52 protein-coding genes, 4 tRNA genes, 1 pseudogene and 1 riboswitch (2 of these 58 cut by a window edge) are annotated in these 56434 nt (G+C 68.6%); of the genes and pseudogenes, 32 read left to right on the top strand and 25 right to left on the bottom strand.

Annotated elements, in window-relative coordinates:
- Positions 1-1017, bottom strand: partial view of a 1,4-alpha-glucan branching protein GlgB gene (gene glgB, locus ELQ90_RS07665; RefSeq protein ID WP_424980805.1) — the start only. It extends 1167 nt beyond the left edge of the window; 1017 of the gene's 2184 nt are visible here — the first part of the coding sequence; its start codon is at positions 1015-1017; its stop codon lies beyond the left edge, outside the window.
- Between the two features lie 89 nt (positions 1018-1106).
- Positions 1107-3083: an alpha-1,4-glucan--maltose-1-phosphate maltosyltransferase gene (locus ELQ90_RS16925; protein WP_424980804.1), complete on the bottom strand. Its 1977-nt coding sequence runs from the start codon at positions 3081-3083 to the stop codon at positions 1107-1109.
- A gap of 201 nt (positions 3084-3284) precedes the next feature.
- Between ELQ90_RS16925 and glgP the strand changes: the two genes are divergently transcribed.
- Positions 3285-5864, top strand: coding sequence for an alpha-glucan family phosphorylase (glgP, locus tag ELQ90_RS07655; protein WP_128494654.1), 2580 nt, complete (start codon positions 3285-3287; stop codon positions 5862-5864).
- A 6-nt stretch (positions 5865-5870) separates the two neighbouring features.
- Here the strand turns inward: glgP and ybaK are convergent, their stop codons facing one another.
- The gene (gene ybaK, locus ELQ90_RS07650; protein ID WP_208020587.1) at positions 5871-6365 is read right to left on the bottom strand and encodes a Cys-tRNA(Pro) deacylase; all 495 of its coding nucleotides are present in this window, start codon (positions 6363-6365) and stop codon (positions 5871-5873) included.
- Complete coding sequence (gene glgX, locus ELQ90_RS07645; protein WP_128494653.1) at positions 6362-8416, bottom strand: glycogen debranching protein GlgX; 2055 nt, start codon at positions 8414-8416, stop codon at positions 6362-6364. The genes ybaK and glgX overlap by 4 nt, the downstream gene beginning before the upstream one ends.
- Before the next feature lie 61 nt (positions 8417-8477).
- On the opposite strand from glgX, the gene ELQ90_RS07640 reads away from it, so the two are divergent.
- The 6 genes from ELQ90_RS07640 to gatB all read left to right on the top strand — a co-directional run bounded on the left by ELQ90_RS07640 (position 8478) and on the right by gatB (position 16752).
- Positions 8478-9716 carry a cysteine desulfurase family protein gene (locus ELQ90_RS07640; protein ID WP_128494652.1) on the top strand — a complete coding sequence of 413 codons (1239 nt, stop codon included), beginning with the start codon at positions 8478-8480 and terminating at the stop codon, positions 9714-9716.
- 37 nt (positions 9717-9753) lie between these two features.
- Positions 9754-10878: a tRNA 2-thiouridine(34) synthase MnmA gene (gene mnmA / locus ELQ90_RS07635; RefSeq protein WP_128494651.1), complete on the top strand. Its 1125-nt coding sequence runs from the start codon at positions 9754-9756 to the stop codon at positions 10876-10878.
- Positions 10879-11032: 154 nt separating this feature from the next.
- The gene (ligA, locus tag ELQ90_RS07630; protein ID WP_128494789.1) at positions 11033-13267 is read left to right on the top strand and encodes an NAD-dependent DNA ligase LigA; all 2235 of its coding nucleotides are present in this window, start codon (positions 11033-11035) and stop codon (positions 13265-13267) included.
- Between the two features lie 175 nt (positions 13268-13442).
- A complete protein-coding gene (gene gatC / locus ELQ90_RS07625) occupies positions 13443-13742 on the top strand; it encodes an Asp-tRNA(Asn)/Glu-tRNA(Gln) amidotransferase subunit GatC (protein WP_128494650.1) in 300 nt (99 codons plus the stop codon).
- Entirely contained in the window at positions 13739-15250 is a 1512-nt protein-coding gene (gatA, locus tag ELQ90_RS07620; RefSeq protein WP_128494649.1) for an Asp-tRNA(Asn)/Glu-tRNA(Gln) amidotransferase subunit GatA, read from the top strand. The genes gatC and gatA overlap by 4 nt, the downstream gene beginning before the upstream one ends.
- Positions 15250-16752 (top strand): Asp-tRNA(Asn)/Glu-tRNA(Gln) amidotransferase subunit GatB, encoded by a 1503-nt coding sequence (gatB, locus tag ELQ90_RS07615; protein ID WP_128494648.1) that lies wholly within the window; start codon positions 15250-15252, stop codon positions 16750-16752. The genes gatA and gatB overlap by 1 nt, the downstream gene beginning before the upstream one ends.
- A gap of 76 nt (positions 16753-16828) precedes the next feature.
- On the opposite strand, the gene ELQ90_RS07610 is transcribed toward gatB, so the two are convergent.
- Positions 16829-17392, bottom strand: a complete 564-nt coding sequence (locus tag ELQ90_RS07610) for a TIGR03086 family metal-binding protein (RefSeq protein ID WP_243696056.1) — start codon at positions 17390-17392, stop codon at positions 16829-16831.
- 118 nt (positions 17393-17510) lie between these two features.
- On the opposite strand from ELQ90_RS07610, the gene ELQ90_RS07605 reads away from it, so the two are divergent.
- The 6 genes from ELQ90_RS07605 to ELQ90_RS07580 all read left to right on the top strand — a co-directional run bounded on the left by ELQ90_RS07605 (position 17511) and on the right by ELQ90_RS07580 (position 22921).
- Positions 17511-18764, top strand: a complete 1254-nt coding sequence (locus ELQ90_RS07605) for a DNA polymerase IV (RefSeq protein WP_128494646.1) — start codon at positions 17511-17513, stop codon at positions 18762-18764.
- Positions 18765-18822: 58 nt separating this feature from the next.
- Entirely contained in the window at positions 18823-19191 is a 369-nt protein-coding gene (locus ELQ90_RS07600; RefSeq protein ID WP_128494645.1) for a hypothetical protein, read from the top strand.
- A 102-nt stretch (positions 19192-19293) separates the two neighbouring features.
- A riboswitch (TPP riboswitch) is annotated at positions 19294-19403 on the top strand.
- Positions 19404-19439: 36 nt separating this feature from the next.
- The gene (locus tag ELQ90_RS07595) at positions 19440-20075 is read left to right on the top strand and encodes an ECF transporter S component (RefSeq protein WP_128494644.1); all 636 of its coding nucleotides are present in this window, start codon (positions 19440-19442) and stop codon (positions 20073-20075) included.
- The gene (locus tag ELQ90_RS07590; protein WP_128494643.1) at positions 19994-21556 is read left to right on the top strand and encodes an ABC transporter ATP-binding protein; all 1563 of its coding nucleotides are present in this window, start codon (positions 19994-19996) and stop codon (positions 21554-21556) included. The genes ELQ90_RS07595 and ELQ90_RS07590 overlap by 82 nt, the downstream gene beginning before the upstream one ends.
- Positions 21553-22350: an energy-coupling factor transporter transmembrane component T family protein gene (locus ELQ90_RS07585; RefSeq protein WP_128494642.1), complete on the top strand. Its 798-nt coding sequence runs from the start codon at positions 21553-21555 to the stop codon at positions 22348-22350. The genes ELQ90_RS07590 and ELQ90_RS07585 overlap by 4 nt, the downstream gene beginning before the upstream one ends.
- A 1-nt stretch (position 22351) precedes the next feature.
- Entirely contained in the window at positions 22352-22921 is a 570-nt protein-coding gene (locus ELQ90_RS07580) for a nucleoside/nucleotide kinase family protein (protein WP_128494641.1), read from the top strand.
- Here ELQ90_RS07580 and ELQ90_RS07575 read toward each other — a convergent pair.
- The 3 genes from ELQ90_RS07575 to ELQ90_RS07565 all read right to left on the bottom strand — a co-directional run bounded on the left by ELQ90_RS07575 (position 22915) and on the right by ELQ90_RS07565 (position 26069).
- Positions 22915-24138, bottom strand: a complete 1224-nt coding sequence (locus ELQ90_RS07575) for a D-alanyl-D-alanine carboxypeptidase family protein (RefSeq protein WP_128494640.1) — start codon at positions 24136-24138, stop codon at positions 22915-22917. The two genes, ELQ90_RS07580 and ELQ90_RS07575, sit on opposite strands and share 7 nt — an antisense overlap.
- A 61-nt stretch (positions 24139-24199) precedes the next feature.
- Complete coding sequence (locus tag ELQ90_RS07570) at positions 24200-24541, bottom strand: metallopeptidase family protein (protein WP_128494788.1); 342 nt, start codon at positions 24539-24541, stop codon at positions 24200-24202.
- Positions 24542-24596: 55 nt separating this feature from the next.
- Positions 24597-26069: a serine/threonine-protein kinase gene (locus ELQ90_RS07565; RefSeq protein ID WP_166408893.1), complete on the bottom strand. Its 1473-nt coding sequence runs from the start codon at positions 26067-26069 to the stop codon at positions 24597-24599.
- Between the two features lie 216 nt (positions 26070-26285).
- On the opposite strand from ELQ90_RS07565, the gene ELQ90_RS07560 reads away from it, so the two are divergent.
- The gene (locus tag ELQ90_RS07560) at positions 26286-27047 is read left to right on the top strand and encodes a hypothetical protein (RefSeq protein ID WP_128494638.1); all 762 of its coding nucleotides are present in this window, start codon (positions 26286-26288) and stop codon (positions 27045-27047) included.
- An 80-nt stretch (positions 27048-27127) separates the two neighbouring features.
- On the opposite strand, the gene nadE is transcribed toward ELQ90_RS07560, so the two are convergent.
- From nadE to ELQ90_RS07530, 6 genes are all read right to left on the bottom strand, one after another.
- Positions 27128-27955 (bottom strand): ammonia-dependent NAD(+) synthetase, encoded by an 828-nt coding sequence (gene nadE, locus ELQ90_RS07555; protein ID WP_128494637.1) that lies wholly within the window; start codon positions 27953-27955, stop codon positions 27128-27130.
- A gap of 23 nt (positions 27956-27978) precedes the next feature.
- The gene (locus ELQ90_RS07550) at positions 27979-29064 is read right to left on the bottom strand and encodes a phosphomevalonate kinase (protein WP_128494636.1); all 1086 of its coding nucleotides are present in this window, start codon (positions 29062-29064) and stop codon (positions 27979-27981) included.
- Positions 29061-30035 (bottom strand): diphosphomevalonate decarboxylase, encoded by a 975-nt coding sequence (mvaD, locus tag ELQ90_RS07545; RefSeq protein WP_128494635.1) that lies wholly within the window; start codon positions 30033-30035, stop codon positions 29061-29063. Before mvaD ends, ELQ90_RS07550 begins: the two co-directional genes overlap by 4 nt.
- Positions 30032-30964, bottom strand: a complete 933-nt coding sequence (gene mvk / locus ELQ90_RS07540; protein WP_279432129.1) for a mevalonate kinase — start codon at positions 30962-30964, stop codon at positions 30032-30034. The genes mvaD and mvk overlap by 4 nt, the downstream gene beginning before the upstream one ends.
- 160 nt (positions 30965-31124) lie before the next feature.
- Positions 31125-31197 (bottom strand) — tRNA-Arg (locus tag ELQ90_RS07535).
- A 60-nt stretch (positions 31198-31257) separates the two neighbouring features.
- Positions 31258-31479: an SCO4848 family membrane protein gene (locus tag ELQ90_RS07530; RefSeq protein ID WP_128494633.1), complete on the bottom strand. Its 222-nt coding sequence runs from the start codon at positions 31477-31479 to the stop codon at positions 31258-31260.
- Positions 31480-31539: 60 nt separating this feature from the next.
- Here ELQ90_RS07530 and orn point away from each other — a divergent pair, with 60 nt between their 5' ends.
- Together orn and ELQ90_RS07520 are read left to right on the top strand one after the other, a co-directional pair.
- The gene (gene orn, locus ELQ90_RS07525) at positions 31540-32160 is read left to right on the top strand and encodes an oligoribonuclease (protein WP_128494632.1); all 621 of its coding nucleotides are present in this window, start codon (positions 31540-31542) and stop codon (positions 32158-32160) included.
- A 47-nt stretch (positions 32161-32207) separates the two neighbouring features.
- Positions 32208-32283 (top strand) — tRNA-His (locus ELQ90_RS07520).
- Positions 32284-32502: 219 nt separating this feature from the next.
- Here the strand turns inward: ELQ90_RS07520 and ELQ90_RS07515 are convergent.
- Positions 32503-32838 carry a hypothetical protein gene (locus tag ELQ90_RS07515; protein ID WP_128494631.1) on the bottom strand — a complete coding sequence of 112 codons (336 nt, stop codon included), beginning with the start codon at positions 32836-32838 and terminating at the stop codon, positions 32503-32505.
- A 264-nt stretch (positions 32839-33102) separates the two neighbouring features.
- Here ELQ90_RS07515 and ELQ90_RS07510 point away from each other — a divergent pair, with 264 nt between their 5' ends.
- The 4 genes from ELQ90_RS07510 (at position 33103) to ELQ90_RS07495 (ending at position 36188) form a co-directional block, all read left to right on the top strand.
- A complete protein-coding gene (locus ELQ90_RS07510) occupies positions 33103-33477 on the top strand; it encodes a single-stranded DNA-binding protein (protein ID WP_128494630.1) in 375 nt (124 codons plus the stop codon).
- A 113-nt stretch (positions 33478-33590) separates the two neighbouring features.
- Positions 33591-34025: a DUF6993 domain-containing protein gene (locus ELQ90_RS07505; RefSeq protein WP_208020585.1), complete on the top strand. Its 435-nt coding sequence runs from the start codon at positions 33591-33593 to the stop codon at positions 34023-34025.
- Between the two features lie 4 nt (positions 34026-34029).
- A complete protein-coding gene (ettA, locus tag ELQ90_RS07500) occupies positions 34030-35712 on the top strand; it encodes an energy-dependent translational throttle protein EttA (protein WP_128494629.1) in 1683 nt (560 codons plus the stop codon).
- Positions 35712-36188: an acyl-CoA thioesterase gene (locus ELQ90_RS07495; RefSeq protein ID WP_128494628.1), complete on the top strand. Its 477-nt coding sequence runs from the start codon at positions 35712-35714 to the stop codon at positions 36186-36188. The genes ettA and ELQ90_RS07495 overlap by 1 nt, the downstream gene beginning before the upstream one ends.
- Positions 36189-36209: 21 nt before the next feature.
- On the opposite strand, the gene ELQ90_RS07490 is transcribed toward ELQ90_RS07495, so the two are convergent.
- Positions 36210-37070 (bottom strand): acyl-CoA thioesterase, encoded by an 861-nt coding sequence (locus ELQ90_RS07490; protein ID WP_128494786.1) that lies wholly within the window; start codon positions 37068-37070, stop codon positions 36210-36212.
- A 64-nt stretch (positions 37071-37134) separates the two neighbouring features.
- Here ELQ90_RS07490 and ELQ90_RS07485 point away from each other — a divergent pair, with 64 nt between their 5' ends.
- A complete protein-coding gene (locus ELQ90_RS07485; protein ID WP_128494627.1) occupies positions 37135-37794 on the top strand; it encodes a DUF8185 domain-containing protein in 660 nt (219 codons plus the stop codon).
- A gap of 28 nt (positions 37795-37822) precedes the next feature.
- Here the strand turns inward: ELQ90_RS07485 and ELQ90_RS07480 are convergent.
- The 4 genes and pseudogenes from ELQ90_RS07480 to pepN form a co-directional block, all read right to left on the bottom strand.
- Positions 37823-38086 (bottom strand): annotated as a pseudogene (locus ELQ90_RS07480) (FAD-binding protein); the annotation flags it as partial.
- A gap of 103 nt (positions 38087-38189) precedes the next feature.
- Positions 38190-38582 (bottom strand): globin, encoded by a 393-nt coding sequence (locus ELQ90_RS07475; RefSeq protein WP_128494626.1) that lies wholly within the window; start codon positions 38580-38582, stop codon positions 38190-38192.
- The gene (locus ELQ90_RS07470; RefSeq protein WP_128494625.1) at positions 38579-39604 is read right to left on the bottom strand and encodes a mechanosensitive ion channel family protein; all 1026 of its coding nucleotides are present in this window, start codon (positions 39602-39604) and stop codon (positions 38579-38581) included. The genes ELQ90_RS07475 and ELQ90_RS07470 overlap by 4 nt, the downstream gene beginning before the upstream one ends.
- 83 nt (positions 39605-39687) lie before the next feature.
- Positions 39688-42234 carry an aminopeptidase N gene (gene pepN, locus ELQ90_RS07465; protein ID WP_128494624.1) on the bottom strand — a complete coding sequence of 849 codons (2547 nt, stop codon included), beginning with the start codon at positions 42232-42234 and terminating at the stop codon, positions 39688-39690.
- An 88-nt stretch (positions 42235-42322) separates the two neighbouring features.
- Between pepN and ELQ90_RS07460 the strand changes: the two genes are divergently transcribed.
- The 3 genes from ELQ90_RS07460 to ELQ90_RS07450 are packed head-to-tail and all read left to right on the top strand — an operon-like array spanning position 42323 to position 44454.
- Positions 42323-42937, top strand: a complete 615-nt coding sequence (locus tag ELQ90_RS07460) for a mycothiol-dependent nitroreductase Rv2466c family protein (protein WP_128494623.1) — start codon at positions 42323-42325, stop codon at positions 42935-42937.
- Positions 42938-42989: 52 nt separating this feature from the next.
- Positions 42990-43466 carry a ribose-5-phosphate isomerase gene (locus ELQ90_RS07455; protein WP_128494622.1) on the top strand — a complete coding sequence of 159 codons (477 nt, stop codon included), beginning with the start codon at positions 42990-42992 and terminating at the stop codon, positions 43464-43466.
- The gene (locus tag ELQ90_RS07450; RefSeq protein WP_128494621.1) at positions 43459-44454 is read left to right on the top strand and encodes an Fpg/Nei family DNA glycosylase; all 996 of its coding nucleotides are present in this window, start codon (positions 43459-43461) and stop codon (positions 44452-44454) included. Before ELQ90_RS07455 ends, ELQ90_RS07450 begins: the two co-directional genes overlap by 8 nt.
- Before the next feature lie 69 nt (positions 44455-44523).
- On the opposite strand, the gene ELQ90_RS07445 is transcribed toward ELQ90_RS07450, so the two are convergent.
- A complete protein-coding gene (locus ELQ90_RS07445; RefSeq protein WP_128494620.1) occupies positions 44524-45006 on the bottom strand; it encodes a Dps family protein in 483 nt (160 codons plus the stop codon).
- A gap of 113 nt (positions 45007-45119) precedes the next feature.
- Entirely contained in the window at positions 45120-49004 is a 3885-nt protein-coding gene (locus ELQ90_RS07440) for an SCO7613 C-terminal domain-containing membrane protein (RefSeq protein WP_128494619.1), read from the bottom strand.
- A gap of 118 nt (positions 49005-49122) precedes the next feature.
- Between ELQ90_RS07440 and ELQ90_RS07435 the strand changes: the two genes are divergently transcribed.
- On the top strand, positions 49123-49662 hold the full coding sequence (locus ELQ90_RS07435) for a gamma carbonic anhydrase family protein (RefSeq protein WP_128494618.1): 540 nt from the start codon (positions 49123-49125) through the stop codon (positions 49660-49662).
- 19 nt (positions 49663-49681) lie between these two features.
- Here ELQ90_RS07435 and ELQ90_RS07430 read toward each other — a convergent pair whose 3' ends face one another.
- A complete protein-coding gene (locus ELQ90_RS07430; protein ID WP_128494617.1) occupies positions 49682-49888 on the bottom strand; it encodes a hypothetical protein in 207 nt (68 codons plus the stop codon).
- A 67-nt stretch (positions 49889-49955) separates the two neighbouring features.
- Between ELQ90_RS07430 and ELQ90_RS07425 the strand changes: the two genes are divergently transcribed.
- Both ELQ90_RS07425 and ELQ90_RS07420 read left to right on the top strand, forming a co-directional pair.
- The gene (locus tag ELQ90_RS07425) at positions 49956-50321 is read left to right on the top strand and encodes a hypothetical protein (protein WP_128494616.1); all 366 of its coding nucleotides are present in this window, start codon (positions 49956-49958) and stop codon (positions 50319-50321) included.
- Positions 50322-50328: 7 nt separating this feature from the next.
- On the top strand, positions 50329-50535 hold the full coding sequence (locus ELQ90_RS07420; RefSeq protein WP_128494615.1) for a PLD nuclease N-terminal domain-containing protein: 207 nt from the start codon (positions 50329-50331) through the stop codon (positions 50533-50535).
- Between the two features lie 41 nt (positions 50536-50576).
- On the opposite strand, the gene ELQ90_RS07415 is transcribed toward ELQ90_RS07420, so the two are convergent.
- A tRNA-Gly gene (locus ELQ90_RS07415) sits at positions 50577-50647 on the bottom strand.
- 167 nt (positions 50648-50814) lie between these two features.
- On the opposite strand from ELQ90_RS07415, the gene ELQ90_RS07410 reads away from it, so the two are divergent.
- From ELQ90_RS07410 to clpX, 5 genes are all read left to right on the top strand, one after another.
- Positions 50815-50891, top strand: a tRNA-Pro gene (locus ELQ90_RS07410).
- 43 nt (positions 50892-50934) lie between these two features.
- Positions 50935-52293, top strand: a complete 1359-nt coding sequence (gene tig, locus ELQ90_RS07405; RefSeq protein ID WP_166408889.1) for a trigger factor — start codon at positions 50935-50937, stop codon at positions 52291-52293.
- Between the two features lie 123 nt (positions 52294-52416).
- A complete protein-coding gene (locus ELQ90_RS07400) occupies positions 52417-53064 on the top strand; it encodes an ATP-dependent Clp protease proteolytic subunit (RefSeq protein WP_279432127.1) in 648 nt (215 codons plus the stop codon).
- A 35-nt stretch (positions 53065-53099) separates the two neighbouring features.
- A complete protein-coding gene (locus tag ELQ90_RS07395; protein WP_128494613.1) occupies positions 53100-53768 on the top strand; it encodes an ATP-dependent Clp protease proteolytic subunit in 669 nt (222 codons plus the stop codon).
- Positions 53769-53893: 125 nt separating this feature from the next.
- On the top strand, positions 53894-55171 hold the full coding sequence (gene clpX, locus ELQ90_RS07390) for an ATP-dependent Clp protease ATP-binding subunit ClpX (protein WP_128494612.1): 1278 nt from the start codon (positions 53894-53896) through the stop codon (positions 55169-55171).
- Positions 55172-55362: 191 nt separating this feature from the next.
- On the opposite strand, the gene ELQ90_RS07385 is transcribed toward clpX, so the two are convergent.
- On the bottom strand, positions 55363-56434 hold the 3' portion of the coding sequence (locus ELQ90_RS07385) for a M3 family metallopeptidase (protein WP_128494611.1). 968 nt of this gene lie beyond the right edge of the window; only the last 1072 of its 2040 coding nucleotides appear in the window; the start codon falls outside the window, past its right edge; its stop codon occupies positions 55363-55365.

Here is a 56434-nt window from a genome sequence, read left to right as displayed (position 1 = left end):
CACCCAGTCGACGAGCACGCCGATCCCGGCCTGGTGGAGGCGGTCGATCAGGTAGCGCAGGTCGTCCGGGTCGCCGAAGCGGCTCGTGGGGGCGTAGTAGCCCGTGACCTGGTAGCCCCATGAGCCGCCGAAGGGATGCTCTGCGAGGGGCATGAACTCGACGTGCGTGAAGCCGAGCTCGGTGACGTACTCGATGAGGTGGTCGGCGAGCTCACGGTAGCCGAGGCCGAGCCGCCACGAGCCGGCGTGCAGTTCGTAGACGCTCATCGGGCCGTTGTGGGGATCGCGCGCCGCACGGGCCGTCATCCATTCGGAGTCGTTCCACTCGTAGTGGGACTCGGTGACGATCGACGCCGTGAGACCGGCAGTCTCGGAGAACCGCGCGAGGGGGTCGGCCTTCGAGACCCAGTTGCCGTCGCGGCCGCGCAACGCGAACTTGTAGAGCGCGCCGCTCTCGACTCCGGGGACGAAGATCTCCCAGACGCCGGAGCCGCCCATCGAGCGCAGTGCGTGACCTTCGCCGTTCCAGTCGTTGAAGGTTCCGACGACTCGGACGGCACTCGCGTGGGGTGCCCACACCGTGAACGACGTGCCGGTGACGGGACGCTCGGCGGTACCGAGGGTGCGACGGTGGGCGCCGAGGACGTCCCACAAGCGCTCGTGGCGGCCCTCGCCGATGAGATGGAGATCGAGCTCGCCGATCGCGGGGGCGAACGCATACGGGTCGTCCGCGATCCAGTCGGGCCCGCCGTCATAGCTCGCCTCGATCTGATACGGCTGGTGACCGGCGACGTGCGCCCCCTGCCAGATGCCCGCACGCACGTGTGAGAGCTCGACGCGAGCGCCGCTGTCGAGGACCGCGGAAACGCGTGTCGCGAGCGGACGTCGCGTTCGGATCACCGTGAGGGCGTCGGAGACGCCGTCGGCGGCGACCGGGTGGCTGCCGAGGACCGAGTGCGGGTCGTGGTGCTCACCCGCGGCGATGCGATCGAGGACGACGTCGTCGAGAGGGGGGATGGCGACCTTGTCGGGCGCCGTGCGCTGCCTCTCGGTCGAGACGGTGTCGCCCGGGGCGGGGGGAGTGTTCGGGGGGATCGTGGTCACGATCAGTCCTCCAGGATCTCGAGAATGTGCACGGGCGTGGTGAAGGCGTCGAGCTTGACGTAGTTGTCCGCGCCCCACTCCCAGACGGCGTCGGTGACGAGGTCGTGCACGCGGAAGGTGGTGCCGCGCGTGATGCCGAAGAGGGTCGTATCCAGGTGCACGACGGTCTCGCGCACCGAGTGCGGATCGACGTTCGCGACCACGATGATCGTGTCGGAGGCACCGGTCGGGGAGAGCTCGGCGGAGACGTGCTTCGAGTAGACGAGGATGTTCTCGTCGTCTGAGGCATGGATGCGCAGGTTGCGCAGCTGGCCGAGAGCCGGGTGCTCTCGACGGATCCGGTTCAGGGTGCCGATGAAGAGACCGAGGGAGGCGCCGGCTGCCTCCGCAGCCGCATAGTCGCGGACCTTGTACTCGTACTTCTCGTTGTCGATGTTCTCCTCGGAACCGGGCCGCGCGACGTTCTCGAACAATTCGAATCCGGAGTAGACGCCCCACAGGGCCCCGGCCGTCGCGGCGAGCGCCGCCCGGATGGTGAACGCCGCCGGTCCGCCGAACTGCAGGTATTCGGTGAGGATGTCCGGCGTATTCACGAACAGATTCGGCCGGTAGTACTCGGCCGTTTCCGTCGAGATGCTCATGAAGAACTCCTCGAGCTCCTCGCGTGTGTTCCGCCAGGTGAAGTAGGAGTAGCCCTGCTGGAAGCCGACCTTCGCGAGCGCTCGCATCATCGCCGGGCGGGTGAACGCCTCCGCCAGGAAGACGACGTCCGGATCCGTCGCGTTGATCTCGCCGATGAGCCATTCCCAGAACTCGACGGGCTTCGTGTGCGGGTTGTCGACGCGGAAGGTGCGGACGCCGAGCGACATCCAGTACCGCACGATGCGGAGCACCTCGGCGCGGATACCCTCCGGATCGTTGTCGAAGTTGATCGGATAGATGTCCTGGTACTTCTTGGGAGGGTTCTCGGCGTACGCGATCGACCCGTCGGGGAGCGTCGTGAACCACTCTGGGTGTTCCGTCACCCACGGGTGGTCGGGGGATGCTTGGAGGGCGAGGTCGAGCGCGACCTCGAGGCCGAGCTCCGACGCCGAACCGAGGAAGGCTTGAAAGTCCTCGACGGTTCCGAGGTCGGGGTGGATCGCGTCGTGGCCGCCCTCGGCGGATCCGATCGCCCAGGGGGAGCCGGGGTCGTTTGGCCCCGCGTCGAGCGAGTTGTTCGGTCCCTTCCGGAAGGCGCGCCCGATGGGGTGGATCGGCGGGAGGTAGACGATGTCGAAGCCCATAGCGGCGACCGCGGGGAGGCGCTTCGCAGCGGTCGCGAAGGTACCGGAGACCCAGGACCCGTCCTCGAGCTTCCGCGCGCCCTCCGATCGGGGGAAGAACTCGTACCACGAGGCGAAGCCGGCCCTGGTCCTCTCGACACGGATCGTCCGCGGTTCGGAGGTGGAGCGCAGCCCCATGAAGGGGCGTTCTCGCGCGATGCGTGCGAGTTTCGGGTCATCGAGGATGGAACGCCGGTCGTCGGTCTTCTTGACGGAGGACAGCTTTTTGGCGAGTCGTGACAAGTAGGTGCGCTCGGACGCGGGACGGGACGCGTCGGCCGAGGCGGCGGCCAGCAGCTGCGCTCCGATCGTGTACATGAGTTCGACGTCGATCCCGGCGTCGATCTTGATCTCGGCGTTGTGGTGCCACGTCGCGAACTCGTCGGCGAAGGCGAGGATACGGAACGACCAGGTCCCGAGTTCGTCCAGGCGGGCCTCGCCCTCCCACGAGTCGGTACCGGGTGCGCCCGGGTCGAGCACGACCGTCGACTCCGCTCCCTTCGGCGACGTGAGGAGCGCGCGGACACCGATGAGGTCGTGGCCCTCACGGAACGCCGTCGCTCGGAAGGGGACGATCTCGCCCGCGAAGGCCTTCGCCGGCCATCGACCGCCTTCGACCTCCGGGGAGACCCCGAGGATGGGAATGCGCCCGATCGTTGGGGATCCGGGGCTCGGGAGAGACCCGTCCGGAGTCGTCGTCGTCGGTTGAGCCTTCTGCGCCGACTGAAGGTCGGCCGTCTTCTTCGCCACCCTCAGACCGTACCCCGTCGGGCCATCCCGCGGCAGGGTCCGGGGCACGTCCGCGCCCTGTGGGCCCGACGCGCTACACTCCTCCCCCTCCCGTAGGCTGAGCGCGTGAAGGCCATTCGTCGTTTCGCCGTCCGCCCCGCTCTCCCGGAGCGGCTCGCCGCTCTCGAGACTCTCGTCGGCAACCTCCGGTGGGTGTGGCATGAGCCCACGAGGGAGCTGTTCTCGGAGATCGCGCCCGGCGCGTGGGAACACGCGCAACGCGATCCCACGGCGCTCTTCGCCTCCGTCTCCCAGTCGCGCCTTGACGAGCTCGCCGCCGACGACGGTTTCGTCGACCGGGCACATGCGTTGCGCGACGACCTCGAGCGGTACCTCGCCGAGCCGCGCTGGTACCAGCACCTCGAGGGGGACAAGCCGGAGTCCATCGCCTACTTCTCTCCCGAGTACGGCATCACCGCGGCGCTCCCGCAGTACTCCGGCGGCCTCGGGATCCTCGCCGGCGACCATCTGAAGAGCGCGTCGGACCTCGGCGTCCCGCTCGTCGCGGTCGGCTTGTTCTACCGCTCGGGGTACTTCAGTCAGTCGCTGTCCGCCGACGGCTGGCAGCAGGAGACCTACCCCATCGTCGATCCGGACGGACTCCCGCTCTCCGTGCTGCGTCACCTCGACGGCACTCCCGTCGACGTCGTGCTCGCCCTGCCGGACGGTCGTTCGCTCAACTCGCGGGTCTGGACGGCGAAGGTCGGCCGAGTGACCCTGCTCCTCCTCGACACCGACGTACCCGAGAACGACGCCGACCTCTGCCAGGTGACGGACCGCCTCTACGGAGGGGGAGAGGAGCATCGCCTCCGACAGGAACTGCTGCTCGGCATCGGAGGGGTCCGGGCGATCAAGCAGTGGTGCGAGCTGACGGGCTCGGCGTTCCCGGCCGTGTTCCACACGAACGAGGGCCACGCCGGGTTCCTCGGTCTCGAGCGCATCTCCGACCTCGTGGGTGCCGGTCTGAGCTTCGCCGAGGCTCACGAGGTCGTCCGCGGTGGCGCCGTATTCACGACCCACACGCCGGTTCCCGCCGGCATCGATCGCTTCGACCCGGCGCTCGTCCGCCGGTACTTCTCGACGGATCTGCTCCCCGGGGTGGACGCCGACGACGTGCTCTCCCTCGGCCAGGAGGTCGATGCGAGCGGTGTCGTCGGTCCGTTCAACATGGCCATCATGGGCTTTCGTCTCGCGCAGCGGGCCAACGGCGTCTCTCGTCTGCACGGCGAGGTCTCGCGCCGGATGTTCCGGTCGCTGTGGCCGGGGTTCGACGAGAACGACGTCCCCATCGGTTCCATCACGAACGGAGTGCACGCCGCCACGTGGACGAGCCCCCACCTCGCCGAGCTCGCCGAACGCGCGTGGGGGACGCGCGACACCACGGCCGTCGACTGGCGTGACGACGCGGTGAGCGACGGGGCGCTCTGGGAGACCAAGCGCCGTCTGCGCGCCGAACTCGTCGCCGATGCGCGTCGTCGGGTCGAGGCCACATGGGTGTCGCAGAACCCCGGGGGAGTGGTGCCCGACTGGATCGGTTCCGTCCTCGACCCCGACATCCTGACGATCGGTTTCGCCCGGCGCGTGCCCACATACAAGCGCCTGACGCTCATGCTCCACGACGAGGAGCGACTGAGAGCACTCCTCCTCGACCCGGAGCGCCCCATCCAGATCGTCGTCGCCGGTAAGTCGCACCCGGCCGACGAGGAGGGGAAGCGGCTCATCCAGCAGCTCGTCGAGTTCACGGCGCACCCGGACGTGCGCTCCCGCATCGTCTTCCTGCCGGACTACGACATGGCGATGGCGAAGACCCTGTTCCCGGGCACCGACGTCTGGCTCAACAACCCGCTGCGCCCTCTCGAGGCGTGCGGCACCTCGGGCATGAAGGCCGCCCTCAACGGCTCGCTCAACCTGTCCATCCTCGACGGCTGGTGGAACGAGTTCCACGACGGCGCGAACGGCTGGGGCATTCCCACCGCGGCGGCGAACGTCCCTCCGGAGGAACGTGACCGCATCGAGGCGTCGTCGCTGTACGAGCTCCTCGAGCATCACATCGTTCCGCGCTTCTACGATCGCGACGACGCGGGCATCCCGCGTAGCTGGATGACGTCGGTGCGGCACTCGCTCGCGACGCTGTCTCCCACCCTCAGCGCGGATCGCATGCTCCGCCAGTACGTCGAGGCGCTCTACGTGCCGGCAGCTCGAGCGGCGGCGCGGCTCTCGGAGTCGGGCTACCGTCCGGCGCGCGAGCTCGCCGCATGGAAACAACGCGTCGTGTCGGCCTGGCCGAACGTGGCCATCACCCACGTCGAATCGGGTGGCCTCGACGTCACACCGCAGGTCGGCGAGATGTTGCGACTGCGCGCGTACGTCGACCTCGGCGCCCTCAGATCCGAGGACGTCAGTGTCGAGCTCGTGTACGGTTCGGGCTCGGCGGAAGGGGAGCTGACCGACGCGTCGATTCTTCCGCTCGAGCCTGTCGATCCCGGCGTCAGCGCGGGGCGCGGCACCGACGACGGGGGCACGGTCTACGGTGGCGAACTGCGGCTGGAGCGCTCCGGCAACTTCGGCTACACGGTCCGCGTCGTGCCGCACCACGCGGATGTCGCGAGCGACGTGGAGATGGGACTCGTCGCCGTCGCCCAGTGAGGTGGGTCAGTCGGCCGTCAACGCGGCGGTCGTGCCCGCGGTGAGCCGGAGCAGGTCGGCGGGCGCGAGCTCGATCTCGAAACCGCGTCGGCCACCGGAAATGAAAACGGTCGCCAGGGCATCCGCCGACGCATCGACGACCGTCCGGTGGGCGTGCTTCTGACCGAGTGGACTGATGCCACCGACGACGTAACCGGTCCGGCGCTCCGCGACGGCCGGATCCGCCAGGACGGCGCGCTTGCCTCCGACGGCTCGGGCGGCCGCACCGAGGTCGAGGCGATGGGCGACGGGGATGACGACCACGACGATCGAGCCGTCGATCTCGACGATCAGGGTCTTGAAGACGCGTTCGGCCGCGACGCCGAGGGCGTCCGCCGCCTCCATTCCGAACGAGGCCGCGCCCGGGTCGTGCGTGTAGACGTGGCCGGTCCACGGTGTGCGGGTGGTGTCGAGCAGCCGCGTCGCCGGTGTCGCGGGCGGGCGTCGGGCCGAGCGATTCACGACACCGCGTGGTAGAGCAGCATCGACGTGCCCGCGAGGTCGACTGTCTCTCCGGGTTCGTGCTGCGACGATTCGACGAGCGGCTCCTCGTCGACGCTCGACCACAGCAGTTCGTAACGAATGACGCCGTCGTGCCGGGGGAGGACGACGCGCGTGGGCGACTCCGTGCCGTGAACGATGAGCAGGACGCGGTTGGACTGTTCCGTCGACGCCTCGGGCGTCGACTCGGCGAGGTACTGCAGCGTCCGATGGTCTGCGCGCAGCCAGTCTTCGTCGCTCATGGTCCCGCCGTCGACGTCATACCAGTCCATCCGGGACGCCCCCGGGGTGGTCTCGCCCGGACGGCCGTAGCGGGTCGGGCGGAGAGCCGCGTTCTCCGCGCGGAGCCGGATGAGCCGCCGTGTGTGGTCACGGAGTTGCACCTGCCACGACGACAGCGAGTGCGTCAACCACGTGAGCTCGGAGTCGTGGCAGTAGGGGTTGTTGTTACCGCGCTGGGAGCGACCGAACTCGTCGCCCGCCGTGATCATCGGGATACCGGCCGACAGGAGGAGCGTCCCGAGGAGGTTCCGCATCGCCTTCCTGCGTGTGGCGAGGATCGCCGGATCGTCGGTGTCGCCCTCGGCGCCATGGTTGAACGATCGGTTGTTGTCGCTCCCGTCGCGGTTGGACTCGCCGTTGCCGACGTTGTGCTTCACGTCGTAGGAGACGAGGTCGGCGAGCGTGAACCCGTCGTGGGCCGTGATGAAGTTGACGGAGGCGAGTGGACCGCGCTCGCCCGAGAAGGTGTTCGAGGAACCCGCGAGCCGCGTCGCGAATCCGCCGATGCCCGTGGGTGCGTGGTCCGCGCGACGCATGTAGTCGACGTCGCTCAACCAGAAGTTCCGGACCCTGTCGCGATAGCGGTCGTTCCACTCGTGCCAGCCGTCGGGGAAGTTGCCGGTCTGCCACCCGCCCATCCCGACGTCCCACGGTTCGGCGATCATCTTGACGCCCGCGAGCTCCGGCGCCTCCACGATGGAGCGGATGAGTGGATGATCGCGCCGGTACTCGTGCCTGTCGTCGCGGCCGAGCGCCGGCGCGAGGTCGAAGCGGAAGCCGTCGACCTGAACGTCGTTGGCCCAGTAGGAGAGCGAATCGAGCACGAGCCGCCGGGCCGCGTCGCGCGAGAAGTCGACGGTGTTGCCGGTGCCCGCCGTATCGATGTAGCGGCCGTCGTCCATCTGCCGGTAGTAGCTGGAGTTGTCGAGGCCGCGGAGGCTCGTGGTGGGACCACCGGGGCCCTCCTCCGCCGTGTGGTTGTAGACGACGTCGAGGACGACCTCGAGACCCGCTTCGTGGAGAAGCTTCACCATTCCCTTGAACTCGCGCAGCACGGCGGACGGACCGTCCGCCTGCGCACGCTTCGAGGCGTACGCCGAGTGCGGGGTGAAGAAGTTGAGCGTGTTGTAGCCCCAGTAGTTCGACAGTCCTTGCTTGATGAGCCTTTGTTCGGACACGAAGGCGTGCACGGGCAGGAGTTCGACGGTCGTCACGCCGAGGTCGCGCAAGGCGTCGATCGTCGCGGGGTGCGCGAGACCCGCATAGCTGCCCCGCAACTCCTCGGGGAGGTGCGGGCTCAACCGCGTGAGGCCCTTGAGGTGAGCTTCGTAGATGACGGTGCGGTCGAGAGGTACCCGTGGCTTCTCCGCGCCGCCGAAATCGAAGGAGTGATCGGGTACGGCGGAGCGGTAGACGCCGGGGGAGCGCCGGACGAGACCGGTTCCCCACGGATCGAGGAGGAACCGCGTCGGGTCGAACGCATGCCGGGGACCGGTGGGGCCGTCCGCGCGCAGTGCGTACCGGGTACCCGTCTTGAGGCTCCGGGTCCGGGCCGACCAGACGCCGGCACCCACCGGCTGGAGCGGCACGGTCTTGACGATCCAGTCGAGGTCGGTGTCGTCGAAGATCACGAGGTCGATTGCGGTCGCGTTCTCCGACCACACACGGATCTCGCCCCCCGACGAGGTGAGTCGCACGCCCAGGTCGCGGAGGGGATCAGCCGGTGTCATGCGTTCTACAGTAAAGGGGGCCGGAGTCCGTCGAGTGACGGCATGTGAGCGGAGGAAACGGATGGCGATCTACCTCGATCACTCGGCGACGACGCCGATGCGGGAGGAAGCCGCGGAAGCGTGGCTCGCGACGTCGCGCGCCATCGGCAACTCCTCGTCGATCCACAGCCACGGGCAGTCCGCGCGACAGGCCCTCGAGGAGGCGAGGGAGACCGTCGCGCGGACGCTCGGCGTCGACGCGATCGAGGTGCTCTTCGTCTCGGGAGGGACGGAGGCGATCAATCTCGCGATCAAGGGGCTGTACTGGTCCCGCAATGCGGACGGCGGTCGGCCCGTGGTCGTCGCCTCGCGGGGAGAGCATCACGCCACCCTCGACACGATCGAGTGGTTGGCCGAGCACGAGGGGGCCGAGGCCGCCTGGGTGCGGCTGTCGGACGACGGTTCCATCGACGTCGACGACCTCGCGCGCGTGCTCCGAGCCCACGCCGGGCGGGTCGCGCTCGTGACGGTGCTCGCGGCGAACAACGAAGTGGGGACGGTCGAGTCGCTCGAGCCGATCGCTCGCCTCACGACGGTCGCGGGCGTTCCGCTCCACATCGACGCTGTGGCGGCCTATGGCCACGTTCGCCTCGACCTCGGAGCGCTGCGGTCCTCGGCCGGCGCGACGGGGGCGATGGGGCCGGTCGCGCTGTCGGTCTCTGCGCACAAGATCGGGGGCCCTCAGGGAATCGGTGCCCTGGCGCTCGACCGGAGCACGACCATCGAGCCGCTCCTCCACGGCGGCGGACAGCAGCGTCGTCTGCGCTCGGGAACGCAAGACGTCGCGTCGGCGGTCGCCTTCGCTCGTGCGGCGGAGGTGACGGTGAAGGAGATGGCCGGGGAGGACGCCCGGATCTCGTCGCTGCGGGAGAGTCTCGTCAGAGGAGTGCTCGACGCCGTTCCCGATGCCGTTCTCAACGGCGTGTCACTGTCGGCGGACGACGAGCACGGGCCCGTACGTCTCCCGGGGAACGCGCACTTCTCGTTCCCGGGCTGCCAAGGCGATTCGATCCTGTTCCTCCTCGACATGGCGGGGATCTCGGTGTCGACCGGGTCGGCCTGCCAGGCCGGGGTCCCCGAGCCGTCGCACGTGCTGCTCGCGATGGGGCGGTCGGAGGAGGTCGCCCGCTCGGCCCTCCGCGTGACGCTCGGGCACACCACGACGCAGGACGACGTCGACGCGTTCCTCGCGGCGATCCCGGGAGTGATCCGATCGGCGCGAAAGGCGGGGCTCTCCGAACGCGATGTCGCCGTGCGCTGACGGACCCCGCCGCGCGCCCGACCGTAGACTGGTCGGTATGAAGGTTCTCGCAGCGATGTCCGGTGGCGTCGATTCCGCCGTCGCGGCGGCGCGCGCCGTCGACGCCGGTCATGAGGTCGTAGGGGTGCACCTCGCCCTCAGCCGGATGCCCGGCACGCTTCGGACCGGGAGCCGGGGCTGCTGCACCATCGAGGACTCGATGGACGCCCAGCGCGCGGCGAACCTCATCGGTATCCCGTATTACGTGTGGGATTTCTCGGAGCGCTTCAAGCTCGACGTCGTCGACGACTTCGTCGCCGAATACTCCGCGGGTCGCACCCCCAATCCGTGCATGCGCTGCAACGAGAAGATCAAGTTCGCCGCGCTCCTCGAGAAGGCGGTGGACCTCGGTTTCGACGCCGTGTGCACGGGACACTACGCGCGGCTCGACCGCTCGGCGTCCGGGGCGGTGGAACTCCACCGAGCGAGCGACGAGGCGAAGGACCAGTCCTACGTCCTCGGCGTTCTCACGGCCGAGCAGTTGGCGCACTCGATGTTCCCCCTCGGTGAGACGCCGTCGAAGGCCGTCGTCCGCGCCGAGGCTGCGGCGCGAGGGCTGAGCGTGGCGTCGAAGCCCGACAGCCACGACATCTGCTTCATTCCGGACGGCGACACCCGAGGGTGGCTGGCCGAGCGCGTCGGCGCGGAGACGGGCTCGATCCTCGACCGCGCGGGTAACGTCGTCGGCGACCACGACGGCGCACACGCCTTCACGGTCGGGCAGCGTCGCGGGCTCCGGCTCGGCGTGCCGGCGGACGACGGCAAGCCGCGGTTCGTCCTCGAGGTGCGTCCGAAGACGAACGAGGTCGTGGTCGGACCGAAGGAGGCCCTCGCGATCGCGGAGATCGCCGGTGCCCGGTTCTCGTGGGCGGGCGAGCCGCTCGACGAGCCCGGCGACTGGTTCGATTGCGACGTGCAGATCCGCGCGCACGCCGACCCCGTGCCCGCGCGGGCACGGATCGCGCCGACCTCGGACGGCGAGGAATTCGTCGTCGTCCCCGCCCGGCCGCTCGACGGGGTCGCGCCCGGGCAGACGGCCGTCGTCTACCTCGGAACGCGTGTGCTCGGTCAGTTCACGATCGACCGGACCGTGAGCGCCGTGCCCGTGACCGTCGACGCATAGGCATCGACGGACCGATTCTCTCGCGCTCGTCGACCCCTCGGATGGTGTCGGGGGTCGTCTCTAGACTGATGGCGTGAACGCGAACGCTGCTGCTCCCACCACCGGTTCCTCGCCCGAGGGCACGACGACCGAGGAGCTCCCGCCGCCCGGCGACCTGTCGGCCGAAGCGGCGGCGGACGAGTCGCAGCGGCTCACGACCCGCATCCTCGAGCTGCGCGACGCGTACTACGAACGCGACGAGGTCCTCGTGAGCGACGCCGAGTACGACGCGATGCTCCGCCGGCTCGACGAGATCGAGCGATTGTTCCCCGAGCTCCAGAGTCAGGACAGCCCGACTCAGACAGTCGGCGGTCGCGCCCAGACCACTCTCTTCACACCTGTGACGCACGCCGAGCGCATGCTGAGCCTCGACAACGTCTTCTCGCCCGAGGAGTTCGACGCGTGGGCCGCGAAGGTCGTCGCGTCGAGCGGTCGTCCCGTCCGCTGGCTCTGCGAACTCAAGATCGACGGTCTCGCGATCAATCTGCGGTACGAGCGCGGTCGGCTCACGAGCGCCGCCACCCGCGGTGACGGGGTGGTCGGCGAGGACGTCACGGAGAACGTGCGCCGCATCGCGATCATCCCCACCCAGCTCGCCGGCGATGGCCACCCCGAGCTCGTCGAGGTGCGGGGCGAGGTGTTCTTCCCCGTCGACGCCTTCCGCGAGCTCAACGCGGAGCAGGCGGCAGCGGGGGAGCGCGTGTTCGCCAATCCCCGCAACGCGGCGAGCGGCTCCTTGCGGCAGAAGGCCGAGGGCAAGAACGCGAAGGCGATGGACCTCATGGAGAGGCGGCTCGGACGTCTCGGCATGCTCGTCCACGGCATCGGCGCCTGGTCGAAGCCGCCAGTGGCGAGTCAGTCCGAGATCTACGAGCTCCTCGCCTCGTGGGGGCTCCCCACGTCATCGCACTACCGCGTCGTCGACACGGCCGCCGACGCCGCAGACTTCATCGTGCGCACCGGTGAGAACAGGCACTCGGTCGAGCACGAGATCGACGGCGTCGTGGTGAAGGTCGACGAACTGGCATTGCACGACGAACTCGGTGCGACGAGCAGGGCGCCGCGGTGGGCCATCGCCTACAAGTACCCGCCGGAGCAGGTCAACACGAAGCTCCTCGACATCGTTGTGAGCGTCGGCCGGACCGGGCGCGCCACCCCGTTCGCCGTCATGGAGAAGGTGAGGGTCGCGGGCAGCGAGGTCCGTCAGGCGACGCTGCACAATCAGGACGTCGTCAAGGCGAAGGGCGTGCTCATCGGCGACACCGTCGTCCTGCGGAAGGCCGGGGACGTCATCCCCGAGGTGCTCGGACCGGTCGTCGAGCTCCGCGACGGCACCGAGCGGGAGTTCGTCATGCCGACGGAGTGTCCGGAGTGCGGAACGACACTCGCTCCCGCCAAGGAGGGCGACGTCGACCTGCGGTGCCCGAACGCGCAGAGCTGTCCGGCACAGGTCCGTGGCCGCGTCGAGCACATCGGTTCGCGAGGAGCCCTCGACGTCGAGGCGCTCGGCGAGGTCTCGGCGGCTGCGCTCACGCAGCCGTTCGTTCCGAGCGAGCCGCCGCTGCGGACGGAGGCCGGACTGTTCTCGCTCACCGTCTCGGATCTCTTCCCCATCGAGGTCGTCGTCCGCGATAACGAGACGGGTCTTCCGAAGCTCCGGGAGGATGGGAGCGAGAAGACCGACACGCCCTTCCGGCGCCTGCGGCGGAAGGGCGACGGCGCCTTCGATCCCGATGCGACGGAGTTCACCGGCGACGAGACCCACGTACCGTCGAAGAACGCGATCGAACTCATCGCGAATCTCGACGCCGCCAAGCAGAAGCCGTTGTGGCGGTTCCTCGTTGCGCTCAGCATCCGCCACGTCGGTCCCGTGGCCGCTCGTGCCCTCGCCGACTGGTTCGGCTCCCTCGCCGCCATGCGCTCCGCGAGTCGGGAAGAACTCGCGGCCGTCGAGGGGGTCGGTCCGACGATCGCCGATGCGCTCGTGGAATGGTTCGCCGTCGACTGGCACCAGCAGATCATCGACCAGTGGGCGGCGGACGGGATCCCGTTCGCGACACCGGGTCACCCGGGTCCGGGAACGGCCGCGCAAGCGGGCGGCGTGCTCTCGGGCGTCACGGTCGTCGCGACGGGGTCCCTCGAGGGCTTCACCCGAGAGGGCGCTCTCGAAGCGATCATCGCGGCCGGAGGTAAGGCGGCCTCGAGCGTGTCCAAGAAGACGGACTTCGTCGCCGCCGGTCCGGGCGCCGGGTCGAAACTCGCGAAGGCCGAGGAACTCGGGCTGCGGATCATCGACGCCGAACAGTTCGCCCGACTTGTGACGGAGGGTCCGGCGGCGCTCGACGACTGACAGGGTCGCTGCCGCCGTCACGAGCGCGAACGTCGCCGACGGCGTCGGCGTCGCCGTCGCCGTCTCCGTCGCCGCGACACTCGACTCCTCACCTCGCCCGTGCTCGCGCGAGCGGGCGCTGGTCGCCCAGCGCCTAGAATGGGCGCACACCCAGACATCCATCCGACGGAGATCCATGTCCGAAATCTCGGAGCAGCAGGTCGCGCATCTCGCGAACCTGGCCCGTATCGCCCTCACGCCCGAAGAGATCTCGAGCCTCACGAGCGAGCTCGACACGATCGTCGACAGCATCGCGAAGGTTCAGGAGGTCGCCACACCCGACGTCCCCGCGACGAGCCACCCCGTCCCGTTGCAGAACGTCTTCCGCGACGACGTGGTCGGCCAGACCCTCACGACCGAGCAGGCCCTCGCCAACGCGCCCGAGAGCGCCGACGGCCGCTTCAAGGTCTCGGCGATCCTGGGGGAGGAACAGTGAGCGAGTTGATCCGCAAGTCCGCGAGCGAGCTCTCGGAGCTCCTCGCCTCCGGCGAGGTGAGCGCTGTCGAGGTCACTCGCGAGCACCTCGACCGCATCGCCGCGGTCGACGGGGACGTCAACGCGTTCCTGCACGTGTCGTCCGACGCTCTCGACGTCGCGTCCTCGATCGACGAGCGTCGCTCGAAGGGTGAGGCCCTCGGACCGCTCGCCGGCATTCCACTCGCCGTGAAGGACGTCCTCGTCACGACGGACATGCCGTCGACGTCCGGCAGCCGCATCCTCGAGGGCTACATGTCGCCCTTCGACGCGACCGTCGTCGCGAAGTCGCGTGCCGCCGGGCTCGTGCCGATCGGCAAGACCAACATGGACGAGTTCGCCATGGGGTCCTCGACCGAGCACTCGGCCTACGGTCCGACCCACAACCCGTGGGACCTCGACCGTATCCCCGGTGGTTCAGGCGGCGGCTCCGCCGCGGCCGTCGCCGCTTTCGAGGCGCCGCTCGCGCTCGGAAGTGACACCGGCGGGTCCATCCGTCAGCCCGCCCACGTCACGGGCACCGTCGGCGTCAAGCCGACCTACGGCGGTGTGAGCCGCTACGGCGCGATCGCTCTCGCCTCGTCCCTCGACCAGGTCGGGCCGGTCACGCGGACCGTCCTCGACGCCGGACTCCTCCACGATGTGATCGGCGGCCATGACCCGCTCGACTCGACGTCGCTCCGTGACGAGTGGCCGTCGATGGCCGCCGCGGCTCGCGACGGCGCATCCGCCGGGTCGTTCGCCGGACTCCGCGTCGGCGTCGTCTCCCAGTTCACCGGCGAGGGATTCCAGGCCGGTGTCCGTCGTCGCTACGAGGAGGCACTGTCACTCCTCGAAAGCAACGGTGCCGAGCTCGTCGAGGTCAGCGCTCCGCACTTCGAGTACGCGATCGCCGCGTACTACCTCATCCTTCCCGCCGAGGCCTCCTCGAACCTCGCCAAGTTCGACTCCGTCCGCTTCGGCATGCGCGTGACCCCTCCCGGCGGCGGCACCGTCGAGCAGGTCATGTCGGCGACGCGCGAGGCGGGCTTCGGCCCCGAGGTCAAGCGACGCATCATCCTCGGCACCTACGCCTTGAGCGCCGGGTACTACGACGCCTATTACGGCAGCGCGCAGAAGGTCCGCACGCTCATCCAGCGCGACTTCGAGAACGCCTTCGAATCCGTCGATCTCCTCGTGAGCCCGAGCGCCCCGACGACGGCATTCAAGCTCGGCGAGAAGCTCGACGATCCTCTCGCGATGTACCTCAACGACATCACGACGATCCCGGCCAACCTCGCGGGCGTCCCCGCGATGAGCGTGCCGATCGGCCTCGCTCCGGAGGACGGGCTGCCCGTCGGCATCCAGTTCATGGCGCCCGTCCGCGAAGACGCTCGCTTGTATCGCGCGGGCGCGACACTCGAAGCACTGCTCCTCGAGCGATGGGGGCACGGCCTCCTCGCCGAGGCACCGGAACTGGGAGGAAAGTGATGGCGCGCGATCGCGTGATGGACTTCGACAAGGCGCTCGAGCTCTTCGAGCCCGTCCTCGGTTTCGAGGTCCACGTCGAACTCAACACCAAGACCAAGATGTTCTCCGCAGCGCCGAACGGCTTCGGTGACGCTCCCAACACGAACATCTCGCCGGTCTGCCTCGGTCTGCCGGGCTCCCTGCCCGTCGTCAACGAGCAAGCCGTGCGCTACTCGATCAGCCTCGGTCTCGCCCTCGGCTGCAGCATCGCTCCGACGTCACGATTCGCCCGGAAGAACTACTTCTACCCGGACCTCGCGAAGAACTACCAGATCTCCCAGTTCGACGAGCCCATCGCGTTCGAGGGTCAGGTCGACGTGGAGCTCGCCGACGGCAGCGTCCGGACGATCCCGATCGAGCGCGCCCACATGGAGGAGGACGCCGGCAAGCTCACCCACGTCGGCGGGGCCACCGGGCGCATCCAGGGAGCCGAGTACTCGCTCGTCGACTACAACCGCGCCGGCGTCCCGCTCGTGGAGATCGTGACGAAGCCCATCTTCGGGGCCGAGCACGACGCACCGGAACTCGCGAAGGCGTACGTCTCGACGATCCGCGACATCGTCATCGCCCTCGGCATCTCCGATGCGCGCATGGAGCGGGGCAACCTCCGCTGCGACGCCAACGTCTCCCTGCGCCCGCGGGGACAGGAGAAGCTCGGCACCCGGACCGAGACGAAGAACGTCAACTCGCTGCGATCCGTCGAGCGGGCCGTCCGTTACGAGATCCAGCGCCAGGCGGCGATCCTCGCCGACGGCGGAACGATCACGCAGGAGACACGTCACTGGCACGAGGACACGGGAACGACGTCGGCCGGTCGTCCGAAGAGCGATGCGGACGACTACCGGTACTTCCCGGAGCCCGACCTCCTGCCGGTCGTGCCCTCGCCCGAACTCATCGAGGAGCTGCGCGCCGCCTTGCCCGAGGCCCCGGCGATCCGTCGTCGTCGGCTGAAGGAGACGTGGGGCTTCACCGACCTCGAGTTCCAGGACGTCGCAAACGGTGGACTCGTGGCCGAGGTCGAGCTCACGATCGCCGCCGGCGCCTCTCCGCAGGCCGCTCGGAAGTGGTGGACGGGCGAGATCTCACGGCTCGCGAACGTCCAGGGAGTCGAGGCGACATCACTCGTCTCGCCCGAGAACGTCGCCGCTCTCGCGCGACTCGTCGAGGACGGCACGCTCACGGACAAGCTCGCACGCCAGGTCCTCGAGGGAGTCGTCGCGGGTGAGGGCGCCCCGGAAGAGGTCGTCGAGAAGCGCGGTCTCGCCGTCGTCTCGGACGACGGGGCTCTCATCGCCGCTATCGACGAGGCACTCGCGGCCCAGCCCGATGTTCTCGCCAAGATCCAGGACGGCAAGGTCCAGGCGGCCGGGGCCGTCATCGGAGCCGTCATGAAGGCGATGCGGGGTCAGGCGGACGCCGCACGTGTCCGCGAGCTCATCCTCGAGCGCGCTGCCCAGCCCTGATGGCATCCGACGCCGTTCGGCGTCGGACACGACACCGCCGCCGTCCCGGTCTACACCGGGACGGCGGCGACGTCGTTCAGCGCGGGTCGCGTCCTGTGAGGGCGAGGAGCCGCGTCTGGAGAGGGGCGCTGTCGTCGATGGCGACGGGCGAGGCGTAGAGGCCGCTCGCCTCGAGGGTCTCACGCTGCGGTTCGAACACCGTCCAGACCGCCGCGACGAGGGCCTCGTCGAGGGTCTCGTCGTCGCCGATCGCCCGCGCGAGGTCCCACGTGTGGATGGCGACGTCGGCCACCTGCTCGCGCAAGTAGTGCAGAGCGGTCACGGTGTCGTACGAGAGCTGGACGTGTTGACGCTCGTCGTGGCTCCGCCACGCGCGGGAAGCCCGCTCCTGGTGGGTGTCCCACGCGACGACGAGGTCGTCGCCGAGCGGCTCGAGCATGAGCTTCGCCTGCCGGAGCGACCGACCGTCGAGGAGGGGCGGCACCCACTGCTGCTCCTCCGTCACGTGCACCACGAGGGCGCGGACATCCCATTCGTCATCGGGCGTCGGCGCGCTCCAGTCGGTGACGCCGTGGACACGTCGACCGAACTCCTCGCCCGCGATCCGCTGGAATCCCAGCCACTCCTCGTATCCGTACACGCCGCCTCCTGCAGTCGAGCCTACGGACAACCAACGCGTCGCGCGCCCCCGCATTCCCCGCAGCCGAGGATCACCGCCGCCCGGCATCGATGTCGGTGGCGGATGGGAGAATCGACCCATGGGGCGAGACGACGGAGCAGGACGGCAGGTCACCGTCGGGGCGGCCGATGATTCCGCCACCCCCATCCTCCACATCGATATGGACGCGTTCTTCGCGTCCGTCGAGCTGCTCGAACGTCCGGATCTGCGTGGCAAGCCCGTCATCATCGGACACCGCGACGGGCGCTCGGTCGTCACGAGCGCCACGTACGAGGCCCGGAAGTTCGGTGTCGGGGCGGCGATGCCCGTGTCCAAGGCACTGCGACTGTGTCCGCACGCCATCGTCGTACCGCCGAACTACGCGGCGTACTCGCATTTCTCCCGCGAGGTCATGCGGATCTTCTCGGAGATCACGCCGCTCGTCGAACAATTGAGCATCGACGAGGCGTTCCTCGACGTCTCCGGTGCGCGACGCCTGCTCGGCTCGCCCGCCACGATCGCCCGCCTCGTCCGCGAGCGCGTCGTCACGGAGACGGGACTCACCTGTTCGGTCGGTGTCGCCGCGTCCAAGTTCGTCGCCAAGATGGCCTCGACGCGCTCCAAGCCGGACGGCATGCTCGTGGTACCGAAGGAGCAGACCCTCGCCTTCCTGCATCCGCTGCCGATCCGAACGCTGTGGGGCGTGGGTCCGGCGACGGAGGAATCGTTGCGGCGGCTCGGTCTCGCGACCATCGGCGATATCGCGGAGGTGCCCATCGGTGCGTTGCGGAGCGCTGTCGGTGTCGCGGGAGCCGAGAAGTTGTCGCAGCTCGCTCGCGGGCACGATCCGCGACCGGTCGAGACGAGCCGGGTCGAGAAGAGCGTCGGGCACGAGGTCACGTTCCACGCGGACATCACCGACATCGAGCAGCTGCGCGTCGAACTGCTGCGCCTCTCCGACAAGGTCGCCGTCCGTCTCCGGGAGCGGGGCTGGGTGACGCGAACAGTCGGGCTGAAACTCCGCTGGTCCGACTTCACGACGCTGTCTCGCTCGCACACGCTGCCCGAACCCACCTCCGTCGGGCGTCGACTGCACGAGGAGGCCGTCGCGCTGCTCGATGCCCTGCGACCGCTCCGACCGGTGAGACTCATCGGCATCCGGGCGGAGCAGCTCGCTTCGAGCGGCGACGGAGCGCTCCTCTGGGATCCGGACGAGGACTGGCGTGAGGCAGAGAACTCCGTCGACGCCGTCCGCAAGCGGTTCGGCACGTCGGCTCTCGCACCCGCCTCCTTGCTCGGCGGGCCGCGTGGTTCCGCCGGGGGAACGAGGACCCAGCCGTTTTCGGAGGATTGAGCCGCGGCAGCGGCGGGACCCTCTTGGCAGTCGCATCGCTCGGGGATAGCGTGGCACCATGACGAATCCCGCGCTCGACCTGGCCGACCGTTTCCGCTCCATCGGAGTCAAGTCCGTCTACGGAGACCCCGTCGATGTGGGGGGCTCGACGGTCGTTCCCGTCGCCGTGAGCCTCTATGGCTTCGGTGCGGGTGAGGGCGAGGGAACGGGTGACGGCGCGGCGGGCGAGAGCACGACGGGCAAGCTCGGAGGGTCCGGCGCCGGTGGCGGCGGTGGCGGCTACTCCTGGCCCGTCGGCGCGTACATCTCCGACGGCGGCACCGTCCGATTCGAGCCCAACGTGATCTCGCTCATCATCGTGGCCGTTCCGCTGATCAGCGTGACCGGCAAGGCACTCAGTTGGATCATCAAGGCGCTCAAGCGCTGACGTGGTCTCACGCGAACGCGCGCCGGTCGCGCGTTTCCCGCTCGACGCACGTCGACGTGGCCCTCATACGCTTCGAGCGTCGAGGGCCGCGCTATAGTCGTGGTGAATGAACACGGGAGTCCGGTGAGCCGGGCTGAGAGGAAGGTCCTCAACCTTCGACCGTCGAACCTGATCTGGGTCATGCCAGCGCAGGGAGTCTGACATCTCATTACCCGTGCCCTATCCACTCATCGAGAGGGGCACGTATCGTGCACGCAACATCGTCATCCGTCGACCGGTCCGCCCGCGTCGACTCCTCGGACCGCTCGCTCCGCTGGCGTGTGGTCGACATCGTCATCGCCGCGGTGCTCGGCGTCGCGACGGGACTCATCTTCTGGTTCTGGAACACGATCGGCTACTTGTGGTTCGAGACTGCTGACGCCGTGACCCCGGGGTTCGGCGGCATCGCGGTCGGCATCTGGCTCCTCGGCGGCGTCCTCGGCGGGCTCATCATCCGTAAACCGGGTGCCGCGCTCCTCGTCGAACTCATCGGCGCGATCGTGTCGGCGCTCATCGGCAACATCTGGGGACCCACGACGATCTACTCGGGAATCGTTCAAGGGCTCGGAGCCGAACTCGTCTTCGCCGCCTTCTTCTACCGCCGGTTCGGCATCGTCGTCGCCGCTCTCGCCGGTATCGGAGCGGGCGTCGGTGCGTGGATCTTCGAGTTCTTCACGGGGAACATCGAGAAGAGCGCCGTCTTCAACCTGCTGTACCTCGGTTCCATCGTCGTCTCGGGCGCTCTCCTCGCGGGGGTGCTCGGATGGTTCCTCGTCCGCGCCCTCGCGGCGACGGGGGCGCTCAGCCGGTTCGCCGTCGGTCGGGAAGCCCGACGGGAGGTCTGACCGTGGCGGGAGGGGCCCGCGTCGTCGCCTCGGGATGGGGTTGGCGCCATGCCGGTCGCAAGGCATGGGCCGTCGCCGAGCTGTCGTTCGACATCGAAGCCGGTGAGCGCGTCCTCGTGCTGGGTGCGTCCGGGGCCGGCAAGTCGACACTCCTCGCAGGCATCGCGGGCCTGCTCGGCGGCGACGACGAGGGGGAGACGACGGGGGAGTTGCGCATCGACGGCGTCGACGCACGCTCGGCCCGTGGTCGCTCGGGGCTCGTGCTGCAGGATCCCGACGCCGCGGCGGTCTTCTCCCGGGTGGGCGACGACGTCGCCTTCGGCTGCGAGAACCTCGGGATCGAGCGGGAGGAGATCTGGCGCCGGGTCCGTCGTTCGCTCGACGCCGTCGGGCTCGGCGTCGACCTCGATCGGCGGACCGCTGAGCTCTCGGGCGGGGAGAAGCAGCGACTCGCGATCGCGGGTGTCCTCGCGATGGAGCCTCGCGTGATCCTGCTCGACGAGCCGACGGCCAACCTCGATCCGGCCGGGGTGCTCGACGTGCGGGACGCGATCGAGCGGACCGTGGTGCGAGAAGGCACGACCCTCGTGGTCGTGGAGCACCGCACGGAGATCTGGGCGGACCTCATGACGCGCGTCATCGTCCTCGATCCGAGCGGCGGCGTCCTGGCGGACGGTGAGCCCGACGCGGTCTTCGCGCAGGAGGGCGACCGGCTCGCGGCCGCAGGCGTCTGGGTCCCGCGTCATCCGATCGGCATGCCGCTCGCCCTCGACGCTCCAGCGGGGGCCGTCGTCCTCGAAGCCGATGGATTGGCGATCGGGCGACCCGGGGCTCCGGTGGTGCGTAGCGCGATCGACCTCTCGATTCCGCAAGGCCATGCGACGGTCGTCGTCGGCCCGAACGGCGCGGGGAAGTCGACCCTCGCACTCACGCTCGCCGGGCTCATCCCGGAGCGGGAAGGCCTGCTCACCGGCGCTCCGAGCCTCGCGGGACGGCGTGGCCAACGACCGGCGCAGTGGTCCTCCCGGGAACTGCTGACCCGGATCGGCACCGTCTTCCAGGACCCGGAGCATCAGTTCATCACCGCGACCGTGCGGGACGAGCTCGCGGTGGGGCCGAAGGCGCTCGGGCTCGGTCCCGCGGAGACGGAGGAGCGCGTGGACGCGCTCCTCGCTGCTCTGGGTCTCGGCGCGCTCGCTCTCGCGAACCCCTTCACCCTCTCCGGCGGACAGAAGCGGCGGCTGTCGGTCGGTACGGTGCTCGCGTCACGGCCCGCCGTGATGGTGCTCGACGAGCCCACGTTCGGGCAGGACAGGGTGAGTTGGATCCGCCTCGTCGAGCTCCTCCGGGCGGAGGTCGCCGCAGGCACGACGGTCGTCGCGGTCACGCACGATGCCGGCGTCGTGGCGCACCTCGGGGAGTCGGTCGTCGAGCTGACGGGCGCGTCGCAGGGTGTCGCGCTGCGAGGGCGTGCCGCATGAGCGTCACGACGCCTGACATCTCCGCTGCGGCACAGCGGACCGCGTTCCTCGACGGGGTGAATCCGGTGTCGAAGATCCTCGCGATGGTGGTTCTGTCCATCCCGCTGCTCGCGACGATCGACTGGGTCAGTTCGACCGTGGCCGTCGCGATCGAACTCGCTCTCGTCCCCCTCTGCGGAGTTGCCGTTCGTGACGTTCTCCGGCGCAGCATCCCACTGCTCGCTTTCGCTCCGATCGCGGGCATCAGCATGCTCCTCTATGCGGAACCGGGCGGGCGGATTCACGCCCAGTTCCTCCTCGCGACGGTGAGCGACGACTCGATCGCCCTCGCCGTGGCGGTCGCGCTCCGCGTCTTCGCCCTCGGCCTCCCGACGATCCTGCTGTTCTCCCGCGTGGATGCGACCGAACTCGCGGACGGCCTCGCTCAGGTCGCGCGCCTCCCGTCGCGATTCGTGCTGGGAGTGGTCGCCGGAGTCCGCCTGCTGGGGTTGTTCGTCGATGACTGGCGGAGCATGGAGCTCGCCCGTCGCGCGCGCGGGGTCGGTGACGCCGGAGTGATCCGGAGGTTCTTCTCGATGGCGTTCGTGCTTCTCGTCTTCGCCGTGCGTCGAGGGTCGAAGCTCGCGACCGCGATGGAGGCGCGCGGTTTCGGCGCCGACGTCGAACGGACCTGGGCCCGGCCGTCGCGTCTGTCCTGGCGCGACGGTGTCTTCCTTCTCGGTTGTGTCTGCATCATGGCCGCCGCGACCGGGACCGCGGTCGCCGTGGGGTCCTTCCGGTTCGTGGGGTCCTGACGTGTCCGCCGTCGAGGCCATCGGGAGAGCCGGGGCCGTCGTCCTCATCGACGGACCGAGCGGGGCGGGGAAGTCGACGTTCGCGACTCGGCTCGTGGCGCATTGGCCGGGGCACGAGAGGCCCGTGCTCGTCCGGATGGACGACATCTACCCTGGATGGTCGGGACTCGATGCGGCGAGCGCACGAGTCCACGAGGACCTGCTCGCGCCGCGCGCGTCGGGGGCTGCCGGGCGCTGGCGACGTCATGACTGGGTGACGGGGAGGGCGGCGGAATGGCACACCGTGCCCGCTGACGTCACTCTCGTTCTCGAGGGCTGCGGAGCGCTCTCGCGGGATACGGCCCCCCTCGCCGATGTGCGCTTCTGGATCGATGCGCCCGTGGACGTGAGGAAGCGACGCGCGCTCGAACGGGATGACGGAGCCTTCGACGCCCACTGGGACATGTGGGCGGACCAGGTCGCAGACTTCGAGCGGCGCGAGGACCCGCGCTCACTCGCGGACGTCGTGATCGTCAATACGGACGGCGAGGCCGCCGCGTGGATCGCGAAGGCGTTCCACGGGCGTCACTGAAGGTCGTCGAGGAATGCGGCGATGACGGGGATCGGGTGACTGATCCGCCAGAGCACCCCGGGATCGTCGAGGCGCTCGTCGAGCTTCAGGGGAGCCGTCGTCGTTCGCCCCCCTGCCGAGATGGTCGCGCTACCCACCACTCGTCCGGGGCTTCCGGCGACGAGCGGCTCGAGCGTCGTCTCGATCGTCGGCGGGGCGGCGAGCCAGCGCGGTCTCGTGACGGATGCGCCGACGGAAGCCGTCACGGTTTCACCCCATTCAGTCTCGAATCGGACGAGCGGAGTGCCCTCCGCCACGAGCGGAGCATCGACGACGGCCGTGCCGGCTTGTTGCGCGAGCGCCGTGACCGTCGCCTCGAGGGTCTCCCAATCGGGCTGGCGGAGGAAGGCGCCGTACAGGTCGTACGTCTCCTCGCCCACATCGACGGACAGCCGGAACAGCAAGCAGATGCCCGCCGCGTCGGTGTAGCTGCGCGACACCCCCGTGACGCCGAGGTCCGGGAGATAGGTTGTCGTGTTCTCGATGCCGCGACGGGAGGGGAGACCCGTCACCTCGCTCGCGAGGATCGAGTCGACGGCGGGATCTGTGAGCGCGAGAGCGGAGACGGCGGCGAGATCGGCCGCGGTCCCGACGCTCTCGGACGACAGGCCCGTCGCGTCGGCGACGCGGATGCCGCGGAGCCCGCGCTCGTCGAGCCACGCGCGGGCGGCCACGAGGTAGTCGTCGACTGAACCGAACGCCCACCGGGCGAGCGTGTCGGCGTGGTTGTTGCTCGACCCGAGGAGGAGCGCCTGCAGCATTCCGCGCTCGGTCCACTCGTCGTCGGTATAGACGGTGACGGTCCGGGCGCCGGCGGCCCGGTAGTCCCGGTAGGAGAGAAAGTCCGACGACGTGATGGGCACGACGTCCCCCTCCTCGTCCGCGGCGAGGGGATGAGCGTCGAGGACGACGAGAGCGGTGACGACCTTCGTGGCTGCGGCCATGGGGACGGGCTCGGTGTCCCCGCTCAGCGCCATGGCCGGCGCCTCTGCTCCTTCGGTGACCGCGCTCGCTCCCGTTTCCGGGAGCACGGGAGCCGAGCCTGCCTCGGCGGGCGGCTCGATGGCCGTCGCGGTCGCGTCGGGGAGAGGCCCGAGCAGGGTCGCCGGCCCGTACAGGCCGACGGCGAGGATCGCGAGCGTACCCGCGGCGATCCCGATACCCCGGCCTACGCCCACGACGATGGTCCTGTCAGGTCGGGCATGCGATCAGGCTAACCCGACGATCGGCGACCTGCCGTCAGCCCCACCCGAGTCGGTGCAATTCGGCGTCGTCGAGCCCGAAGTAGTGACCGATCTCGTGCACGAGCGTCACGCGGATCTCCTCGCGGAGCTCGACGACATCCTCGGCGTGGTGGAGGAGCGGCTCGCGGTAGATGCTGATCGTGTCGGGCAGCTCGCCGAAACCGTACTGTCCGCGCTCGGTGAGGGCGACGCCGTGGTAGAGGCCGAGAAGGTCGAGAGAACCGTCCTCCGGGCGGTCCTCCACGATGATCGCGACGTTGTCGAGATCATCGACCATGTCGTCGGGAAGGGTGTCGAAGACCTCTTCGACGAGGTCCTCGAAGTCGTCGGACGGCATGTCGATCACGGTGGTGATCCTAGCCGCGCCTCCTGCGGGGATGGCTGCTCCCGACTCAGCCGTTCTTGCCCTTGCCGTTGCCGCCGTTGTTGCCGTTGTTGTTCCCGGGTCCCTTGTTGGGGTTCTCAGCCGGGGTCTGGTCGGCGGGTTGCTCGACGTCGGGGGCTGGTTCCGGTTCGGGCTCGGGCGCCGGGACGACCTCGACCGGATCAGGCGACGGGCTCGGATCGGTACCCGTGTCGACGGCCGTCTCCTGCTCGGACGCTTCCTGCTCGGACGCTTCCTGCTCGGCCGTCTCCGCTGCGATGGTGGCCTTGCGGGCCGCGATGTGGATGTCGAACTCCATCTGGAAGTCGGCGACGAGCGTGGAGAGCCGCCCGACCTCGTCTTCACCGTCGGCGACCACGGCACGGTCGCCGCCCGCGAGGACCGACGCGAACCCGGCTCCGAGGCCCATCATGGCGATGACGGCTGCGCCCGCGAGAGCCAGTCGGCGGCGCGCTCCACGGCGCGGCGCGGTGACGGCAGGCCGACGCCGACGAAGCCCGAGGGTCACGGCGTCGTCCGAGGCCGCCTCGCTCACGGGAGCGAGAACCGTCTTGTCGTCTTCCGGCACGTCGATGGCCGTACTCTGCGTCACGGGCACAGCAACGGCGCCCGTTCGCGCCAGTGCCACCGGGCCGCTCGGGCCGAGCAATTGGCGGGCCGCATCGGCGACCTCGATGGCCGTCGGGCGATTCTCGGCCGTCCGACTCGTCATGGCCGTGAGAAGCGACTTCCAGCCGTAGCCGACGTCACCCGGAATGTACGGATCGCGCTGGACGCGCGCGACGAGCGACTCGGTCATGCCGCCCGGGAACGCGCGCTCCCGCGTGAAACTCTCGAGGATCACGAGACCGAGGGAGTAGACGTCACCCGCCGGCGCGGGGGCGACCCCGCGGGTCTGTTCGGGGCTGAGGTACGCGGCGGTCCCCATGATCGTCCCCGGGGTCGTGAGCCGAGCGGAGTCGACGAGGTGCGCGATCCCGAAGTCCGCGAGTTTCGCCCGGAACTCGCGGGACGAGGGGCCGGCGGGCGCGAGAAGCACGTTCGAGGGCTTCACGTCGCGATGCACCATGCCGGCGGTGTGGACGGTCGCGAGGGCCTCGGCGAGGTCGACGGTCATGAGGGCGATGTCGTCCGGATCGATCGGACCCGTGGCGATCCGGTCGCGGAGTGTCGGTCCGTCGACGAGCTCCATGACGAGGTAGGCGTCCTCGATGGTCCCGAGTTGGGCGTCGAAGAGGGTCACGAGCGCCGAGTGATTGAGCGACGCGAGCACGCGCACCTCGGTCGCCGCACGAGCGGCGTGGGCCTCGTCGTCCGAGGTGTCTCCGAAGAGCTTGATCGCGACGTTGCGGCCGAGAACGCGGTCGGATGCGCGATAGACGCTCGCCATACCGCCACGACCGATGAGTGCATCGAGGCGGTAGCGACCGCCGAGCACGTCGCCGATTGCGGCTCTGCCGCGAACGAGGCCGTCGGTCATTCGTTCTCCTCGAGTGGACATCCGGGTACCGGGAGAGCACGGCCGAAAGACCGCACACTCCCTCATCACGAAGTCTGGCCTCTCGCGCGCGTCGTCGCGACGCCTTGACAGCCGATGCGGGCAGCGTCCGCGAGCCCGAACGGGGGCCAGTCGGTATCTCGCGACACCCGCTCCGAATGACGGAACCGCGGGCTCCCTCGCGGTAGCGTTCGGCGCATGGACTGGTGGAATGATCTCACGACCTGGCTGACCGCGGCGGAAACCCGCCCGGTCCTCTTCACCGCGGCGACCATCGTGCTCGCGATCATCGTGTCCGGCCTCGTGTCGGCGTCGATCGCGAAGGCGGCCGTTCGTCGCCTCGTCGATCAGAGGGAGCGCGAGCAGAAGACCGTGGCCATCGCGGCTCTCATCGACGCCGCGACCGAGGCGTCGGTGTGGCACTCGCTGACCCCGGGGGAGCAAGTCCTCGCCGACCGCGCTGTCGGACAGGCCGACATCCAGCTCCGCCTCCTCCCGATCAAGACGGCGCCGCTCGCGGCCGACTGGGCGGCGCATCAGCTCACCGAGATGAAGCGCAACTCGGCCACCTTCGGCTACGAGCTCGAGCCGGCGCTCGTGGAGTTCCGCGATCGACTGCTCGACTGGCAGCAGCGGCCCTCCAAGGCCAAGCGCCTCTTCCAGAACGACATCGAGCGCTGGTCCTTCAGCTCGGACGACTCCGAGAAGGAGCTCGTCCGTCGCCAGGACACGTGGGTCGCGTCGCAGCACAAGAAGGCCCACGAGACGACACCGCTTCCTCAGACGCCGTCGAAGGAGGACGTCTCGGACCGCACGACGCAGGTCGTCGCGACGGAACGTCGGCTCCCCGAGCCGAGCACCGACACGCAGACCCAGAAGCTCATCGAGGACGTGGCGGCGATCGATCAGCGCATCGCCGCGAGTTCGAAGCCGCGCGAGTCGGAGGAGCGCTCCGCCTGACCGGATGCTCGGCAGCACAGTGAAGGCGGCGGGTCCCGAATCGTATCGGGACCCGCCGCCTTCATCTGTGTGGGTCGGGATCAGCCCGCGCGCCACCAGTCGTCGCTCGGGGCGACGGGAACAGTGCGCTTGTGCCGCGTCGACAAGAACCGTGCCTCGATCGCATCGGCGATCTCGGTCGGTACGTCACGCCCCTCGAGGTAGTCGTCGATGTCCTCGTAGGTCAGTCCCAGATTGGCCTCGTCCGTCTGGCCTGGCGTCTCGTCGAGGAGGTCGGCCGTCGGATCCTTCTCGTACAAGCGCGGGGGCGCGTCGAGTTCACGCAGGAGCGCCTTGCCCTGCCGCTTCGTGAGCCCGCTGAGGGGGAGGATGTCGGCGCCGCCGTCGCCGAACTTCGTGAAGAAGCCGGTGAGTGCCTCCGCGGCGTGGTCGGTGCCCACGACGAGCAGCGACCGCTGACCCGCGATGGCGTACTGCGCGATCATGCGCACCCTCGCCTTCACGTTGCCCTTCGTGAAGTCGGTCATCCGGTCGCCGACGGCGTCCTGATACTCCTCGAAGACGCCGTCGACTCCGCGTTTGACGTTGAAGGTGACGGTGCGGTCCGGTTGGATGAACGTCAGCGCCAACTGCGCGTCGTCCTCGTCGTGCTGAACACCGTACGGGAGACGGACGGCGATGAATTCGGCCGTCCGCCCGGCGTCGCGGAGCCGTTCGACGGCGAGCTGGCACAACCGCCCGGCGAGCGAGGAATCCTGCCCGCCGCTGATGCCGAGGACGAAGCCGGCCGCACCGGTCGTCGTGGCGTAGTCGACGAGGAACGAGATGCGGCTCTCGATCTCCTCTGCGGCGTCGATGCTCGCTTTCGAGCCGAGCTCCTCGATGATGTCCCTGTGAAGATCACGCATACGACCAGCCTAGCCACGAGGCGTTACGACCGGGTTTCGTCCTGCCCGGGGTAGACGTGCAAGGAGAGTCGACGGATGTCGGCGAGTTCCCATTGCCGGAACATCGGGTCGAGATCGGTGCTCTCGTCGGCGAGGACGATGCCACAGTCTCCTCCGCCCGCGCCCGAGGACTTCGCGGCGGCTCCGACGTACTCGGCCGAGTCGCACAGCAGGGTGAGGTCCGGGGTCTCGATCGGGATGCCCGCGCTCACACCGAGTCGGACGAGGAGTCGGCGGGCGCGGTGGAGCTGGCTCTGCGCGGCGGCGAGATCATCGGCGTCGAACGATGCGACGAGCGCCTCGACGCATGCCCTGCTGTCGTCGAGGAAGGTCTCGTAGTGGCTGTCCTCGTTGAGCTTGCGCTTCTGGATCGAGTCGACGAGGTGCGCCGTGGACGCCGGTTCCCCCGTCCACCCGACGACGAGCCGGCCACCGCTCAGCTCGGGGAGGCGGCGAACGGACAGACCGGGCCAGTCCTCGTCGAGCAGGTCGGAGATCGAGACCTCGTCGCGCCGTCGCGTCATCCAGGCCCGATCGGGGGAGGAGAATGCGATCCACCCGCCGTACATGCTCGCGGCCACGTCGCCGCCCGAGGCCAGCGGGTTCACCGTGACGGTCGCGAGCAAGGCGAGCTTGACGCGTGACAGGTCGTCGAGACCGAGCGCGTAGAAGCGATCGAGCGCGCTGACCGTCGCCACGGTCACGGCTGCACTCGAGCCGAGCCCGAACTTGCGTCCGGACCGATCGTCGAGTTCGCTCGTGATGGCGAGGTCGTAGAACGCGAGGTCGCGGCCCCGGTCGATCGCGTACTCCTCGACCACTCGGATGGCGGCGAGAACGTAGTCGAACGGGCGTTGATCGCGATCGATGACGAGACGCTCACCTTCGCGACGCCAGAGCACGGGCCGGTGCCCGAACTGGTCCGAGATGAGCCGGCCGCGGTCGGCCGTCGGTTCGAGGTTCACGGTGACGAATCGATCGACCGCGATCAGCACGGCCGGGTAACCGGGCTCGACGACGGCGTACTCGCCGGCGATGAACAGCTTGCCCGGCGCGGAGACCGTGATCATTCGTCGTCTCGGCTCACGGCCACGCCCGGCCCGGGCAACGAGGTCGTCACGCGGGTGATCCCGGCGGCGGTCACCGCGTCGCGGACGGATTCCATCCGTCGGCGCTGGCAGAGGATCTTGACGTTCGGGCCGGCGTCCATTGTCGCGTAGCACTCGATTCCCGTTGAGCGCAGGTCGCGGACGAGGTGGAGTACGCGGACGCTGTCGGGCTGCCAATACGAGACGGGGGGAGTGGCCCCGAGCATCGAGGCGTGCATGCGCATCGCGTTCGACTCCGTGAGCTCCCCGACCCGCGTGAAGTCGCTCGCGGCGATCGCCGCGAGCATGTCCGTGAAGTCGGTGCGCGACGCGTCGACCCAGGCCGGGAAATACGGCGACGTCTCCGCCGTCAGCCGCATGGCGGCCCTGCTCGAGATGGTCTTGACACCCGCATCGACGACAGCGACGACCATGGCGAGGTCGAGACCGGGGTCCGTGACCGGCTCCGCGAACGATGACGCGTCATCGTCGCCGGCGAACCAGACGGCGAGATCACCGAAGATGCTGCGGGCCGCCGATCCGGAGCCTTTCCGCGCGAGGATCGAGAGCTCGCGCGGCGCGAGGTCGAGACCGGCGGCCGACGACGCGGCGGCGGCCAGCGCGGCGAAGCCCGACGCGGAGGAGGCGAGGCCGGCCGCGGTCGGGACCGTGTTGCGGGAGATCACCGACGCTCCGTCCGACCGGCCCGCGAGGGAGCGGACGAGGTCGAGGAAGCGGGTCACACGAGCGCCGGCCTCTCCCGCCAGCGGTGCCCCGTCGAGCTCGGCGGTGTCGGTGTCGCGCCCCCACTCCACGGTCGTGCGCGTGCTGTAGGCATCGAGGGTCAACGAGACGCTGCTCGTCGCAGGCAGTGCGATACCCTCGTCGCGCTTGCCCCAGTACTTGATGAGGGCGATGTTCGAGTGGGCGACGGCCGTCGCGCGCTCGCTCACGGGACCGGCACCATCGTGTCGTAGACCCATGACCGGGCCGCACCGGCGGCGTGCAGTGCCGAGACGACCTCGGAGGCGACCGACGGAGTCGAGGCCAGCGCGACGATGCAGCCGCCCTGACCGCCGCCCGTGAGCTTGGCTCCGAGCGCCCCCCCGCGGATGGCGGCGGCGACGAGCGCATCGAGGTCCTCGGAGCTCACGTGCAGTTCGCCGAGGATCGTGTGCGCCTCCGTCATCCGCGCACCGAGTGGTTCGGTACGGGCGAGCCGCAGATCCTCAGCCGCCTCGCGGGCGAGGACGCCCAACCGATCGATGCGGCCGTTCGCCCATCCTGGGCGCTCGTCCCGCAATCGTCGGACATCGGACACCGCGACGCGCGTCCGACCCCGGACGCCGGTGTCGGCGATGACGAAACTGCCCTGAAGGCTCATGGGCAGCGTGCTCGTGGACCCGCCCTGGAAGAAGACCGGTACACGGGAGTTCGTGGCGACGGCGTCGAGACCGCTCGGCGTGCCGTGTGCGACGCGCTCGGCGATCTGGACGAGGTCGAAGTGCTCTCGATCGCTCAGCGAGCGGCCGGCTGCTGCGGCGAAGGCGTGCACGACGGCACCGGCGGTCGCGGCGCTCGAGCCGAGACCCCGCTCGGCCGGGATGGAGCTCTCGATGTCGACGAGCAGGCCGTCGAGAGGCACCTCGAATGCGTCGCTCGCGGCGCTGATCGCTGCGAGGGGACCGGCGAGCGTCGGGGGCGCGTCCGCGAGGGCGCCGGAGTAGTACTCCGAGCGGATGCGCGGCGCCCCAGGAGCGGATGACACCTCGACATCCATCGAGAGAGCCGGGAGGGGGAGCGCGATGGCCGGGTGCCCGTAGACGACGGAGTGCTCACCCATGAGGATGAATTTCGCGCGGGTGTGCCCGGTGCCGAGCACAGTGCCACGTCGTTCCACTGCCACTGCCTCTCGTTGATGCGTCCGGGCGCGTCCGTTCGCTCGCCGTTCACGACTGTACCGGGGTGAGCATGGCGCTGCCGCCCGGTTGTGCTGCGGGAGGTTCGACGCCCGCGCGGTTCCGGGTTGGCGACCGTCACGGTGCCCCCAGCAGGACTCGAACCTGCAACCTACGGATTAGAAGGCCGTTGCTCTATCCATTGAGCTATGGGGGCCGACCGCCTTACAGGATAGCCCACGGCGCTCGGGCGCCGAGAGGCGGAACGACCGCGCCGTCAGGTGCCGACGACGAGGGCGACGACTCCCAGGATCGCCGAGACGGCGGCGATGACGAGGGCGATCGTGATGAGCACCAGGTGAACGCGGTAGAACGTCGTGCGGGAACCGTCGGCGGCGCGTGACCGGGGGTCCTTCGCGATCCGGCCGAGGAATCGCGGCCAGACGATGACGTTGTAGGCGGCGTTGACGAAGAGGGCGACGGCGAGTGCGACGAGCATGATGCCCACAGCCTAATCGGCGGCGGAGGACCCTCTGCGCGCCCCGGATAGGATCGAACCATGAGCACTGGCAAGGACCTTCTCGTCTGGATCGACTGCGAGATGACGGGACTCGACCTGTCCGTCGACGAACTCGTCGAGATCGCGGTCGTCATCACCGACTTCGAGCTGACTCCGGTCGACGAGGGTCTCAGCGTCGTCATCAAGCCGAGCGATGCCGCGCTCGCCAATATGGGCCCCTTCGTCACCGACATGCACACGAGTTCGGGTCTCATCGAGGAGATCCCGAGCGGCGTCGATCTCGCCGAGGCCGAGTTCCAGGTTCTGCAGTACGTCGTGAGTCACATCCCCGAAGCCCAGAAGGCGCCCCTCGCCGGTAACTCCATCGGCACGGATCGTGCGTTTCTCGCTCGGTTCATGCCGCGGCTCGACGCCCACCTCCACTACCGCAACGTCGATGTGTCCTCGGTGAAGGAGCTGGCCCGTCGGTGGTACCCGCGTGCCTACTTCAACGCCCCGTCGAAGGACGGCGGCCATCGCGCTCTCGCCGACATCCTCGAATCGATCCGCGAGCTGGCCTACTACCGTGCCGCGGTGTTCGTCCCCATGCCCGGCCCCACCTCGGACCAGGCGAAAGCGGCAGCCGAGGCGACCGTGAACGCGTACGCCTCAAACGTGTAATACACTCTTTGAGTTGCCTCTCGCCGTCCGACGGCGGGACGGACATGGTGGGTATAGCTCAGCTGGTAGAGCGCCTGGTTGTGGTCCAGGAGGTCGCGGGTTCAAGCCCCGTTACTCACCCCAAGTCTTCTCGCGAGGCCCTCACCCGCGGTGGGTCACGGTTCGGTGCAGTGCGTTATCGGACGCTGTGCTGTCGCACGCGCTCAATTCTCGTGCGGGCTGAGCCTTCGCAGGCGCCGACTTGCTCGGGCGCCGACGTGTCCGGGCGCCGACGTGCTCAGGTGCCGACGTGCTCAGGTGCCGACGTGTCCAGGCGTCGACTTCTTCTGAAGCTGGCGTCATTCACGCGCTGTACCAGAGGCACTCGAGGGCGTCGTCCATGGACCAGAAGCGCCCTCGGTCGATGAAGCGTGCGTGATCGGGGGAGTAGCGCTTCGCGAGGTAGACCTCGCCGCCAGCGGTGTCGAGCAGTTCGACGTGGCCGAGGACGGCGAACGAGTCGGTCGAGACCCGCCACAACCGTTCGCCGCGCGGATCGACGCGGACACGCCCGCCGAACGCTCGGGGCGACGATGCGCTGGGCCGAGCCGAAGCCGGAACTACGACCGCGGCCGAGGCCGAGGCCGAGGCCGAGCGTGATTCGTCCATCGCGGTGCGCGTGGTCGTCGTGCTCTGCATGTTGCTGTCCTCTCGTGTCGGCGGCCGGCCCCGCTCTGGTGATGTCTCGAATCTACGGACGACCACCGACATTCCGGAGAAACCACAACCTGTCGTCCTCAGCGACGAGACCGCCTCGGACCGCACAGACCAGCGAGCGACCGCCCGTGAGGAGAAGCGGGGACGGGACACTCCGTAGGGCGGTCGCCGCTCCGACAGTGACCCGGCACTCGCTCCGGAGCGGCGACCGTCACGTCCACCTCATCCGAGCGGAAGGGAGCCGCCATGAACGGCAGGATCACGGTGAGCGGCGTCGTCCAGACCGACCCGCGGTCCCTCACGACCGTCGAGGGGCTCGCGATCGCGACGTTCGCCATCCGAGCGACGGCCGATGTCTCGTCGCGCATCCGCATCTCAGCGAGCCGCGAGTTCGGCCCGTTCGTCGTGACGGCGCTCGACGCCCTCGCCGATGCCGTCGCCACCGGTGTCCGCAGCGGCGACCACGTCGTCATCGCCGGCTCTCTTCATCTCGCGCCGACGAGCGAGAGCGGTTTCGTCGTCGCCGAGCTCCACGCCGATGCCGTGGGCCTCGACGTTCGACGACGTCGTGGTGACCGCCGCCCTGTGGGCTGTCACGATTCGCGCATCCTCCCCTCCTAGACTCGATGTGGACTGCGCCGCCGGAGCACGGTCCGGGAGAGGAAGCAGTCGTGGAGCCCGTCGGTGTGGAGAACGAGCGGCGTCGATCATCCGGCCGAAGAGGTTCCGTCAGCGTGTTGATCGGACTCTCGATCGTCGCGATCCTCGCCGCGTGCACGCAAGCACCCTCGGACGAGAAGACTGCTCCGGCGCCCGCGACGACAGCACCCGTCCCCGCGGTCGCACTCGTTCCGGAGGGCTCGGCGGAGGACAACAAGCCGTTCTTCGACCAGGTCAATGCCGCGACGGCGCAGAACGAGGATGCAGGAGGCCGCGACTTCGTCGACGCCCTCGTCGCGTCCGGCTTCGACAAGGCGGCCATGGAGGTGACGAAGGACGCGACCACGCTCGGTGACCGAGCGGAGTCCATCCAGTTCAGCGTCCGCTGGGGCGATTCGTGCCTCATCGGACAGTTCGGTCCAGCGGTCGGCGGCTACCACTCGACGATCCAGCCCGCTCTCGGAACGGATCGGTGCCTGATCGGGGAGACGCGGCCCATAGACTGGTAGGGATATGGCCGAATACATTTACTCGATGGTCCGCGCCCGCAAGGCGGTCGGAGACAAGCTCATCCTCGATGACGTCACCATGGCGTTCCTGCCGGGTGCCAAGATCGGCGTCGTCGGCCCGAACGGCGCTGGAAAGTCGACGATCCTCAAGATCATGGCGGGGCTCGACACCCCGAGCAACGGGGAGGCGAAGCTCACCCCCGGGTATTCCGTCGGCATCCTGATGCAGGAGCCCGAACTCGACGAGACGAAGACCGTTCTCGAGAACGTCCAGGAGGGCGTCGGCGAGATCAAGGGCAAGATCGACCGCTTCAACGAGATCTCCCTCGCGATGGCCGAGCCCGACGCCGATTTCGACGCGCTCCTCGCCGAGATGGGTGTGCTCCAGGAGGCGATCGACGCCGCCGACGCATGGGATCTCGATTCCCAGCTCGAGCAGGCCATGGACGCTCTACGCACGCCGCCGGGAGATGCGAGCGTCGCCAACCTCTCCGGTGGTGAGAAGCGCCGCGTCGCCCTCTGCAAGCTGCTGCTGCAGAAGCCCGACCTACTCCTCCTCGACGAGCCCACCAACCACCTCGACGCCGAGAGCGTGCTCTGGCTCGAGCAGCACCTCGCGAAGTACCCGGGCGCCGTCCTCGCCGTGACCCACGACCGGTACTTCCTCGACCACGTCGCGGAGTGGATCGCCGAGGTCGACCGCGGTCACCTCTACCCCTACGAGGGCAACTACTCGACGTACCTCGAGAAGAAGCAGGAGCGGCTCCAGGTCCAGGGCAAGAAGGACGCGAAGCTCGCGAAGCGTCTCTCGTCCGAACTCGAGTGGGTCCGGTCGAACGCCAAGGGCCGCCAGGCGAAGTCGAAGGCGCGACTGGCCCGCTACGAGGAGATGGCGGCCGAGGCCGAGCGCACCAGGGTGCTCGACTTCGAGGAGATCGTCATCCCCGTCGGTCCTCGACTCGGCAGCCAGGTCATTGACGCGTCCAAGCTGCAGAAGGGCTTCGGCGACCGCAAGCTCATCGATGGCTTGAGCTTCACGCTGCCGCGGAACGGCATCGTCGGAGTCATCGGCCCGAACGGCGTCGGAAAGACGACGCTGTTCAAGACCATCGTCGGTCTCGAGCCTCTCGACGGCGGCACCCTCAAGGTCGGCGAGACCGTCGACATCTCGTACGTCGACCAGAGCCGCGGCGGCATCGATCCCAACAAGAACCTGTGGGAGGTCGTCTCCGACGGCCAGGACTACATCCAGGTCGGCAAGACCGAGATCCCGTCCCGCGCGTACGTGTCCCAGTTCGGCTTCAAGGGACCGGACCAGCAGAAGAAGGCCGGAGTGCTCTCCGGTGGTGAGCGCAACCGTTTGAACCTCGCGCTCACGCTCAAGCAGGGTGGCAACCTCCTGCTCCTCGACGAGCCGACCAACGACCTCGACGTCGAGACGCTCGGGAGCCTCGAGAACGCGCTTCTCGAGTTCCCCGGCTGCGCCGTGGTCATCACACACGACCGGTGGTTCCTCGACCGCATCGCGACCCACATCCTCGCCTACGAGGGCACGGAGGAGGACCCGGCGAACTGGTACTGGTTCGAGGGCAACTTCGAGGCGTATGAGGAGAACAAGATCGAGCGGCTCGGTCCGGACGCGGCGAAGCCGAACCGCTCCGCCTACCGGAAGCTCACGAGGGACTGATGCGGGTCCACGTCCCGGTCCATCTCCGCTGGGGCGACCTCGACGCGTACAACCACGTCAACAACGTGGAGGTCCTGCGTCTGCTCGAAGAGGCGCGGGTCCGAGCGTTCTGGCGGAGCAGCGACGACGCCGGCGGCGTCGACCAGGGCATGGCCCTCATCGAAGCCGAAGCCGGTTCCGACACGATCACGCTCATCGCCCGCAACGAGATCGTCTATCACGCACCGATCGAGTACCGGCGGTCGCCGCTTGATGTCCAGATGTGGATCTCCCATCTCGGCGGCGCGAGCCTCGACGTGAGCTATGACGTCCGCGGCACCGGCGACCGCCATTCGGAGCTCTACGCCCAGGCCGTGAGCACCATCGTGCTCGTCGACGCCGCTTCGAGCCGACCGCGCCGAATCACCGATGAGGAACGAAAGGCGTGGTCCGAGTACCTCGGTGAGCCGCTCCAGCTGAGCCGCCGACGGTCGTGACCCTCGCGACGAGTCTTCCCGTCAGCGGAGCGTCGGAATCCTGATCATGCCCTCCTGGGCGACGCTCGCGACGAGGACGCCGGAGCGCGTGTAGAACGAGCCGCGGGAGAGGCCGCGTCCTCCCGATGCGCTCGGTGAGTCCTGGATGTACAACAACCAGTCGTCGACGCGAGCCGGCCGGTGCCACCACATCGCGTGATCCAGGCTCGCGATCTTCGCGCCTGGAGTCGCCCACGGGACGCCGTGCCGCCGGAGCACCGGTTCGAGGATCGAGTAGTCGCTCGCATAGGCGAGGGCCGCCTGATGGATGAGCGGCGAGTCGGGGAGCTGGCTGGTCGCGCGGATCCAGATCGCTTGCCGATCGGTGCGTTCGCCCTCGACGGACAGGTAGATGGGGGAGGGGATGTGGCGCATGTCGAAGGGACGGTCTCTCGCCCACGTGCGCGCCACCGGATGGTCGATGTCTCCGAGGACCTCGGCGGCCGACGGGAGGTCCTCGGGCATCGGCAGGTTTTCGGGCATGGCGTTCTGGTGCTCGAGCCCCGGGTCCTCGTCCTGGAACGATGCGATGAGCGAGAGGATGGGCACGCCCTTCTGGTATGCCTGCGTTCGCCGCGTCGAGAACGACCGACCGTCGTGGATTCTGTCGACGGCGAACGTGATCGGGAGTTCGGAGTCGCCGGCGCGGAGGAAGTAGCCGTGCATCGAGTGGACCGAGCGGTCTGCATCGACGGTGCGCATCGACGCGGTCAGGGCCTGAGCGAGCACCTGCCCGCCGTAGACGCGGCCGTGCGGCATGCGCTGCGACGGCCCCGTGAAGATGTCCTCCTCGGTGCGGGCGCCCGTGTCGGTGAGGTCGAGGGTCTCCAGTAGCGATTCGATCGGGTTCACGTAGGGCCTCCTCACGGCACCATCGGCGGCGTCCGTCCCGTAAGTTTATGAGCACATGAGTGTTACGATCTCCTTCACCACAGCCGACGCCGTCGCGGACATGCGGACGTTCCTGTCCCGTGCCGCTCGCGTCGACGACACCGCCGCCCGACTCGTCGTGCGGGGCGACGTCCTGGCCGTCTACGTGGCCGCGTTCTCGCCCAAGGGCTTGCTCGATCGGGGTTTCACCGTCCTCGGCCTGCGGACGGTGCGCGTGGTCGCGACCGGCGACCTCGATCTCGTTGTGCCCCTCCGGAGCGTGCTCGATCGCCTCGCGACTCCTGAGATGGCATCGGGGGACCGCCTCGCAGTCGTTCTCCCGGCTCAGCAGATGACCACGGTGTGGGCGGGGATCTCGCCGCCTCGTTCGGGATGGCTGCCGGTCGGCTCGGTCTCGTCCACCGTTCTCGCGGATCACGCGAGACGAGGAGCGATCGAGGTCGCGAAGGCGGTGCCGACCGCGGCGGGGGACCACATCGTGCATTCGGTGAGGCAAGCGGTGTGGACGCGCTCCATCGAGGGGCGCGACGACGTTCCGGCCGGCGCGGCCTTCGCCGCCGACGCCTTCGGGTTCCTGGCCGATCCCCTCGAGGAGGTCCCCCTCTTCGTGAGCGGGCCCTGGGTGCGTCTCAGCCCGCGACGCGGACACATCCTCGCTCGACGCGGCGTCGCCTGAGCCGCAGCTGCCCGCACGGCGGGCAGGCTCAGATCGCCGCCGCGACGCTCCCGCCGACGGCGCGACCCGAGAAGAGGCACCCGCCGAGGAAGGTCCCCTCCAGCGCGCGGTAGCCATGCATGCCACCGCCACCGAAGCCTGCGACCTCACCCGCGGCGTCGAGGCCCGGGATCGGGACGCCGTCGTCTCCGAGCACGCGGCCGTCGAGGTCGGTCTCGATGCCGCCGAGGGTCTTCCTGCTCAGGACGTGGAGCTTGACAGCGATGAGCGGTCTTTTTCGTCGCGTCGTGATGCAATCGATCGTATGACCCCGCAGCCGCTTCGAGATGATGCGTGTCGGTCACTCCGTCGATGTCCGCCCGCCGGGCACGCGCACAGGACGACTGCGACGAACGCTATTCGTCGAAGGTGTTCACCATTGCGTGAGCGGCCCGTTCCAGGTACGACCACAGCTCGGCCTCGTGCAGTGGCGAGAGCCCGAGGGTGTCGACGGCTGCTCTCATGTGAAGGAGCCAGCGGTCGCGCGCATCGGGGTTGATCCTGAAGGGCATGTGCCGCATCCGGAGCCGCGGGTGTCCGCGTGTCTCGCCGTAGGTGGAGGGGCCGCCCCAGTACTGCTCCAGGAAGAGCAGCAGGCGCTCGGAAGCAGGACCGAGATCCTCCTCAGGATACATCGGCTTCAGGACGGGATCGTCCGCGACGCCACGGTAGAACTCGGTCACGAGCTTCTCGAACGTCGGTCGCCCGCCGACGTCGTCGTAGAAGCTCTTCGCCAGGAGATCGCTCATTCGCCGGGGTTCGCTTTCGGTCTCGTCGTGCGCAGGGTCTTCTTCGTCGTCGCGGGTTGCTCGACGACGCCGACGGGTTTCGTCCGCGGGGGTCGCGCTCCCGCGATGCTCGCCGCGCCGTCGAATCCGGAGAGGACGACGCTCTTGAGCGACGGGAGTCTGACGTCCATGTCGTCCATCGCCGTCTTCAACCGGGCGCGCAGTTCGCGCGCGACATCGTCCTTCGCGCTCGTGCGTGTCTTGACGACGAGGCGGACCACGAGGGCGTCCTCGGAGATCGACTCGAGCCCCCACGACTCGGGCTTCTCCATGATGCGGGTCCGCCACTTCGGCTCTTTGGCGAAGGTCGTCGCGGTGTCGAGCAGGCGATCCTGGATGGCGTCCACGTCGACGTCGTAGGGTACGGCGAGATCGACGATGACGCGCGCCCAGCCCTGCGACATGTTGCCGACGCGGAGGATCTCGCCGTTGCGCACGAACCAGAGCGTTCCATTGACGTCTCGCACCTGGGTGATGCGGATGCCGACGGCCTCCACCACTCCGGTCGCGGGGCCCAGATCGACGACGTCGCCCACGCCGAGCTGATCCTCCATGACCATGAACAGCCCGTTGAGCACGTCCTTGACGATGTTCTGCGCGCCGAAACCGAGTCCGGCGCCGAGCGCGGCCGTGAGCAGAGCGAGCGAGCCGATGAAGTCGGGACTCACGGTGTTCACGACGGCGACGACGGCCACGATGCCGACGACGACGTTGACGATGTTGGAGAGCACCGTCCCGATCGTCCGCGTGCGCTGGACCAATCGCACGGCCGCGAGCGGCGAGACGCTCAGCTCCTTCGTGTCGTCGGCGTTATTGGAGCGTTTGACGCCGTTGACGATGCGGTCCACGACTCGGCGGATGCCGAGCCGCAGGAGCCAGACGGCGACGAAGGCGAAGATCACGATCAGAACGACTGCCGTGATCTTGCCGAGGAACGTCGCGAAGAACGCGTCCAATGCCTTGGTGATCTCGGTGAGGTTCATCGCCCCCAGTCTATCGAGACCCTCTGACGACGAGCCGAGGGCCGGACGTGCTCACGGACGTCCGGCCCTCGGTCACACGGGTGTCAGGAGGCGTCGCGCTCCTGCGCGGCGATCGCCCGCTCGACGCCCGCGAGGTTCTCGAGCACGAGACGACGGAGAGCCGCCGGCTGCTCGGGGTTCGCGTCCAACCAGGCTCTCGTCGCATCGGCCAGCTCCCGGTCGGCGAGAGCCGACGGATACATGCCGGCGACGAGGTACTCGGCGATCTTGTAGCTGCGCGTCTCCCAGATTCCTTCGAGGGCCGAGAAGTACCGCTCAACGAAGGGGCGCAGCACATCTGTGTCGGTCGCACGCTGGAAACCGAGCCCCGTCGAACGGACGATCGTGTTCGGCAGCCTGTCCGAGTCGAAGACCGACGACCACGCGGCCGCCTTGCCCTCCGCCGTCGGGATGGCCGCGCGCGCGTGAGCGGCCGACTGCTGACCCGTCGCCGTGTTGTCCGCGGCGAGTTCCGCGTCGATGACCGACTCGTCGGCCCGGCCTCCGGCGGCGAGCGCGATGAGCAGTTCCCAGCCGAGGTCGGTGTCGATGTCGAGACCCTCGAGCGTCTCCGACCGGTCGCGCAGCGTCTCGATGATGTCGAGGTGCTCGTCGCTCGATGCCAGCGCCGCGAAGAACTTCACGAACTGGAACTGGGCGTCGCTCCCCGCGTCCGCGTTCTTCGCGAGCTCCCACAGCGCTGCCGCCGCCGTCGCGTTGACGGCGTCGCGCTTCTCCGGTGCCACGTATGCGCTGACCGCGAGCAGCAGCTGGTTGAGCGTCGTGCGGATCGTGGTCGATTCCGTCTCACTCGCGATGTTCCCGAGGACGAGGGCGACGTAGTCGCTCGCGGGCGTCTCGGCATCACGCGTCGCGTCCCAGGCCGAGCCCCAGACGAGCGACCGCGCGAGCGGGCTCTCGATGTCGGAGAGGTGCGCGATCGCGGTCGCGAGCGACGTCTCGTCGAGGCGGATCTTCGCGTAGGCGAGGTCGTCGTCGTTGAGCAGAACGAGGTCCGGCCGTGTGAGTCCGATGAGCTCGGGAACCGGCGACGCGGGGCCGTCGATGTCGATCTCGACCCGGTGCGTTCGGACGAGCGACGAGCCCTCGAGTGAGTAGAAGCCGATCGCGAGCCGGTGAGGACGGATCGTCGGGTAGTCGGCGGGAGCTGACTGCTCCACGACGAAGGACGCGATCACGCCGTCGTCGTCCGTCTCGATGGCCGCCCGGAGCGTGTTGACGCCAGCGGTCTCGAGCCACAGCTTCGACCACGAGCGCAGCTCGCGTCCGCTCGTCCGCTCGAGCTCGTCGAGGAGGTCCGTGAGCTCGGTGTTGCCGAAGGCGTGCTTCGCGAAGTACGCGGAGACGCCGGCGAGGAAGTCCTCCTGGCCCACCCACGCGACGAGCTGCTTGAGCACGGAGGCACCCTTGGCGTAGGTGATGCCGTCGAAGTTCACCTGCACGTCTTCGAGGTCACGGATCTCCGCGACGATGGGGTGCGTGGATGGCAGCTGGTCCTGCTTGTAGGCCCACGACTTCTCCATGGCGGTGAACGTCGTCCAGGCCTCGGTCCACTCGGTCGCCTCGGCGACGGCGAGCGTCGACGCGTACTCGGCGAAGGACTCGTTGAGCCAGAGGTCGTTCCACCACTTCATGGTGACGAGATCGCCGAACCACATGTGCGCGAGCTCGTGGAGGATCGTCACGACGCGACGCTCCTTGACGGCATCGGTCACCTTCGACCGGAAGACGTAGGTCTCGGTGAAGGTGATGGCTCCGGCGTTCTCCATCGCACCGGCGTTGAATTCGGGGACGAAGAGCTGGTCGTACTTCTCGAACGGGTATGCGAGACCGAAGGCGTTCTCGAAGAAGGCGAAGCCCTGGCGGGTCTTCTCGAAGATGTAGTCGGAATCGACGAACTCGGACAGGCTCTTCCGTGCGTAGATGCCGAGGGGGATCGTGCGGCCGTCGCTCGAGGTGAGTTCGCTGTGCGTCGACACGTAGGGGCCGGCGACGAGCGCCGTCACATACGACGAGAGCACGGGAGTGGGGGAGAACGACCAGGTGCTGACACCATCCCGCACCTCGACGGGCTCGGGTGTCGGTGAATTGCTGACGACGCTCCAGTAGGAGGGCGCCGTGACGGTGAAGGCGAACGTCGCCTTCAGATCGGGCTGCTCGAACACCGCGAACATGCGGCGCGAGTCGGGGACTTCGAACTGGCTGTAGAGGTAGACCTCGTCGTCGACGGGGTCGACGAACCGGTGCAGGCCTTCTCCCGTGTTCGTGTAGCGAGCGTCGGCGACGATCGTGAGTTCGTTCTCGGCGGCGAGATCATCGAGCTGGATCCGCACGCCGTCGCTCACGACGGCGGGGTCGAGCTCGCGGCCGTTGAGGGTGACCGAGCGGACCGCAGCGGTGATCGCGTCGATGAACGTCGATGCTCCGGGCGTCGCCGTGAAGCGCACCGTCGTCGTGCTGAGGAACGTCTCGGGACCCGTCGTCAGATCGAGCGTGACGTCGTAGCTCGACGTCGAGACGATGGCCGCACGTTCGATCGCTTCGGCTCTGGTGAGGTTCTCTCCGGGCAACAGTGCCTCCTGTGATGTGGTCGGATTCTGTCCATTCGCCAGCCTACTGCTGGGCGTTCGGCGCACCAGTCGGCGTTAGAGTCTCGTCATGACTTCACCTGACACCGTCTCCGTCGATTTCTGGTTCGATCCCTCCTGCCCGTGGGCGTGGATGACCTCACGATGGGTCGACGAGGTCGCCGCGCACCGTTCGCTCGACGTCACGTGGCACATCATGAGCCTCGCCGTCCTCAACGAGAACAACGACGTCTCCGAGGAGTACCGGGCCTTCTTCCCGCGTGCTCTCCGCTACACGCGACTCGTGGCGGCGGCGAAGGAACTGCACGGGGACGCGATCGTGAAGCCGCTTTACGACGCGCTCGGTACCCGAATCCACCCGGGTGGCAGCATCGACTCCGACGAGGTCATCACCGGTGCACTGACCGAGGTGGGTCTCGATGCGGACTTCGCGCGATACGCCGACTCCGAGGAATTCGACGAGCAGATGCGTGCGAGCCACTTCGACGGTATCGAGCGCGTGGGCCAGGACGTCGGAACCCCCGTGCTCTCGGTCGACGGCGTGGCGTTCTTCGGTCCCGTCATCTCGCCTGCGCCGAAGGGCGACGAAGCTCTCGCGTTGTGGGACGGTGTGGTAGCGGCCGCTCGGTACCCGGGATTCTTCGAGCTCAAGCGTTCCCGCACGGCCGACCCGATCTTCGACTGACGAGGGCGTCGACGGCCGGTCGGAGCGCTCGGTCGCGCTCTAAACTGGGCAGATGCGCATCCACATCGCCACCGATCACGCGGGGCTCGACTTCTCGCGGACGCTCCAGAGCCACTTGACGGAAGCCGGTCACGAGGTCGTCGATCACGGCCCGGAGACCTACGAGCCGCTCGACGACTACCCCGGTTTCTGCATCGCCGCCGCCGAGGCCGTCGTCCGCGACCGGTCGGCGGGTATCGACGCGCTCGGGGTCGTGTTCGGCGGGTCGGGCAACGGCGAGCAGATCGCGGCCAACAAGGTCGTGGGCGTGCGAGCGGCGCTCGTCTGGAACGAGAGCACGGCGCTTCTCGCCCGGCAGCACAATGATGCGAACGTCATCTCGATCGGTGCGCGCCAGCACACCGTGGAGGAGGCCATCGGTTTCATCGACAGCTTCATCGCCGAGCCGTTCTCGCACGACGAGCGGCACGTGCGGAGGATCGGCCAGATCGCCGACTACGAACGGTCGCGCCACTCCGCTGATGCCTGAGGGTCATTCCGTCCATCGGATCGCTCGCCAGTTCCGTCACAACTTCGTGGGTCGCCGTGTGACCACTTCGTCTCCGCAGGGCCGATTCGCAGAGGGGGCAGCCGTCCTCGACGGTCGTGAGGTGATCGATGCGATCGCCGTCGGCAAGCAGATGTTCCTCGAGTTCGACGGCGGGGTGTTCCTGCGGGTCCACCTCGGTCTCTACGGAGCGTGGGACTTCGCCGGTCGGATCGACTCCGATCCGACGATCGCCTCGGCCGGCGGCCGGATGGGTCAGACGAACCAGCGCGGCACCGTGGTGACTCCCGGTTCCCTCGCGGACGGTGCTTTCGAGGATTCCCTCTCCAGCATCGGCGCGCCTCGGCGCGCGCGCGTGCGGATGTCGGAGCAGACGAGCGACCTGCCCGAACAGGCCGAGGAGTTCCCCCCTCCACCCGTCGGTGCCGTCCGCGTCCGGCTCCTCACTGATGAGACCGTCGCGGATCTCCGGGGCCCGACGGCGTGCGAACTACTCGACGCGATCGGGGTGCAAGCGGTCATCGAGCGACTCGGTCCCGACCCTCTCGTCGACGACGCCGCGACGGGGGAGCGGCGTTTCGTCGAACGGGCGGGGAAGAAGCAGACGGCCATCGGTCTCCTGCTGATGGATCAATCCGTCGTGAGCGGTATCGGCAACGTCTACCGGGCGGAACTGCTCTTCCGCGCTCGCCTCAACCCTCACACGCCCGGCAAGGTCGTCCCGGCGGATGTCCTCCGCATTCTGTGGCGCGACTGGGTGATCCTCCTCCGCACGGGAGTCGAGACCGGTCAGATGATGACGATGGACGGCCTGGAGGGGGACGACTACGTCAAGGCGATGGCGAGTCGTGCCGACCGCCACTGGGTGTACAAGCGAGAGGGGCTCCCGTGCCGCGTCTGCGGGACGTCGATCCTCCTCGAGGAGATGGGTGCGCGCAAGCTCTACTGGTGCCCGGTCTGCCAGGCCTGACGTCGACGGGCACGACGAAGGGCCCCGTTCCGCGCGGCGGAACGGGGCCCTTCGGAGAGCTGCTGACGACTACTTGCTGACGTGCGCCACCAGGAACCAGCGGTCCTTCTCGAGGCCGCGGGCGATCTCGATCGCGACGTCCTGGCTCGCGGCATCGATCTCGCCGAGCTCGTCGACAGCTGCGCGGACACCGGTGAGTGCAGCGTCGATCTGGGCGACGACCTCGGCGATGGTCCGATCGGACTGCTGGAAGCCGGCGGTGAGGGTGCCGGTCGTCGTCTTGGCCGCGACCGTCGTGAGTCGGGCGTCGACCGGCAGGCCGAGGGCGACGATCCGCTCGGCGGCGAGGTCCGCCCACTCCTGAGCGTGTGCGACCACGTCGTCGAGGAGTTCGTGGACGCCGATGAAGTTGGCCCCGCGGACGTGCCAGTGCGCCTGCTTGCCGTTCACGACGATGGCCGTGAGGTCGATGACGACGGGGCTGAGGAACTGGGCGACACCGGCGGCGATGTCAGGGCTGACGGAGGTCGAGGAAACGGTGATGTCGGTCATGTGCTCTCCTTATCTTCTGGTGGGTACAACCGTACTCGGCGCCATGCATTCCGCAAGGAAGAGAAGGCTCGGCTTACTCGGCCCTGATCGGGTCTTTTCATGTGAGGTGAGCCTCACCGAAGCGCGTGAAGAGCTCGTCCGACGGCGCGGAGATTCTGCATGCGTTGCTCGTACCGGGCCGCGAAGGCGATGAGCAGGACGCCGCCGACGCCTGCCCAGACCCACCAGTAGCCGGCTTCGTAGAGCCCCGAGAGCCAGGGCCACAGTTGAGCGAGCCCGTGCAGGATCGTGACGACGGCACCGATGACGAGCGGCGATTGCAGACGCCGGAGTGCGCCCACCACGGTGATGACTACACCGACGACGCCGAGCGCGGTCACGCGCCACAGCGTCGACTCCCCGAGGTCGTAGGCGAGAGACGGAACAAGGAGCATGAGGAGGCCGGAGGCGAGCGTCGGCCACGAACCGCTGCGCGGATCGCGGAGGAGCCGGATGTAACCGGCCGACAGCGCGGCGACGGCGACGGGGACGGTGATCCATTCGACGTCCTCGACCGAGGCGAGCGCGTTGACGGAGATGGCGAGGCCCGCGACGAGACCGACGATCGCGGTGACACGGGCACTCGAGCGCCGGGCCGTGCGCTCGGATCGTGACGCGTCCTCGCGCGGGTCGTCGTCGAGCGCGAATGCCGACACCGCGATGCCGCACACGATGATCAGCCACGGGCTCGCCTCGGCGCCTGTCATCGAGCCTCCGAGGAGCGACCGGGACACGAGGACGCCGAGTGCAGCGGCGGCGCCGGAGGCGGCCACGTCGGAGAGCAGAGGTGACCGGCGGACACGGGTGATCGCGAGAGCCGCGCCGATCAGGACGAATGCGACGGCGCCCATCCACGAGTATTGCGCGGTCGCACCGTCCGCGAGGGCCCCGCTCGATCCGCCATCGGGTACCACGGCCCGCACGATCGCCGGAAGGCCCACGGCGACGACTCCCGCGCTCCACGTGATCGACCGGAGGTGGAGTACCCGGCCATCGCGGAGGACCACGAGTGCGAGCGCGAGGAACACGACGCCCGCAGCGGTGACGATGATCGCGCGACCGGCGTCGCCTGCGGAGGCGACGAAGGCGCTCGGGAGAATCGCGACGGCGAGGGACACCGCGGTGAGCGCGTCGAGACCGGTGGAGGCCGCCTGTGCCCGAGACGGCGGAGCGCCAGGACCCGAGTGCCGTGAACGCCACCCGACGACGCCCGCCACGAGCAGGAGCAGGCCGGCCACAGGCAACGAGTAGTACTCGATGTCGGTCACTCTCTCATCGAGGAGGAACCACCACAGAGCGGCCACGGCGAGAGTTGCGCCGATCCACGCGACGGGGCGACGGGAGGGCGCTGTACCGGGTCGGAACGCGAGGAGCGTCGGGATCGCAGCGATCACGAGGAGCGTGAGCCGAGTGAGAGGTCCCCCGTCGACGAGAGAGAGAACGAGAGTGGCCGCCGCGGTCACGGCGATGGCGATCTCGGCCACGATCGAGGTCGTCGGTGCCGACCGTGTCGACCGTCTCGCCGAGACCGCGACGAGGAGAGCCGAGAGGACGACGAGCAGGAGAGCGGCGGCCAAGCTTCCCGGAAGTGCGCCGGGCTCGTTGCTCGCGACGATCGAGGCGTCGGCCGCGAGCAGCGCGAGGAGCGGGATCGACGATGCGCCGCCCGCCGATCGTGCGGACGGTGCGCGGCCGACGACGGCCCAGGCTGTGGCGACCCCGACGGCCAGGGCGACGAGCGCGAGTCGCCACCCGACGTCCGCGACGACGTCACCCGTGGCCCAGACGATGACTGCCGCGGGGGCGACGGCGAGGGCGGTGATGCCACCGACGGTCGCGGACTCCGCTCGCGGGAGACGGTGCGCGACGAAGGCCAGTGCCCCGATGATCACGAGACCGACGATCGCTGCGCCGAAGCCGCCGGGGGAGTCGTCCGGCGATCGGGAGACTCCGGCGGCCCACGACGGGGCTATTCCGCCGGCCGCGAGCGCGACCGCGACGGCGAGCCCCGAGGCCGTGACGGCTCCGCCGGTCGACCATGCGCGTTCGGAGTTCAGGGCGACCACACGGGCGCTCACGAGGACCGCGAGGACGACGATGGTGGCGAGGAGCCACACCCCCGAACTCGCGAGTGCGAAACCCGCGGCGGCGAGAGCCGTAAGCATGCCGCCCGCGAACGCCGCGATCCGGGCGGCGGCTGCTGCTCGACGCCACGCAGCGGCGACCAGGAGGACGATGGCCCCAAGGATGTCGACGGCCACTGTCGCGAGGACGGACGGTGCGATCACGGCGCAGCCCGCGACGGCGAGAGTCGCGAGAGCGAGGGGTGCCCAGGCCAACGCCGACACGACGCGAGGAGAGCGGGCGAGCACGAGTCCACCGGAGAGGGCGGCGCCCGTGACGGCCACCCCGAGGACGAGCCACCCGATCGCCGGGTCCACGTCACCGACGGTCGCGAGCGGGGCGGCCCGGAAGGACCGCGCGCTCAGGACGTCGAGGACGGCGACGAGGATGCGGGTCGCGCCGGGCAGGAGGAGCAGAGCACCGGCGCCCGCAGCGACTGCAGCGCTCAGCCGAAGCGGACGCGCCAACGTCCCCGAGACGACTCGTGCGACGGCGGTGAGGAGGGTCGCGGCGAGCATGACGGCTGCAGGCTGGAACCCATCGGCGGCCTCGGCGGGCGCGACAGCGTCGACGACCCCGATTGCGACGCCCGAGGTGGCTAATGCGAGACCGACCGCGCCGATGACGCCCCACGCTCGACCCGGTGCGACCGATCCGGTGCGGGTCGGACGCACCACCACGACGAGGTGGACGGCCCAGACGAGCGCCGCGAGCGCGAAGCCGAGAGCCTGGCCGGCGACGAGCTGCGGGAACGCCGCCACGGCCGCGACAAGCGTCAACAGTCCGGCGATGACCGACACGACCCGCAGGACGACGCGCTCAGCGCGTGGCAGTCGGGGCAGACGGTCGAGGAGGACCGCGAGTCCGGTCACGGCGGCGGCCACGAGCGTGCCGTCCGCGTCGGCGGCACCGGACCGAGTCGTCCCGAGGACGGCTGCGAACAGGCCGATCGGTCCGACGACTGCTGCGCATACGGAGGGGGACCGCAGCGACGTGAGCCGCGAGACGCCGACGAGCACGACCGTGACGACGAGGAGGGCGAGACCGGTGTACATGCTCAGGTCGAGTCGGTCGGCGCCGAAGAGTCGATTCACCCGCACGATCCAGACGTCCAGGAGCAACAGCACCACACCGATCACGCCGACACCTTCCGCCGTGCCGTCGAGTCCACGTCGGCGGAGCACCCAGGCGATGGCGAGGACGACGAGGCTCGCGGCGGCCGTGAGGACGGAGCGCGTCTCGACGCTCGCGACGACGTAGGCGAGGACGGCGAAGAAGACCGCGAACACGGAGACGAGGGCGACGCCGGTCGTGAGGAGGACCACTTGGGCGCTGGGCCGTCGCCGGGAAGAGGGGTCAGGGGGAAGCTGTCCGCCGCTCGGCGCTCCCGACGTTCCCGACCTCACCAGGGTCGGAGGCGGATACGCGAGTGCGGATGCGCTCAGCGCGACCGGTGGCCCTGCCGGCGGCGCCTGGGTCCGAATCTGGGGCTGCGTCTGCGTGGACAGTGCGGCGGCGGCTCGTGACTGCTCCAGCCCCGCAGCCACCTGGAGTGGTGCGACAGCGGGCGCGCCCGTCATCGCGATCGCCGCCGACTCGGCACGCATGCGCACCATCAGGGCATTCCTGGCCGCCTCGGTGTCGACGATCCGCCGCCCCAGTTCGAGCACCGTCGATGCCCGAGGTGACGTGAGATCGAGGTCGCAGACGCCGCAGACGGGGCCGGCGAGACGTCGGAAGCACCACGGACACAGTGAAGTGTCGATGAGATCGGTCGGCGCTGCCGGCCAGACTGTCGCCGGGGCAGGCGTGCGGTGGCCCTGCTCAGAGGTCATGCCGCACACTTTGCCAGACGCCGCCTGCCCGTCCGTGCTCGGCTCAGGTGCATGTGGTGAACGGACTCTCCCCAGTTCGCGGGACATACGGTCGACGACCCGCGGCTACGGTGGCTGCATGACCGTCTCCGCCACCGCAACCGTGCTCGCCCTGCCGGGGCTCACTCCTCCCCGAATCCACGACGACGCGTTCATCGCCCCCGGTGCGCGCGTCGTCGGCGACGTCGTGATCGGCGCGAGCGCGAGCGTCTGGTACAACGCCGTGATCAGGGCGGAACGTGCGCCCGTCATCATCGGGGAGCGGAGCAACGTGCAGGACGGCACGGCACTCCACGTCGATGCCGACAGCGGCGTGACGATCGGCCGCGACGTCTCCATCGGCCACAACGCCGTCGTCCATGGGTGCCGGATCGGAGACGGCTCGCTCATCGGGATGGGAGCCGTGATCCTGAGCGGTGCCGTCATCGGCGAGCACAGTCTCGTGGCTGCAGGAGCGGTCGTACTCGGCGGAACGGTCGTGCCTCCCCGCAGCCTCGTCGCCGGGGTCCGGGCGGCGGTTCGCCGCCCGCTCACGAACGAGGAGGTCGACGGGCTGAGGCGGAACGCCGACACGTACGTCCGCTACATCGACCTCCATGGCGGAGCGGTCGAGGCCTGAGCTCCTGAGCCCCGTGCCGTCAGCTACGGCGGGCGGGACGACCGCTCCGCGTCAGGGCCGCGAGGCAGATCGCGAGCCCGACGAGGAAGGCGAGGCCGAGTGCCGGGCGTCCCACGATGAGGGAGAAGAGGGACGCGACGACGAAAGCGATGCCGAGCAGGGACCAGAACGTCCTCGCGCGCTTCGATCGTCGCAACTCGCGCGAGGAGGGGATGTCCGGCGTCATCGCTCCAGCCTAGGCGCGGCCCCGCGACGGTCTGGTCCTCCTCGAGGCGTCGGCGTACCGTGTCCGCATGGACCGTGAGGATTCGCTGCGGGAGATCGCCGATCGGCTCGCCGTCCTGACGCTCTCGGAAGAGGATCTCGAGTTCGACTTCGTGCTCGACCAGCTCACCGGTCTCAAGGAGGAGATCCGGAACCTCGCCGTTGTGGCGTCGGACACGGATGCGCCGATGGTCGCATGGCTGCAGGACGAGCACGTCCGAGGGATGGTTCTCTACGCGGCAGCCCAGTCGAATCTGCGATCGCAACGCGCGTTGGGGCTCGCGGCTCCGTACGACCCGGCGACGAGGGCCGGCATCACGAGCCAGTTCGGATCGTGGGCGGCGGCGGCACGCGCCGAGGTCCTTCGTATCCTCGGCGACGATCGTCTGGGATAGTCGACGCATGTACAGCAACCTCACCGGATGGCATCTCGTGATCCTCGCGTCGATCCCGCTGCTCGTGCTCTTCGTCGCCGCGATCGTGAGCATCGCGCGAGCGACGGCGACGGGGACCGAAAAGGCGATCTGGGTTCTGGTCGCGCTGGTCTTTCCGATCGCAGGACCGATCGTGTGGTTCGCCGTGGGGAAGAGGACGACATCGAGTCCGTGATCCGATGCAGGTGGGCGCAGCGCGGAGCGGTGCCGATACGGAGGGGATGACGGGAATCGAACCCGCACCATCAGTTTGGAAGACTGAGGCTCTACCATTGAGCTACATCCCCGAGGCCCGAGCGTGGTGCCGCCACGAGCGCCTTGCAAGGTTACTACATCGCCGAGGGTGCCCCGTGCACGACGGTCCGACCGGCTCGCATCTTGTCGGCTAGACTGCTGGAGGTCCATCGGCACGACGCCTGCTACGCGAGGTCGTGCGACCACCGGCTCGCCGAGCCGGGGCGTAGCTCAGCTTGGTAGAGCGCCCGCTTTGGGAGCGGGAAGTCGCAGGTTCGAATCCTGTCGCCCCGACCACGACCACCGACTTCGGATCCACCAAACAGGAGAACGTACAAACGTGAAGACCACCGTCGAAAAGCTCAGCCCGACGCGCGTCAAGCTCGCGATCGCCGTGACGCCGGACGAACTGAAGCCCAGCATCGAGCACGCATACGGCCACATCGCCGAGCAGATCAACGTGCCCGGCTTCCGCAAGGGCAAGATCCCGCCGCCCATCATCGACCAGCGCGTCGGCAAGGGTGCCGTGCTGGAGCACGCCGTCAACGAGGGCCTCGACAAGTTCTACCGTCAGGCCGTCACGAGCGAGGGCATCCGCACCCTCGGACGCCCCGAGGCCGACATCACGGAGTGGCCGAGCGACAAGGACTTCTCCGGAGATCTGCTCGTCACCATCGAGGTCGACGTGCGTCCCGAGGTCGAGGTCCCGGCTCTCGACCAGATCACGATCGAGGTCGAGCCGGCCGCCGTCTCCGACACGGACATCGACGAGGAGCTCGAGCGGCTGCGCACGCGCTTCGGCACGCTCGTCACGGTCGACCGTCCGGCGAAGTCCGGCGACTTCGCTCAGATCGACCTCATCGCGACGATCAACGGCGACGAGGTCGACAACGCCTCCGGCATCTCCTACGAGCTCGGCTCCGGTGAGCTCCTCGAAGGCATCGACGAGGCCCTCGAGTCCCTGACCGCCGGTGAGACGACGACCTTCTCGTCCGACCTGCTGGGTGGCGAGCACGCCGGTGAGACCGCCGAGATCACGGTGACCCTCACAGCAGTGAAGGAGCGCGAGCTCCCCGAGGCCGACGACGACTTCGCCCAGATCGCGAGTGAGTTCGACACGATCGCGGAGCTGCGGGAGAGCCTCACCGAGCAGGTCGAGCGTCGGAAGACCTTCGATCAGGGCAACGAGGCGCGCACGAAGCTCGTCGACGCCCTGCTCGAGAAGGTCGACGTGCCGGTCCCGCCGAAGCTCATCGAGGACGAGGTGCACCGCCACCTCGAGGGCGAGGGTCGTCTCGAGGATGACACGCACCGCGCCGAGGTGACCGAGTCGAGCGAGAAGACGTTCAAGACGCAGATCCTCTTCGACCAGATCGCCGAGGCCGAGAACGTCCAGGTCAGCCAGGAGGAGCTCACCTCCTACCTCATCCAGGGCGCGGCTCAGTACGGCATGGAGCCGGGCGAGTTCATCAAGGTCCTCGACGAGAACGGCCAGATCCCGCAGATGATGGGCGAGGTCGCGCGCAACAAGGCGATCGCCATCACGCTGGGGAAGGTCTCGGTCGTCGACACCGACGGCAAGCCTGTCGACCTCAGCGGCTTCATCCCCTCGGACGACGAGGACGAGGACGCGTCGGTCGAGTCCGACGAGACCGACGCCGCGGAGAGCGCTGACGAGGCCACGGCGGACGCCAAGTAGCTTTTTCCGCACGTGACGCAACGGGCCCCCGACCTCGGTCGGGGGCCCGTTCTCGTGTCTGCGACCGCGGGGTGCGCCCACGGCGAACACGGCGACCGCGCCGCGTTGCACCCGATAAGTTCGATATCGCAAGCGACAACTGAAACGGAGCGGCACATGGCAGAGCCTCTGATGGCCCAGAGTGTATTCGATCGACTTCTGAGGGACCGGATCATCTGGCTGGGCTCCGAGGTCCGGGACGAGAACGCGAACGAGATCTGCGCCAAGATCTTGCTTCTCGCGGCCGAGGACCCCAATAAGGACATCTACCTCTACGTCAACTCGCCCGGTGGATCGATCACCGCGGGTATGGCGATCTACGACACGATGCAGTTCGTACCGAACGACATCGTCACGGTCGGCATCGGAATGGCCGCGTCGATGGGGCAGCTGCTCCTGACGAGCGGCACCAAGGGCAAGCGGTACATCACCCCCAACGCCCGCGTCCTGCTGCACCAGCCGCACGGCGGCTTCGGCGGAACGTCGAGCGACATCCAGACGCAGGCGCAGCTCATCATCGACATGAAGAACCGCCTCGCGCAGATCACGGCGGACCAGACGGGCAAGACGCTCGAGCAGGTCAACGCCGACGGCGACCGCGATCGCTGGTTCACGGCGCAGGAGGCCCTCGAGTACGGCTTCGTCGATCACATCCGCGAGTCCGCGACCGAGGTCATCGGCGGCGGCGGCACGGAGGTCGCCAACGGCGGCACCGGAAACCCCGCGGTCTGAGCGCCGGCGACAGAACGAAAGACAGGACGAACCCCATGCAGACCCCCACGTTCGCCGCAGCCGGCCGCTCCATGGAGATGCCGGGAGCGCGCTACATCCTCCCGAGCTTCGAGGAGCGCACGGCCTACGGCTACAAGCGCCAGGACCCGTACGCGAAGCTCTTCGAGGACCGCATCATCTTCCTCGGCGTGCAGGTCGACGACGCCTCGGCAGACGACATCATGGCCCAGCTCCTCGTGCTCGAGAGCATGGATCCGGACCGCGACATCATCATGTACATCAACTCGCCCGGTGGTTCCTTCACCGCTATGACGGCGATCTACGACACGATGCAGTACATCCGCCCTCACGTCTCGACGGTCGTGCTCGGTCAGGCGGCGTCCGCCGCCGCCGTGCTCACCGCCGCCGGCACACCGGGCAAGCGGTTGGCACTGCCGAACGCCCGCATCCTGATCCACCAGCCCGCCGTCGGCGAGTCCGGGCACGGCCAGGCGTCGGACATCGAGATCCAGGCCGCGGAGATCCTCCGCATGCGCACGTGGCTCGAGGAGACGCTCGCGCGTCACTCGAACCGCTCGCAGGAGCAGGTCAACAAGGACATCGATCGGGACAAGATCCTCGGTGCCGCCGAGGCGCTCGAGTACGGGCTCATCGACCAGGTGCTCACCACCCGCAAGAACCCGTTGGCTCTGACGCAGGGCTGACCTCCGCCTCCGGAACGACGCTGCGCGATCGACCTCGAAAAGCCGAGGCGGTTGCGCAGCGTTGTCAGAGGGAGAGACTAGGCTGACAGAACAGTGCCGATTGACCGCAAAGAGGGAGTAACCGCATGGCTCGGATAGGCGAAAGCGCCGACCTCCTGAAGTGCTCCTTCTGCGGGAAGAGCCAGAAGCAGGTCCAGCAGCTCATCGCAGGCCCCGGCGTCTACATCTGTGACGAATGCGTCGAGTTGTGCAACGAGATCATCGAGGAGCGCCTCGCGGAAGCGGGGGAGGAGCCCACAGGAGACTTCGAACTCCCGAAGCCCAAGGAGATCTTCTCGTTCCTCGAGGAGTACGTGATCGGTCAGGTCGCCGCGAAGAAGGCACTCTCCGTCGCCGTCTACAACCACTACAAGCGCGTCAAGGCGAAGACCGGTCTCACGAGCGCCGACGCCCTCGGCGACGACATCGAGATCGCCAAGAGCAACATCCTGCTCATCGGACCCACCGGCTGCGGCAAGACCTATCTCGCGCAGACCCTCGCGAAGCGTCTGAACGTTCCCTTCGCGGTCGCCGACGCCACGGCGCTCACCGAAGCCGGCTACGTCGGTGAAGACGTCGAGAACATCCTGCTGAAGCTCATCCAAGCCGCGGACTACGACGTCAAGCGGGCCGAGACGGGCATCATCTACATCGACGAGGTCGACAAGATCGCGCGCAAGGCGGAGAATCCGTCGATCACGCGCGATGTCTCGGGCGAAGGCGTGCAGCAGGCGCTCCTGAAGATCCTCGAGGGCACGGTCGCCTCCGTCCCGCCGCAGGGTGGACGCAAGCACCCGCATCAGGAGTTCATCCAGATCGACACGACGAACGTGTTGTTCATCGTGGCCGGCGCCTTCGCGGGGCTCGAGGAGATCATCTCCTCCCGCGCCGGCAAGAAGGGCATCGGCTTCGGCGCCCCGCTGCACTCCAAGCTCGACGAGATCGACCTCTTCACGGAGGTCCTGCCGGAAGACCTGCACAAGTTCGGCCTCATCCCCGAATTCATCGGCCGCCTTCCCGTCGTCACCACGGTGACGCCTCTCGACCAGCATGCGCTCATGGAGATCCTCACGGTTCCCCGCAACGCTCTCGTGAAGCAGTACCAGCGTATGTTCCAGCTCGACGGGGTCGAGCTCGACTTCGAACCGGCCGCGCTGGAAGCGATCGCCGACCTGGCGGTGCTCCGCAAGACGGGCGCTCGCGGACTTCGAGCCATCATGGAGGAGGTGCTCGGACCGATCATGTTCGAGGTGCCGTCGACCGATGAAGTCGCCCGCGTCGTCGTCACTCGGGAGTCGGTCCTCGAAAACGCAGCGCCAACGATCGTGCCTCACGCCCCGCGTCGGCAGGAGAAGTCCGCCTGACGCTTCACGGGCGAGCGGCTGAGGTATCGTCTCAGCGCTGAGGTATCGTCTCAGCGCTGAGGTATCGTCTCAGCGCTGAGGTATCGTCTCAGCGCTGAGCTCGATGGCTACGACCGACAATGCGAGAGCGCCACTCGATACGGAGTGGCGCTCTGCGTGTTTTCATCGCGTGAGGCGAACCGCCCGAACGATCACTCGTCGAGGAGACCCCGGCGCTTGAGCAGCGGTGCGATCTCGGCGTCACGTCCGCGGAACTCACGGTAGGAGTCGATCGGGTCGGCCGAGCCGCCGATGCCGAGCACATACCGACGGAACCGGTCGCCGTTGGCCCGCGTGAGCCCGCCGTTCTCGCGGAACCACTCCACGGTGTCGGCGTCGAGGACCTCGCTCCAGATGTACGAGTAGTACCCCGCGTCGTATCCGCCCGAGAAGGTGTGCGCGAAGTACGTGCTCGCGTAGCGTGGCGGGACGGCGGGATTGTCGAGGCCGACGGCCGCGAGAGCCCGGGCCTCGAAGGCGGCGACGTCGTCGATCTCCTCGTCGGCCGTCACGCGGTGCCAGGCCTGGTCGAGGAGAGCCGCCGCGAGGTATTCGCTCGTGTTGAACCCCTCGTTGAAGGCGGCGGAGGCGTGCAGCTTCTCGACGAGGTCGGCAGGCATGGGCTCGCCCGTCTCCACGTGAACGGCGTAACCGGAGAGGATCTCGGGCCACAGCATCCACATCTCGTTCACCTGGCTCGGGAACTCGACGAAGTCGCGGTGCACGCTCGTGCCCGAGAAGCGCGGATACGTGACGGTTGCGAGCAGACCGTGCAGCGCGTGGCCGAACTCGTGGAACGCTGTGACGACCTCGTCGTAGCTGAGGAGCGTCGGCTGGCCGGCCGCGGGCTTCGGCACGTTGAGGTTGTTCACGACGATGGTCGGGTGGTCGAGCAGACGGTTCTGCGCGATGAGCGAGTTCATCCACGCGCCGCCTCGCTTCGAATCGCGCGTGTAGAGATCGAGGAGGAAGAGGCCGCGCGCCGAACCGTCCTCGTCGAAGACCTCGAAGACGCGCACCTCCGGGTGGTACGCGACGAGATCCGGGCGTTCCTCGAACGAGAGACCGTAGAGCTTCGACGCGGCGGCGAAGATCCCATCGTGGTAGACGCGTTCCGACTCGAAGTAGGGCCGCATGGCTGCGGTGTCGACGGCATAGCGCTCCTGCCTGACCTTCTCGGTCAGGAACGCCCAGTCCCAGCTCTCGACCGAGCCGTCGGTGGAG

This window comes from Labedella phragmitis, assembly GCF_004078635.1.
Taxonomy (GTDB): domain Bacteria; phylum Actinomycetota; class Actinomycetes; order Actinomycetales; family Microbacteriaceae; genus Labedella; species Labedella phragmitis.
The sequence above is the reverse complement of the archived record's forward strand: the minus strand, read 5'-3'. Positions and strand labels throughout refer to the sequence as shown.

Bases quoted from the DNA above. Each gene is read 5' to 3' on its own strand.
- ettA (WP_128494629.1), top strand. From the start codon at position 34,030: ATGGCCGAATACATTTACTCGATGGTCCGCGCCCGCAAGGCGGTCGGA.
- ELQ90_RS07420 (WP_128494615.1), top strand. From the start codon at position 50,329: ATGTACAGCAACCTCACCGGATGGCATCTCGTGATCCTCGCGTCGATC.
- ELQ90_RS07475 (WP_128494626.1), bottom strand. From the start codon at position 38,582: ATGAGCGATCTCCTGGCGAAGAGCTTCTACGACGACGTCGGCGGGCGA.
- clpX (WP_128494612.1), top strand. From the start codon at position 53,894: ATGGCTCGGATAGGCGAAAGCGCCGACCTCCTGAAGTGCTCCTTCTGC.
- ELQ90_RS07455 (WP_128494622.1), top strand. From the start codon at position 42,990: ATGCGCATCCACATCGCCACCGATCACGCGGGGCTCGACTTCTCGCGG.
- ELQ90_RS07495 (WP_128494628.1), top strand. From the start codon at position 35,712: ATGCGGGTCCACGTCCCGGTCCATCTCCGCTGGGGCGACCTCGACGCG.
- ELQ90_RS07570 (WP_128494788.1), bottom strand. From the start codon at position 24,541: ATGCCGTCCGACGACTTCGAGGACCTCGTCGAAGAGGTCTTCGACACC.
- ELQ90_RS07460 (WP_128494623.1), top strand. From the start codon at position 42,323: ATGACTTCACCTGACACCGTCTCCGTCGATTTCTGGTTCGATCCCTCC.
- ELQ90_RS07565 (WP_166408893.1), bottom strand. From the start codon at position 26,069: ATGACCGACGGCCTCGTTCGCGGCAGAGCCGCAATCGGCGACGTGCTC.
- ELQ90_RS07445 (WP_128494620.1), bottom strand. From the start codon at position 45,006: ATGACCGACATCACCGTTTCCTCGACCTCCGTCAGCCCTGACATCGCC.
- gatB (WP_128494648.1), top strand. From the start codon at position 15,250: ATGGCGCGCGATCGCGTGATGGACTTCGACAAGGCGCTCGAGCTCTTC.
- ELQ90_RS07550 (WP_128494636.1), bottom strand. From the start codon at position 29,064: ATGATCACGGTCTCCGCGCCGGGCAAGCTGTTCATCGCCGGCGAGTAC.
- ELQ90_RS07395 (WP_128494613.1), top strand. From the start codon at position 53,100: ATGCAGACCCCCACGTTCGCCGCAGCCGGCCGCTCCATGGAGATGCCG.
- ELQ90_RS07440 (WP_128494619.1), bottom strand. From the start codon at position 49,004: ATGACCTCTGAGCAGGGCCACCGCACGCCTGCCCCGGCGACAGTCTGG.
- ELQ90_RS07640 (WP_128494652.1), top strand. From the start codon at position 8,478: ATGGCGATCTACCTCGATCACTCGGCGACGACGCCGATGCGGGAGGAA.
- ELQ90_RS07515 (WP_128494631.1), bottom strand. From the start codon at position 32,838: ATGCAGAGCACGACGACCACGCGCACCGCGATGGACGAATCACGCTCG.
- ELQ90_RS07425 (WP_128494616.1), top strand. From the start codon at position 49,956: ATGGACCGTGAGGATTCGCTGCGGGAGATCGCCGATCGGCTCGCCGTC.
- ELQ90_RS07430 (WP_128494617.1), bottom strand. From the start codon at position 49,888: ATGACGCCGGACATCCCCTCCTCGCGCGAGTTGCGACGATCGAAGCGC.
- mnmA (WP_128494651.1), top strand. From the start codon at position 9,754: ATGAAGGTTCTCGCAGCGATGTCCGGTGGCGTCGATTCCGCCGTCGCG.
- ELQ90_RS07585 (WP_128494642.1), top strand. From the start codon at position 21,553: ATGAGCGTCACGACGCCTGACATCTCCGCTGCGGCACAGCGGACCGCG.
- orn (WP_128494632.1), top strand. From the start codon at position 31,540: ATGAGCACTGGCAAGGACCTTCTCGTCTGGATCGACTGCGAGATGACG.
- nadE (WP_128494637.1), bottom strand. From the start codon at position 27,955: ATGCGTGATCTTCACAGGGACATCATCGAGGAGCTCGGCTCGAAAGCG.
- ELQ90_RS07485 (WP_128494627.1), top strand. From the start codon at position 37,135: ATGAGTGTTACGATCTCCTTCACCACAGCCGACGCCGTCGCGGACATG.
- ELQ90_RS07600 (WP_128494645.1), top strand. From the start codon at position 18,823: ATGACGAATCCCGCGCTCGACCTGGCCGACCGTTTCCGCTCCATCGGA.
- ELQ90_RS07530 (WP_128494633.1), bottom strand. From the start codon at position 31,479: ATGCTCGTCGCACTCGCCGTCGCCCTCTTCGTCAACGCCGCCTACAAC.
- ELQ90_RS07470 (WP_128494625.1), bottom strand. From the start codon at position 39,604: ATGAACCTCACCGAGATCACCAAGGCATTGGACGCGTTCTTCGCGACG.
- ELQ90_RS07590 (WP_128494643.1), top strand. From the start codon at position 19,994: ATGGTTCCTCGTCCGCGCCCTCGCGGCGACGGGGGCGCTCAGCCGGTT.
- glgX (WP_128494653.1), bottom strand. From the start codon at position 8,416: ATGACACCGGCTGATCCCCTCCGCGACCTGGGCGTGCGACTCACCTCG.
- ELQ90_RS07435 (WP_128494618.1), top strand. From the start codon at position 49,123: ATGACCGTCTCCGCCACCGCAACCGTGCTCGCCCTGCCGGGGCTCACT.
- gatC (WP_128494650.1), top strand. From the start codon at position 13,443: ATGTCCGAAATCTCGGAGCAGCAGGTCGCGCATCTCGCGAACCTGGCC.
- ELQ90_RS07605 (WP_128494646.1), top strand. From the start codon at position 17,511: ATGGGGCGAGACGACGGAGCAGGACGGCAGGTCACCGTCGGGGCGGCC.
- ELQ90_RS07560 (WP_128494638.1), top strand. From the start codon at position 26,286: ATGGACTGGTGGAATGATCTCACGACCTGGCTGACCGCGGCGGAAACC.
- ELQ90_RS07510 (WP_128494630.1), top strand. From the start codon at position 33,103: ATGAACGGCAGGATCACGGTGAGCGGCGTCGTCCAGACCGACCCGCGG.
- ELQ90_RS07450 (WP_128494621.1), top strand. From the start codon at position 43,459: ATGCCTGAGGGTCATTCCGTCCATCGGATCGCTCGCCAGTTCCGTCAC.